Origin of the sequence: Arthrobacter sp. yr096 (assembly GCF_900108925.1) — a bacterium.
In the GTDB taxonomy this organism is placed as follows: domain Bacteria; phylum Actinomycetota; class Actinomycetes; order Actinomycetales; family Micrococcaceae; genus Arthrobacter.
Genome location: NZ_FNYI01000002.1, coordinates 573,466 through 630,788 on the forward strand (window position 1 = coordinate 573,466; position 57,323 = coordinate 630,788).

Below are 57,323 nucleotides of genomic sequence, written 5' to 3' on the forward strand. Positions count from 1 at the left end.
TGCCTGGTCCTTTCCACTGCGCAGTCCGCCGTGGAAAGGAGATTGGACCGCTATGTCGCCCACTAACAGCCCGGAGCCACGTGTCACGTCGGTTCTCAAAGCCAGGAACCTCGCCAAGGCCTTCGGCAACAACAAGGTGCTGCGGGACATCGACATCGATATCCACCGCGGACAGGTAGTTGCTTTGATCGGACCGTCAGGTTCAGGCAAGACCACCGTCCTGCGATCGCTCAACGGCTTGGAAGTTCCCGACGGCGGCACCGTCACCTTTGGGGACAACGGCGGCGATTCGGTCGGCCTCGCCATCGATTTCGGCGCCAAGGTTGGCAAGAAGGACATCGCGGCCCTGCGTGACCGCAGCGCGATGGTTTTCCAGCACTACAACCTCTTCCCGCATATGACCGTTTTGAAGAACATCATCGAGGGTCCGGTCCAGGTCCAGAAACGTCCCAAAGCCGAGGCCGTCGCCGAGGCCGAACGGTTGCTGGAACGCGTTGGCCTGTCCGACAAGCGCGATGCCTACCCGTTCGAGCTCTCAGGTGGCCAGCAGCAGCGCGTGGGAATCGTGCGGGCTCTGGCGCTCAAGCCACAGCTGCTCCTGTTCGACGAGCCCACGTCAGCGTTGGACCCCGAACTGGTGGGCGACGTCCTGGGCGTTATCAAGGAACTCGCCGAAGAGGGCTGGACCATGGTGATCGTGACCCACGAACTCGCCTTCGCCCAGCATGTGGCAGATGAAGTCATCTTCATGGACGGCGGCGTAGTGGTGGAGCGTGGTCCCGCGGCCGAGGTGTTGCGGGCACCCCGGCAGGAACGGACCAAACTTTTCGTAAAACGCCTTCAGCACGACGTCTAACAGCACAGCTCAAGAGGAGTACAGCTACATGGGGGAAGAGACTTTGGACGCACCGGCCGGTCCAGACCGCAAAAGATCCAGGCGCACCATCATCATTGTCTCTGCGGTGGTCATCGCCATCGTGGCCGGAGGAATCGGCACATGGTTTGCCCTGTCCCGCCCTGCCGGGATCCAGCGGGCAGATGTTGTCCGTTTGGACAAGGAACGCGTGATACTGGACAACTCGATGAACCTCTACGATCCCCTGTACAACCAGTTTTCTGCCCGCTACTCAAGCGTGATGTCAGAGGACGCGGAGAAGCAGGAGAAGGACGCGGTCCTCAACCAGGATGGTGACCGCCTGAAACGCGAGTCACGGACAAATCTGGACCGACTGGAGCGGATGGGGTCCTCGCCGGCGATGCAGGAAAAAGAGATCAGCGACGCTTTCAACCGCTTCAAGGAAAATTACGGTGCCGTGATTTCCTATAACGATCAGCTGGTGGTCAACACCGCAAACATCACCCAATCCATTGGCGGTCCCTGTGCGCCGTTGCATTCAACCCTGAACGTAGGAGCTGAATCGTATTCCGAAGACTACGTTAAGGCTGCCGATGCTTGCCTCGCCTCAATTGGCACGGCGAAAGCCACTACAGATGCTGAAACAACCGAGCTGCTGACCTCCGTGGAAGGCATTATTCGCGGGCAGCGGGATAAGCAACAAGAAGTCCTGGACGGCAAAGACGAATTTGAGCGGCTGACCAAACGTACACTCGCAGGTCTGGCAATGTTGGATATCAACCAGGCCTTGTCGGCCGCCGAAGAGAAGTATGAGAGCGCCGCGAAGGACAAGTACAACCAGCTGGTCACCAAGGCGAATGACTCCAACAAAACGTTCGAAAGTGCCCTCAAGAAACGCACGGACCAGTTTGATGCTGCGGCCAAGGGCGGGGAGTAGGCCATGACTTTCGAAACCAACCCGGCGCAACAACCTGAGCCAAGGCACCAACCCGATCCAGCGCAACAGCCTGTTGAAACACAACAGCCCCGTTCCACAAAGCGGTTGGCGTTGATCCTGGTCTCCAGTGCTGTTGTCCTGTTGCTGATCGCCGCAGCCGCTGTGGTGGCTGTGACCCAATCCGCCGCCCAGCAGCGCAAGGAAAGCCTCGAGCTCCTCAAGGGGGACCAGGTCAACGCGCTGGTCGACGCCAGGGGCAAGCTCCAACCTGCTGCCAATGCGTACCTTGCCGCCTACAAGAAGGCACGCAACGCCCCCGCCTCGCAAGAGGAAGCCGAGAAGAACTCCGCAAAGGAGCGGGAAGAGTTCCAGCGAGCGGCAGAGGCGGCCCGTACCGCGCTCAAGAGCGTGCAGCTTGCCCATGATTCGGGCGAGGACGGAATTGGAGTTGCCGCCGGGCAACTCGCAGAGTCGTATCAGGGCTTCATTGACCACATGGAGGGCCTGGTGGACTCCTACCCGGAATTCGAAGGCCTCTTCCGGGAAGATGGCGCAGGCTGCAACGGCTTGTTCGTCGGTTCCAAGGCGGCCAACCTGCGGGAGCGCCAAACGTTGCTGACGCAGGCTGCAAAGCCCTGCCGGGAAGCCGCGGAGCAACTCAAGCAATCCAGGAACATTGCGTATGTGGAATTTGCCCGCACCTTTGATAACCGGGTGGCACAGCTCGAATCAAACGCCGGGATCACGGCAGAATCCGAAGAGAAGTACAACGAGTTCGTCCAGCTCAAGGACCAGTTGGTCCGGAAGACGGATGAAGCAACCGCACGCAACGCCTCTGATGAGGAATTGTTGGCGATTGCCGACGAAGCCAAGGCCCTCAACACCCGCATCAGGAACAACAGGTCAGAGTTTGATTTCGCTGCCAAACGCTACCTGTCTGGCGTGAAGGATATGCCTGTCCTGGTGGAGGAAGTCTTCTCCAAGAAGATCCCCGCGGAAATCAAGGGTTATGACTCGGTGATTCCTCTGCGGGTACAGATACTCAAGGACGCAGTGGACGTCGAATTGGTCGAATAGGCCGCCCCCACTCCCCAAACGCCAACGGCACTGCGCGGTTTCGCGCAGTGCCGTTGGCGTTTGCTCTGGGTTAATATCTCAGCGCGCGAAGCGTAGCGTCACCAACTGGAACGGGCGGAGCGTCAGTTTCGCCACCGGGCCTTCCACAGCCACGCCATTGGCCTCTACGGTTCGTTCCAGCAGGTCCGTGGCCACCACGCCACCAGCCTCGAAATCAACCGTTACAGTGGCCGCTGAGCGCTCTCCCAGGGATTCGTACAACCTGACGATCACGTCGCCCGAACCATCTTCGGCCAGCTTCACAGCTTCCACCACAACGGCGGGGTTGGACACCGAAAGCAACGGAGCCACGGCATGGCCGCCCGTGACGTACCTGGGTTTCAGGTTGGTGCGGTAGCCCTCCTCCACGGCGTCGGCAATTCCGGCGCCCGGCCTGATGGACAGCTCCAGCGTGTGCTCCCCGCGGTCTGCTTCCGGGTCCGGGAACCGGGCCGAACGCAGCAACGAGGTGCGCACCGTCGTCGTGGTTCCGCCGTCGCTGCGAACAGCCCTGGTGACGTCGTGTCCGTAGCTGGACGAGTTGCTGACGGCCACGCCATAACCGGGTTCGGCGACGTGGATCCAGCGATGCGCGCAAATCTCGAACTTGGCCGCCTCCCAGGACGTGTTGGTGTGGGTGGGCCGGAAGACGTGTCCAAACTGCGTCTCAGACGCCGAACGATCCGCCCTCACATCCAGCGGGAAGGCGATCTTCAGCATCTTTTCGCGCTCCTGCCAGTCCACCGTGGTGGAGATGCCCAGCGACTTGGCGCCGGCGTCGAGCGTGATGCGCTGCGTGATGGTCGAGGCGCCTATCTTGCGTTTGACCACCACGACGACGCCCGCCGGGGTTCGCTCAAGATCGACGGCGTCCGCCCGGGTCAACGGAGTGACGTTGCGGCGGTAGAACTCCTCGATGTCCCAGGCATCCCATTCATTGGGGGTGTCCCGGAACAACTCCAGCAAGTTGCCGGCTTCTCCCGGGGCGATGGCGTCGCGGCCACTGGCGTGATCCACCAATGAGGTAAGCAATCCGTCGGTGTCCAGGCCGGCACGGATGATGCCGTTGTCCAGCACCATTCCGGTGCTGGTTTCTTCCACGCGGACAGCTGCATCCGGTCCGCTGGCCTCAGCGGCGCCCAGGGCAGGTACACCGTTGCGCTGGTGCGGAGCTGCGTTCAGCATGAACTGCTTGTCCCCGGCCCCCACCAAGCCTTGGGCCGCGTGGTTGATGATCGCCTCGAGGTCGCGGGCAATGGCCTGGTAGTTCCGCTCGGCGTCCTGGTGTACCCAGGCGATGGAGCTGCCCGGCAGGATGTCGTGGAACTGCTGCAGGAGGACCAGCCGCCAGAGGCGCTTCAGCTCGTCCTGGGGATACGCGTAATCCTTGCCCAGACGGACAGCAGCGGTGGAGCACCACAGCTCTGCTTCCCGCAGAAGGTGTTCACTGCGCCGGTTGCCGCGCTTGGTCTTGGCCTGGCTGGTGTAGGTTCCCCTGTGCATCTCCAGGTACATCTCCCCCACCCAGACCGGGAGGTTGGTGTACTCGGCCTCGGCCTTGGTGAAGAAGTCCTTGGCGGTTCCCATACGGACCTTCGGTGATCCTTCCAGGTCTGCCGTGCGGTGCGCGGCAGCCACCATTTCGCGCGTAGGTCCGCCGCCGCCGTCGCCATATCCGAACGGCACCAGGGACATGGTGCCGCGGCCGTGATCGCGGAAGTTGCGCTCCGCGTGGGCAAGCTCGCGGCCGTGCAGCTCCGAGTTGTAGGTGTCCACGGGCGGGAAGTGCGTAAACAGCCGGGTGCCGTCGATGCCCTCCCAGTTGAAGGTGTGGTGCGGCATCCGGTTGACTTTGTTCCACGAAATCTTCTGTGTCAGGAACCAGCGCGAACCGGCTTCCTTGACGATTTGCGGGATGGCCCCGGAGTAGCCGAAGGAGTCGGGCAGCCAGGCTTCCTGGCACTCGACGTCGAACTCATTCAGGAAGAAGCTCTTGCCTTCCACGAACTGGCGGGCCATGGCTTCACCGCCGGGCATGTTGGTGTCCGATTCCACCCACATGCCGCCCACAGGAACGAACTGACCGGCCTTGACCTTTTCCCTGATCCGGACAAAGAGCTCGGGGAAGAATTCCTTCATCCATGCCAGCTGTTGGGCTGAGGAGCAGGAGAAGACGAAGTCCGGGTCCTCATCCATAAGGGCCACCACGTTGGAGAACGTCCGGGCGCACTTGCGCATCGTTTCCCGGACGGGCCACAGCCACGCGGAATCGATGTGTGCGTGACCGGTGGCCAGGAGTTCGTGGGCGGACGCATACGCGGGACGGCCAAGGACCGTTCTGAGGGCCTCCCGGCCAGCCGCAGCGGTTCCAGCTACGTCGTCCGGGTCCATGATGTCCAGCATCCGTTCCAGCGCGCGCAGGATCTCGTGGCGCCGGGGCAGTTCCGTGGGAAGTTCGTGCATCAGGCCGCTCAGGGTCCAGATGTCCTGATTGAGCTCCCAGACTGTTTCGTTCAGCTCTGCTATGGCAATCCGGCCCAAGCGGTACCGGGGTTCATCGCCGGACGTTGCCTTGTCCCCCAGCGGAGTTGGCGCGAAGGACCAGCCTTGGGCAACATCCGGGTTGGCCGCGGCCTCGACGTAGAAATCTACGGACTGCCCCCCGCCAAGAAGCTTAAGGGGGACGTGATAGTTGCGGGGTGAGATTGCTTTGATGATGCTGCCATCGGCACGCCAGGCCGTTCCCTCGCATTGGAATCCCGGGGCATCGCTGTTGAAACCCAGGTCCACGATGATTTCCACGGCGGTGGAGTCCGCCATGCCCCAGTCCTGCGGCACTTCGCCCTGCAGCCGCAGCCATTTGGTGCTCCAGGCCTTGCCCCACGGCGCGCCGTGCTCTTGCGGGGTGAAGAGCTGGCGCATGGCTTCGGCGGCAGGCACAGGCTCACCGGGAGCGTCCCAGCTGCTGAGCTCCAGGGGTATGGCCCTGCCGTAAATGGCCGGAAGAATACGTTCCCGAACAAATCGATCGAGGCGCTGTTCAGTGATCCGGCGGTCGTCGTGCAATGAGTTCCCCTTAGGAGTCGGCTGGTTGGCATGGCTCAGTATCCAGGCCCCAGCGTTCTGGGTTTAGGACGGCGGTTCTGGGTTCGCCGTGTTTCCAATCGATGGATAAAATCTACGTTGTTCCAGCTCAATAGCCAAGTGATTGACTGCTCTCCCCGGCCGTTTGCGGAGCCAGTCCGGGCTGGTCACCAACAATCCTGTCCCGCCCCGCATACACGTTGAGGCTCTGGCCCCGGCTAAACCCGGCCAGGGTAATACCGGCTTCCTCGGCGAGTTCCACGGCAAGGCTGGACGGCGCGCTGACCGCAGCCAGAACCGGGATTCCAGCCATGGCTGCCTTTTGCACAAGTTCAAAAGATGCCCTGCCTGAAACCTGCAGCACCGTGCCTTTCAACGGCAGCAGGCCGGACCGCAACGCCCAGCCCACCACCTTGTCCACCGCGTTGTGCCTCCCCACGTCTTCGCGCAAACAGAGCAGCTCTGTAGAGCCGTCGTCGTGAATCCGGAAGAGACCGGCAGCATGAACGCCGCCAGTCTTGTCGAACACCGCCTGCGCCTCGCGGAGGCGGTCCGGGAGGGCTGCGAGCGCCCTGACCGGAAGGGTGACGTCGTCCTCCCTGGGGCTGTGCCGGGAGGACTTACGGACGGCCTCAATGGAGTCCGTTCCACAAATTCCGCAGGAACTGGAAGTGTAGACGTTGCGGCCGGTATCCGGCCTTTCCACATCCGGACGCAGTTGCGCATCCACCACGTTGAACGTCTGCACGCCGTCCTGGTCCTCCCCTGAGCAGAAACGCTCGGAGATCAGCTGCGACGGTTCCCAGATGATTCCCTCCGAAACGAGGAATCCCGCAACAAGGTCGAAGTCGTCCCCGGGGGTCCGCATGGTCACGGAGAAGGACAGCTCGCCCAGACGTATCTCCAACGGCTCTTCCACCGCCAGCACGTCCTCCTTGAACCGGACGGGGTGTTCCACGGCTTGGGGCGAGCCGTCCAGGACAAATTTGTGCACCTTGCGGCGCTGCGTCACGCGTCCCATATCAGGATCCGCCTTCCAGGTTGGCATGCTTCTCGAAGCGCACGGTCATGGCCTTGTAGCCGGGAGTATTGGATTCCCTGGCCACCAGTTCGCGGTGCACCAAGGCGTTGGCTTCCGGGAAATAGGCTGCGGCGCACCCCTTTGCCGTGGGGTAGCCAATGAGGCGGAATCTGTTGGCCCGCCGTTCGGTTCCCGCGAACGTGGAGATCACATCTACCAGTTCGCGGTCCTGGAAGCCAAGTTCCTCCAGGTCTCCGGGGTGCACCAGGATGACCCGGCGGCCGTCGGAGACACCGCGGTAGCGATCGTCCAGGCCGTAGAAAGTGGTGTTGTATTGGTCGTGGCTGCGGACCGTTTGCAGGATCAGGTGGCCCTTGGGCGCTTCAAGGTATTCCAGGGGGCGCACAGAGAACCGTCCCTTGCCGATGTCCGTGGCGAAGGTGCGGGTGTCCCGGGGCGGGTTGGGCAGCACGAAACCATTTTTGGTGCGGACTCTGGCGTTGAAATCCTCAAAGCCGGGAATAACGCGGGAAATATGGTCGCGGATCACGTCGTAGTCCTCGGCCATGGCCCGCCAATCCACGCCGTGGTCATCACCCAGGGTGGCTTGCGCCATGCGGGCCACGATCACCGGTTCACTGAGCAAGTGCTCCGAGACCGGTTCCAGCCTTCCTTGCGTCTTGTGGATGACGGACATGGAGTCCTCCACGGACAGGAACTGTTTTCCCTTGGGATGTTTGTCGTCAGTGTCCGTGCGGCCCAGCGTGGGCAGGATCAGCGACGTCTTGCCATGGACAATGTGGGCGCGGTTGGGCTTGGTGGAAATGTGGACGGTCAGCCCCGCCTTCCTGAGGCCCTCTTCCAGCGCTGCTGTGTCAGATCCGGCGGCTGCAAAGTTGCCGCCCATGGACACGAAGACATCCACTTCTCCCTTTTCCAAAGCGTGCTGGGTTTCCACAGAGTCGAAGCCGTGGTCCCGCGGCATCCGGAAGCCAAATTCGTGATCCAACGCGGCGAGGAACGATTCCTTGGGCTTCTCCCAGATACCCATGGTGCGGTCACCCTGCACATTCGAATGGCCACGGACCGGGCAGGCCCCTGCTCCACGTTTGCCGAAGTTGCCTTGGAGCAACAGCAGGTTGATGATTTCCCGCAAGGTATCCACCGAGTGTGGTTGCTGTGTCAGTCCCAGCGCCCAGCAGATGATGGTCGCCTTGGACGCCGCCATCATCCCGGCGGCGTTGGTGATTTCTTCCCGGGTGAGGCCCGTGGCCCGCTCGGTTTGGTCCCAGTCCAGCACCGAACGGGCTTCTTTATACGCTGCAAACCCTTCGGTCTGTTGCTCAATGAAGGAATGGTCGACGACGGTGCCCGGGTTGCGCTTCTCTTCCTCCAGGAGCAGGTGGCCCAGCGCCTGGAACAGCGCGAGGTCGCCGCCCACTTTGATCTGCAGGAATTCATCCGCGATGGTGGTGCCGCCGCCGATCACCCCGTTGAGGGACTGCGGATCCTTGAAGTTCAGCAGGCCTGCCTCTGGAAGTGGGTTGACGGCGATGATTTTGCCGCCGTTGTTCTTGCAGTCACGGAGGGCGGACAGCATGCGTGGGTGATTGGTTCCGGGGTTCTGGCCCACCACCAGGACCAACTGCGCGTGGTGAATGTCCTCCAGGGAGACAGTTCCCTTGCCGATCCCGATGGTGGGGTTGAGTGCACTGCCGGAGGATTCGTGGCACATGTTGGAGCAATCGGGGAGGTTGTTGGTGCCCAGGCTGCGCGCAAACAATTGGTACATGAAGGCGGTCTCGTTGGCCGTCCGCCCGGAAGTGTAGAACACGCACTTGTCAGGCGTGGTGGCGTTGATGTGTTCACCAATCAGGGCGAAAGCCTCAGTCCAGCTGATCGGCGAGTAGTGGGTGTCGCCTGGTTTGATGACCACCGGCTCCGAGATCCTGCCCTGGTTTCCCAGCCAGTACTCCGTTTTGTTGTCAAGGTCAGCCAGTGAGTGCTCCGCCCAAAAAGCGGCCCCCACGGTCCGTGTGGTGCTTTCCTCAGCGATTGCCTTGGCACCGTTCTCGCAGAACTCGGCGGGACTGCGCCTGCCGGTGATGGATTCAGGCCACGCACACCCCGGGCAGTCGAAGCCGTCGTGCTGGTTGACCCGGAGCATGGAACGGACCGTCCGGGCCACGCCTGCCTGGGCATAGCCGCGTTCAAGGGCAACGGTGACGGCTTTAACGCCTGCCGCGGCTCGTTTTGGCGGGTGGACTTGCAGGTCATCTTCGTTGATGTCCTGTTCGGGAGCATGCCTGTTCATGAGTCCATCATTGCACTTTGTCCGCACCGGCCACGGCGGCCTGCCCGGCCCTCAGGCGTCCAGTGCGCTCCAGTCCACCGGGCCTGCCGGGGCCTTCTTCGTTTGCCTTGCCGGCGTCTTTCGAGGCTTATCCTCCGCGGACTTGGGCACCGGCAGCGGCTTGCCCCACGGCAGCGCGAAAGCCGGAACCAGCTCCCCCATCTGGGCTCCGTGGGGCGGCACCACCATGACACCATCCGCATGGGCCAGGCCGCGCATCATTCCAGGGCCTGCATGCTGCGTGGGTGAAGCCAGGCCGTACACCAGCTTGAACGGCATGAGGCGGGTCCGCCCTGGATCGGCATCGATCATTGCGCCGCAGGGAACTTCACGCACGTCCTCCAGGCTTGCGTGGCCCAGGGCAGCAAGCAACGGAGCGCCCACGGTGAACAGTGCCATCATCGCGGCCAACGGATTCCCCGGCAGCCCCAGCACAAACCGGCCATCCGGCAGTTCTGCGAGCACGGCGGGATGCCCCGGACGCATGGCGATGCCGTCAATCAGTAGACGGCCACCCAGCTCTGCCACCGACTTCCGGAAGTGGTCAGTACCTGAGCGACCAGTACCACCGGTAGTAATAACGACGTCGGCCGGCGGCTCCATCTCCACGTTTGGCTCGTCCCCGGTGGGCTCAGTGTCCTGGAGCGCGGTAATCCATTCCCCGTAGCTGTCCCCCACCCGGAGCTGCTCTCCTGCGATTCCTCCCAGGAGTTCCACCACCGCACCCAGTTGCGGTCCGAAGGTATCCCGGACCTGCCCCGGCAGGGGAACGCCCTGGGCCACTACCTCGGCACCCGTCAGCAGGAACCTGACCAATGGCTTGCCCAGAACATCCAGATGATCCAGGCCGGCAAGCGCTGCCAACGCAATGTGCGCCGGGTTCAACACTGTGCCGGCTTTGAGCAGCACCTCCCCTTCAGCGGCCTCTTCGGCAGCCCTGCGGATGTGTTGTCCGTTGCGGGGCTCCCCTGGCTTGGCGGCGCCACCCAGCGCAAGGACCGGCAGGCCGTCGTCGTCCGTAGTGATAGTGCCGCTTTCACTGCGCAGAACGGCCTTGGCTCCGGGAGGTATCAGCCCGCCGGTAACAATGGGACTGGCTTGGTGCGGTGCGAGGCGCTGCCCGGGCTCACTGAGAATCCACGGACCGCTGCCGTTGACGGCCCAGCCGTCCATGGCAGAGGAGGCATAGTGGGGCATGTCCTGCGCCGCCACTGCGTCCGACGCCAAGGTGCGGCCCACCGCTGCGCTGAGCTGCACCGGGCCCGGCGGAATGGGTGTGGCAACCTCAAACGCACGCTCCCGGGCCTCATGCCACGTGTGTGCCGCGTGGTGGCCGCCCTTGCCGGGGGCCTCCGTCATTCGGCGTCAGTCCCATTCTCCGCGTAGTCCTTGGCAACTTTGCGGGCCAGTTCCAAGGCAGCATTCATGGACGCATCATCGCTTGCCTGGCCGATGCCGCGCGCCATGCCGGCGGCATATCCGGCGATGAACGTGGTCAGCGGCGCCGCGGGCCGCACTACCGAATGCGCAGCGACTCCCGCCACGGCCAGGACCTGGTTGACGTCCACGCCAACGCCCTCAAGCTCGAAGGCCTGCAGCAGTGTGCGGCACCATTCCTCGAGTGTCTCTTCCTGGCTCTTCACGTCCGCCTCCAACTCGTAGTCAATGCCCAGGGCCGCAGCGTCTTCCCACGTATCCACATCATCCGTGGAGCCTGCGGGGACAGCTACGTCCAGCACGTTCAGCCTAGCAAGCAGCCGGAACACTGAAGAGTTCGTTAACCCGGAACCTTCTGAAGCTACGGCCACTTCCCGTTCCAGGGCAGCCGTACTGTAGGCCCCCAGGAGCGGCTGCTTGCGCCCATCCACGGAAACCGCCATGGCCCCCTCGCTGCCAGGGTGTACTGCAAGTGCGTCCCTCAGAAGCGCCACTCCCCGGGAGGCATGAGGCATGTCGCAGGCCAGGACCAGCGTCCATGGAGCGCCCGGACCGCCGGCCTTCAGCGCAGCCATTCCCGCCGCAATCGCAGCGGCCGGCCCCGCGAAGGGCGGGTCCTCCCGCGCCTGCAGAACGCCTTGCGGCAACGGCTCGTCCAGTGACCTTGGCCCCACAACGACTACCGCTGAGGCACCCCGGACTGCCTGAAGGGCATGCGAAAGGAGCGTGGCGCCGTCGTACATCAGCGATGGCTTGGGCACGCCACCGAGGCGGGTGGCCCGGCCACCCGCCAGAATGACGGCGTTGAACTCCATCCGCCCAGATTACCCGGGCATCCGGGGCTCAGCAGAAATCGATCAGGCGGCGGATTCCGGCAAAAGGAACGGGTCCCAGTCCGGCGCAGGTTTCTCGAGTTCTTTGATCTGCCACATGGTTCCCTGGGGCACGCCTGGCTTGAAACGGAGTTTCCAACCCATTTCAGCCAACGTATGGTCGCTCTTGGCGTTGTTGCATTTCAAGCACGCCGCAACCAGGTTTTCCCAGGAATCCGCGCCGCCCCTGGATTTGGGGTGGACGTGGTCTATGGTGTGGGCTGTTTTCCCGCAGTAGGCGCAGCGGTGACCGTCGCGGCGAAGCACTCCGCGGCGACTCACGGCTGTAATCCTGTTGTACCTGGGGCGGATGTAGCGGTTAAGGAGGATCACGGATGGTCGTCCGAGAATCTCCTGTGGCCCGACGACAGGCTCGTCGCCTTCGGCCACTACGCTTGCTTTCCCAGTCAGCACAAGGACCAGCGCCCGGCGGAATGTTATTACCGCTAGCGGTTCATATCCAGCATTCAGAACGAGTGTGCGCATGCACGTACCTCTTCACGGCCGCACCCGTCAGGGGCACGAGGGCCGGCTGCCCTCTGCTTGTACGGGCTGTGGATCGACACCATAAGGGTAAGCACTTGTATGCCGTATCAACGAATTTTTCTGTCGTTTCGCTCACAGTGTCGGCAAGTGTTCATGCGTGGTTAAAGCAGAACACCCCGCCGGCATCAGCCTGCGGGGTGTTTCTGAAAGTGTTGAATCAGCCGTTGACTCGAATGAAAACCGGGCCGGAGCCGACGTTTACGCTGAACAGTGCCGTGGTGGATCCGTTCCATCCACCGTGGACTGCCATGCCGTTGCCGACGTAAACAGCGATGTGAGCCTGTCCGGCCAAACCACCATTGGCGTAGTAGGCGAGGTCACCGGGCTGCGCTTCTGCTGCACTGACCGTACGGCCGAGGGAGAGGTAGCCGGCCGGCCAGTCGTGGAAGTTGATGCCGACGGCGGCCAGGGAGTTGGTCACCAGCATGGTGCAGTCCTGGGTTACGCCGAGCTGGGCGTAGGCGGCGGCGGCAATTGCTGCGCCGAGGCCGCTGGAGGCTGCGGGGGCTTTGGCTGCCGGGGCTGCGGTGTTGACGGCAAGAGTCGCGTTGCCGGCGGTCGCCGTGCTCTCCGCTGCCTTAGTGGTTTCAACCTTGGCAGCTGCCTTCTTCACCACGGGAGCCGGGGCTTCCACCGTGGTAACCACGGGGCGCTCGTAAGAAATGGCAACCGTGGAATCCGCGGCGATGGTGGACTGGACTACCGACTGAACGTCCAGCGCTGTGGTGGACGTGGATTCGCGGTCCACGTTGGTGTCCGCAGCGTTGGCGGCTACGGAACCGGTCAGAACCAGGCCCGAAGCTGCGGCAATAACTGCAGCCTGGCGGCCAACGCCACCGGCGTTGTCGCTGACGGCCTTGGCAATGACGGCAAGCGAGCTGGTCTTGGGAGCCTCAGCGCGATGCCGTGCAACCTTGTGTGCACTGGTCATGATTTTCTCTTTTCGTATCCGCGTGCAGTTGGGGTACACGCGGCTGATCGGTGCGCCAGCACTTGGGGGGCATGCTGGCGAACCTCGAACCGGATAGTTTCTAGCGGAGGGTGAAGAAGGAGGACGTGCCCGTGGAGGCCGCCGAGTGCAGGAGCGTGCCCTGGCTGGGGTTCAAAGCGCTGATCATCATGCCGTTGCCGACGTAGATTCCCACGTGGGCTCCGCCGTTCTGCATGACCAGGTCACCGGGGGCAGGCGTGCTGGTGGGCTTCATCGCCGTCCAGGCGTTGACGCGGGGGATGCTGATGCCGGCCTGGGCGTAGACCCACTGCGTGAAGCCGGAGCAATCCCAGCCGTTGGGTGTGGTGCCGCCCCAAACGTACGGGTGGCCGATGCCGGTGTAAGCGATGGCAGCGAGGCCGGAAGCTGCGGCGCTTGCTGCAGAATCCTTGGCTTCGGAGGACTTCGCTGTAACAGCGCCTGCGGTTTCCTGCGTGCCGTTAGCCGTGGACCGCTGGGTGGTCTGCGATGCACGCTGGACAACCTTGGGGGCTTCCTTGGTAGCCACGACGGGGCTCTCAAAGGAAACGGTGGCTGTGGGCTCCGCGGTGACGACGGCGGTGGTGACCATCTGCTGGGTGCTGGAGGCTTCCGACTTGGAGACGTCGGTGTCGGCTGCCTGTGCGGGCAAACCAACGCTGAGGACGAGGCCTGAGGCTGCTGCCAGAACGACGGCCTGACGGCCAACGGTACCGGCGTTTGATGAAACAGCCTTGGACAGAGTGTTCAAGGGGTTCGTACGAACCGATTCAGCGCGGTGGCGCGCAGGGGTAGTGCGTGATGACACGTAGGTAGCCTCTCCCAATGCCTGCGAGGTGAGCTGTCGGATTCGGATGGGAGTCATCCGGCCGCGCTGCTTCAAGGAAGCTTTGCGACTTAACCCCAAGGCCTTCTTTCGAAGACCAGAAGTGGTTCCCCCGCCCCTGCCAGACGATTTATGCGAACGGACCTTGAGCGGTGGCAGAGCTAGGCAATCCACTCAAGTGCACCGGCCCCCTAAAAAGCCGATGCGCTTTGTACGGTACAACAGTTGGACGCGAATGTCACATTCAGGTCACGGGGTGTGTCACGAATGCGAGAGACAACCATCAACTGGCTTAGAGCCAGCCCATGGGATCGACAACTTCGCCGTTGACCTGGACCTCAAAGTGGAGGTGGCAGCCGGTGGAAGCGCCCGTGGTGCCGCTCAGCGCGACGGTATCGCCACGGCTGACAGTCTGGCCCACCTTGACGGTGAAGGACGACAGGTGGTTGTACGTGGTCTCCAGGCCGTTGCCGTGGTCTACCACCACGCGGTTGCCTCCGCCGTACTCGTGCCATCCCGCAAAGGTGACTTTTCCGCTGGCGGCTGCATGGACGGCCGTGCCGCACTGGGCAACGAAGTCCTGGCCACGGTGGAAGTCCCCGGCACCGCCGGTGAGGGGGCTGACGCGGTAGCCAAAGGGTGAAGCCGTGGTCAGCGTGTCAAGGGGGCTGGCCATGGTGCCTGCCGATGATGCCCGCTGAATGCTGCCCGCGGACTGCGCGCTGAGCAGCTGCTTCAGCTTGCCGTCGGGATCTGCGGCAGTAGCCACCGCGGCACGGCTGAAGTCGATTTTGGCCGATGCAGCCGCGGAAACCTCGGGCTGGCTGCCACCGGTGACCGCAAGAGCGGATTCGGTCTGGCCCAGTTCAGAAGTGGCCATAACGGGGCTCGTGGCCGGCAGACCGACAGTCAGGGCGAGCCCGGTGGCGGCAAGCGCAACTCCGGCCTTCTGCCCTACACCACTGGCTGCGGCGAAGTCGGCTACCTGGCGCAACGGGCTCTTACGGCGGCGCACCTGGCGTTCGGTGTCGCGTGGCCGGATCTCCGATACGACGCGGGCTGGCCGCAGCTCAGCAGCGGGGCCGGACGCGCGGCGGCGGCCCCTGACGTTCTGCGATGTCAAACTCTGTTCCTCTCTAAAAAGCCTGCGAAGTTAGCTGTCGGATTCGGGTCAGAGAGTTCAAAGACCCGGTCCGCACGAGGCGCTCACGACACACAGGTATCCCAGGAGGGACTAGCGTAAGTGGGCACTTCTGCTGCGGACTTCACCCCAAGGCTGCTTCTTTAGACAGCCGCTTGTGGTTCCCCCGCCTCTGCCAGTGGTGGATGACACACCTGATCCGCTGGCAGAGCTCGGCTCCGGATCAGGTAACGCTTTGGTATCGGCGCTAGTAGATAACTATAGGGGATTAAAGCCCTTAGTAATAAATTCGTTATCAACAGAAACGCGGATGTACTGAGAGGCCCTTATCATCATTTGCGGAAAACCGCAGGTCACACGCGCGCCAAGGGCGCAAAAGTGAGATATGCCACGACGCGGCAGTAGGGGTAAGCCGGAAACCCGTCAGCCAACAGAGACGAAGACGTGGGCAGCTACCTCGGGAGGCAGCTCCAAAGCACCTTCGATGCCGGGAACCCGCACGGAGATGTACTCCCCCACGCGTTCCAGCGAAACCGAGGCGCCGGGCCGGATTCCGCCTTCATCCAATTGGGTGAGGAGTTCAGGTTCCACCTGGATGGGTTCCGCCAGGCGGGTGACCGCCACGCGGGAATCGGTGGCATAGCCTTCCATGGCCTGCAGCAGGTTGACGTCCAGCCGGGGAAACGGCTGGCTGGCAAGGCCACCGAGGGCTTCCAGTCCCGGGATGGGGTTGCCGTAAGGAGATTCAGTGGGGTGCTCCAGGAGTTCATACAGCCGGCGCTCCACCCGCTCGCTCATCACGTGCTCCCAGCGACACGCTTCATCGTGGACATAGGCCCAGTCCAGTCCGATCACGTCAGCCAGCAGGCGCTCGGCGAGGCGGTGCTTACGCATGACCTCGGTGGCGCGCTTCCGCCCAACCTCAGTCAATTCCAGGTGTCGATCGTTCGAGACGATCACCAGGCCGTCGCGTTCCATGCGTCCGATGGTCTGCGAGACTGTGGGGCCGGAGTGGCGCAGGCGCTCGGCGATGCGGGCCCTGAGTGCCACAATGTTCTCTTCTTCAAGCTCCAAAATGGTCCGAAGATACATCTCAGTGGTATCGATCAGATCCGTCATCCAGCTCAGCTCTCCTCGAACGCAGTTCCTTGCGTAATCTCCACCGTACAGCGTCCTCTGCCGGGGAGGCCGGTGTGCACCGCCGCCCCATGAACGCCAACCCCCAGCCTAGCTTATTTGGAATTACTCTGGATAATTCCGGTCGCATATGGTTCGTATCCTGAGCGGAGACGTTCCACGTAGCGGACTATGAAGGCCGCAGGTTCCTGCGCGCGGGCCGTGTCAGGCAGAATTGGGGTGTCGAAGGGGCAGTTGATGCCCCATGCCACCTCCCATCTCTAGCCGACACCCATTGGAGCGCCACGTGAGCGACAACAGCATCACCATTCCCGCCGATCTCCTGCCCAAGGACGGACGCTTCGGCGCTGGACCGTCCAAGGTTCGCCCGGAACAGATCGAGGCGCTGTCTGCAGCATCGTCCACTATTCTCGGCACTTCCCACCGCCAGGCTCCCGTCAAGAACCTGGTGGGTTCGGTCCGTGAAGGACTCAGCGAGTTCTTCCGTGCTCCCGAAGGCTACGAGGTAGTCCTGGGCGTCGGGGGATCCACCGCTTTCTGGGACGTCGCCGCATTCGGCCTGGTGGAAAAGAAGGCACAGCACCTTTCCTTCGGCGAGTTTGGTTCGAAGTTTGCCGCCGCCACCAACAAGGCACCGTTCCTGGACGCGTCCTCCATCATCAAAGCCGAGCCCGGCACCCGCCCGGTGGCGCAGGCCGAAGCCGGTGTTGACGTTTACGCCTGGCCCCAGAACGAAACGTCAACTGGCGTAGCCGCTCCCGTGAAGCGGGTCCAGGGTGCTGACGAAGGCTCCCTCGTCCTGGTGGACGCCACCTCAGCGGCCGGTGGTCTGGACGTGGACGTTGCGGAGTCGGACGTCTACTACTTCGCTCCGCAGAAGAACTTCGCCTCCGATGGCGGCCTGTGGCTTGGCCTCTTCTCCCCTGCCGCGCTGGAACGCGCTGCACGCGTCAAGGCAAGTGGCCGCTGGATTCCGGACTTCCTGGATCTGCAGACCGCAATCGACAACTCCAAACTGAACCAGACGTACAACACGCCTTCGCTGTCCACGCTGGTAACGCTGGACGCCCAGGTGCAGTGGCTCAACAGCAATGGCGGGCTGGACTTCGCGAGCAAGCGCACGGCAGACTCCGCCAACCGGATCTACTCCTGGGCTGAGGCTTCGGAGTACGCAACGCCGTTCGTTGCCAAGGCCGAGGACCGCTCCAACGTCATTGCCACCATTGACTTTGATGACTCCATTGACGCCGCGGCCATCGCAAAGGTCCTGCGCGCCAACGGTGTGGTGGATACCGAGCCTTACCGCAAGCTTGGCCGTAACCAACTGCGCATCGCAACGTTTGTGGCCATCGAGCCGGACGACGTTTCCGCTCTGCTTGCCAGCATCGACTACGTGGTGGGCGAACTGAAGAAGTAGCGCCGGGCGCGGCTTCCGCGCGTGGTTTGGGTCGGCGTCGTTCGGGTATTTCTCCGAACGGCGCCGACGCCGTTTAAGCTGCGTGGCGGATTACGACGCCGGCCGCCGGACCGATGCAACCGGAGGGCTGCTACTTAGCCCCGGTCTGGTCAGCGTCATCGCTTTCTTCGGCTTCTTCATCATCCTCTGACCCAGCGGGCTCGGTGGCCTCGTCTTCGGCGGCCTGCACGGACTCTTCCGTGACGTCCCCGACCGTCTCCTCCACCAAAGGTGTTTCATCCTCGGGACGGACTCGCTTGGCCCACGGCACCCATTCCGGGGCCAGGATCGATTCTTCGGACGGGAGCAGGCCGAGCTCGCTCACTGTCACGATTTTGGAGCGTGAATTGCGCGTCACCACGGCGTACCACTGCCAGCCGCCGTAGCCGGCAAGCCTGGACTCGAAGAGATGGGTGACCACGCGATCACCCTCCGATTTGGCGCCGAGGTGCGCCCCGACTTCGCCCGGGTTGGCGATGCCTTCAACTGCTTCCCTGGCAACGTCGACGGCGGCCGCGAGGAAGGCGTCCGGCTTACCGGTGCGCCACACGGGCAAGCCGGCGCGCGACTTGGCCGCCACCGGCTTCCGCGCGGGGATTCCCCCGTTTTCAGGAGCCTGGGCAGCGTCAGGGCCGGCCTGCGCGTCCCTTCCGGCCTTTGTGTCCTGTGCGGATTCCGATGTCATGGTCCTAGGCTTCCAGCTCGTCGGCAACCTTGCGCAGCGCCATGCTGATGGCCTTGGCCTTGTTTCCGTCGGGGTACTTGCCGGAGGACAGCGAACCGGAGAGGTTATCCAGTACGGTCACCAGGTCCTGCACCATGGGTGCCAGGTCCTTGGCGTTCATGCGCTTGGCTTTGGCGATGGACGGCGTCTTTTCCAGGACACGCAACCCCAGCGCCTGGGCTCCGCGGCGGCCATCGGCCACGCCGAACTCCACGCGGGTCCCAGCTTTGAGCTCCGTTACTCCTGCGGGCAGGGACGTTTTGGGCAGGAATACTTCCTGGCCGTCCTCAGCCGCGAGGAATCCGAAGCCTTTTTCCTTGTCATACCACTTGACCTTGCCGGTAGGCACGTAATCAACCTTCTTCGTTCTTGCTGTGGGAGACACGTCGGGCCGGTCACCGCATCCGCAGGGTTCTGCGGGATCGAGAGTGACAGCCCGGTCCGTGTTGGTCTGTTCCTTCAAGGTTATCCTGCCGGACCCCCTATTCCCGCTTTGTCGCCACCACGCAGTACCCGAAGCACACCAGCGGCCAGCCGTGCATCCCCTTCGGGTGCTGCTGCTAGCGTTGTGGGCATGACTTCCCCGGGTTACCGCCGCCCCCTCATGATCATTGCCGCCGTCATCGCCGCCGTGTCGTTGGCCGCAGTTGCGGCGGTCATGGTGGTTGCCCTCAGCGGCGGCGCAACGCCGGTCTGGGTTACCTCCACAGCTCTCTACGGCCTGCCCGTCGCCTTCATGCTCGCGGCAATCCTGGTGCTGGACGCCATCCGCCAGCGCCGCCGGCAGTAACCACCCGCCCCACGGACAGGCACGAGCGGCCGCGGGGCGGTAACGTTGGATTGATGTCCCTTATTCGCGCGCTCAGCAAGGAACTGGAAGCGCGCAGCGACAATTCGCTGCGGGCTTTGTTTGCCGCGCGACCGGACCTCATCTCCCCCATGGCACCGGACTTTGCAGCTTTGGCTGCCCGGGCGAGCGCCCGCGTCAGTGTCCAGCGGGCCCTGGAACGCCTGAACAAGCCGGAAATGCAGGTCCTGGAGACACTCCATCTGTGTACCAACGCGGATACCGGCCACAGCATTTCTGCGGCCGGGCTGAAGAAGGTCATTGCAGGATCCACCCTGTCGGCGTTGGACCCGATCCTGGCCAAGCTGCAGGAATTGGCGCTGATACACCGGGCTGATCCACCCGCGGGTTCCCCCGCTACGTCGTCCCGTCAGCGCTTTTACCTTCCAGTGGGCAGCCTCAAGGACGTCATCGGCATCTACCCGGCCGGCCTCGGCAGGAGCTATACGGAACTGGTCAGGCTGCAGCCGGCCTTCGCCCAGCGGGTAGTACAACTGGTGGCTGAACTCCATCAGAGCGGCGCCGGCATCCACCCCGCCAGCACGCCGATGGATGCCGCCTTGGCACTCCAACGCTGGACGTCCACTCCCGAAAACCTGCGCACCATCCTGGCGTCGGCACCGGAACGGACCATTGGACTGCTGGATAAGTTCGGCAGCTGGGCCATGGGCGCAGTACCCCAAGCCCAGCGGCGGGCGTCCGTCACCCACGAGAGCAACGACGTCGGACCCATCGACTGGCTGCTGGCGCGCGGCCTGCTGGTTCCCCTGGACGCCGGCCATGTTGAACTGCCACACAGCGTGGGGCTCGCCCTGCGTGGCGGCGCAATAGTGGATGACTTCACGCTGGCCCCACCCGTTCCTGAGCTCGGACACACGAGTGCCGCCCTGCGCCGCAACGCCGCCATGGGCGCTATTGCCGAGATCCTGCGACTGACCGGTGAACTGCTGTTCGCGGTGCGGGAACAGCCCCTCGCTACGCTCAGGAGCGGCGGCGTAGGCGTGCGCGAGCTGCGGCGCCTGGCCGAATCCATCCGTTTGGGCGCGCATGAGACGGCTGTCCTCCTTGAGCTGTGTGCCATGGCAGGGCTGTTGCGCCTGGACGTCGACAACTCCACCTGGGTGCAGCCGCCGTCTCTTGAATGGCTCACCCTGCCCCGGCAGGAGCAGTGGCTGTGGCTGGTCAATGCGTGGCTGGCCAGCGAGCGCGCGCCGTCTCTGGTGGGCCAGCCGCTGACGGGGCCGGCGTCGTCGGCCGCGCACCAGGGTGCCGCCGGTACCACCATCAACGCGTTGTCCGCCGAGGCGCAGAGGCCCGATGCCCCTGTGGTCCGCCGGAGGGTCCTGGAAATCCTGAACGAGCTGACGGTGGAAGCCGCCGCCCCGGACGGCAAAGCACCGGTCCTGGACGCCCGGGCCGTCCTGCAGCGGGCCGAATGGGCACAGCCGCGGATGTCGCGCCGATTCAGTTCACTGGTCCGCGGCATCCTCGAGGAAGCCACGCTTCTGGGCCTGATGGGCTCCGGTGCCCTGACCCAATTGGGTTCGGCCATTGCCGATGCGCAGCCTGATCAAGCCATCACCATCCTGGGTGAGCATTTGCCCGCCGCTGTGAACCACATCCTGCTGCAGGCCGACCTCACGGCAGTGGCGCCCGGGTACTTGGCGCCGGAACTCAGCGAAACGCTGCTCCTGATGGCCGACGCCGAAGGCCAGGGCCCAGCCTCGATCTACCGGTTCTCAGCCGGCACCATCCGCAGGGCGCTCGACGCCGGACAGGATGCGGAGTCGCTGTTGGCGTTCCTCCGTGAGCATTCCGCTACGGACGTGCCCCAGCCCTTGGCCTACCTCATCCAGGACACCTCGTCCCGGCATGGCCGGCTCCGGATCAGCACGAGTGCCAGCTACATCCAAAGTGATGACGAAACCGCCATCAGCGACCTCTTGAACGAGGCCCGTACGTCGGCTTTGAGCCTGGTGCGCATCGCGCCCACCGTGCTGACCTCTTCGGCCAGCCCCCGCGAAACTGCGCGCGTCCTGCGTGAGCTGGGACTGTCGCCTGCCGTACAGGAGGCCGAGCCCGCCGTCGTGCGTTTCAAGCGGACCACAGCCGCCCCGGGGAGCGCCCGCCCGGTATATACCGCGCCGCGGACGGCTCCGCCGGACGACGACGTCGAGGCACAGCTTTCCGTCCTGCGGCAGCACCGCGGCGTCCCGGCCGAAGCGACGGGCGAAGCGTCAACGCAACTGGGCCTTGAGACGCTGCAAACGGCGATCCGGCTCAAACAGGCCGTCACCATGAATGTGGTGGATAGCCTGGGGAATTCCAATACTGAAACTGTTGTTCCTGTATCCGTGTCCGGTGGACGCGTCAGGGTATTCGATCCCGCCAAGGATACCGAGCGGGTGTTGTCGATTCACAGGATCATCGATGTGGAACCCGCAGGAGAAGTGAGGATTCAACAGTGACCGACGGTCCGCTGATCGTACAAAGTGACAAAACCATCCTGCTGGAAGTCGACCACGAGCTCGCCACAGAAGCACGGCATGCCATCGCTGCGTTCGCGGAACTGGAACGCGCTCCGGAACACATGCACAGCTACCGGCTGACCCCGTTGGGGCTCTGGAATGCCCGGGCCGCAGGGCTGGATGCCGAGCAGGTGCTGGACACCTTGCTGAAGTACTCCCGCTTTCCGGTGCCGCACGCCCTGCTGATCGACATCGAAGAAACAATGTCCCGCTATGGCCGCCTGCGGCTTGAGAAGGATCCCCAGCACGGACTGGTGATGCGGACCGACGATTACCCCGTGCTGGAGGAGGTCATCCGCGCCAAGAAGATCGCCCCGCTGCTGGGGCCCCGGATCGATGGCGAAACCGTGGTGGTCCATTCCTCCCAGCGCGGGCAGCTGAAACAGTTGCTCCTGAAATTGGGGTGGCCGGCCGAAGACTTGGCCGGTTACGTCGACGGGCAGCCGCACCTGATCATGCTGGACGAAAGCGGCTGGCAGTTGCGTCCCTACCAAAAACTGGCCACGGAGAACTTCTGGGCCGGCGGCAGCGGGGTCGTCGTGCTTCCCTGCGGTGCCGGCAAGACGCTGGTGGGTGCGGCAGCCATGGCCACGTCCTCCACCACCACCCTGATCCTGGTCACCAATACCGTCTCTGCGCGGCAGTGGAAGGACGAACTGCTCAAGCGGACATCGTTGACCGAGGACGAGATTGGCGAATACTCCGGAGCCGTCAAGGAAGTCCGTCCCGTCACCATTGCCACCTACCAGGTCCTGACCACCAAGCGGGGTGGGCTCTACCCACACCTGGAACTCGTGGACGGACATGACTGGGGACTCATCATCTACGACGAAGTCCACCTTCTGCCCGCCCCGATCTTCCGGATGACCGCGGACCTGCAGGCCCGGCGTCGGCTCGGCCTTACGGCCACCTTGGTGCGGGAGGACGGCCGGGAAGGCGAAGTGTTCAGCCTGATCGGACCCAAGCGGTACGACGCACCGTGGAAGGACATCGAAGCACAGGGCTACATCGCTCCCGCGGACTGTGTGGAAGTCCGGGTGGACCTCCCCAGGGACGAGCGCGTTGCCTACGCCATTGCAGACGACGCCGACAAGTACCGGCTCTGTGCTACCTCCGAAACGAAAACACATTTGGTGGAGCAGTTGGTGGCCGTCCACAAGGGTGAGCAATTGCTGGTGATTGGCCAGTACATCGACCAGCTCGACGAGATCGCAGAGCGACTGGACGCTCCCCTCATCAAGGGCGAAACCAGCGTCAAGGCACGGCAGAAACTCTTCGATGCCTTCCGCAAGGGCGAGATCCACACTCTGGTGGTGTCCAAGGTGGCCAACTTCTCCATCGACCTCCCCGAAGCCTCTGTGGCCATCCAGGTATCGGGCTCCTTCGGCTCACGCCAGGAAGAGGCCCAACGACTTGGACGGCTCCTGCGCCCTAAGAAGGACGGGCGTGCGGCCAGGTTCTACTCATTGGTTGCCCGCGACACCTTGGACCAGGACTTTGCTGCCAAACGTCAACGCTTCCTGGCCGAACAGGGTTACGCCTACCGGATCATGGATGCCAAGGACGTGGGCAAGGACGTGGAGCAGGAACAATAGGGCCGCGCCGGCAATTTTAAACGTCAGGACCCTTGCAGTTAATGTCCAGCAATTTTACGATTCCTAGTGAAGCTCTCCGCCCTTTGGTTTGCCCCTGGTCCAGGCAATCCGGCGGCCAGCCGTCGGCGGTGGGGGAATCCCGCAGCCAGGGAGCCGGCGGTTTGAAGGCCTAGATACTGTGCATCTTCATCAGAGGATTCCCCATGCGCAAAGTTCTCCTGGTCCTCTCCGCGATCGTCCTGCTGTCAGCACTGGCACAGCTGCTTTTCGCTGGATACTTCCACTTTCAGAACACCATCGAAGCCCAGCGTGAAGCGGGCGTTTTCCACGCAGTCAACGGACAGTATGTACTCCGCTATTCGGCTCTGCTGGCCGCCATCGTCGCCGCGATCGCCCGGGTGGGATCCCGGACAATCTGGCTGGCGGCAGGAATATTCCTGCTGACGTGGGTCCAATTGTTCATTTTCATCATCGGCGGCATGCTGACCGGTTCCTCGCCGGAATTCATCACACCGTCCGGCTCGTGGGTTGTCTCGATCCACCCCATCGTCGGTGTGCTGATGATCTTCATGTCCTACTGGCTGTTCAACCGCGCCCGGGCGGTGGCCCTGAATCCACAACCGCTGCCACCCAAGGCCGCATCCCCGGATGCTTCCGCCTCGCCCAGCACGGCCTGACCAAGGGCAGCTGTGAACACCTCGCAGCTGCTGGCGGTGGATCTGGTGCTGTCCGTCCTCGCGGCCGGCGGCTGGATCACCGCCGTTTGGTTGACCGTTGCGTCAACCGCTGGAATTCCCAGCGGGGATCCGTCCAGCAGCGCGGTGCCCTGGTTCCGTTCCCTTGACCTGGCATTGCTGCTGACAGGCATTGCCGTCGCAGCCACTGCGGCGCGTTACGCCTTGCTTCCTGCTTTGGTGGCGGGCAGTTGGTGGTTTGCCAGCGAACGCACAACCATCAACCTGCCTCTGACCGCCATCCCCGCGGCTTGGGCCGCGATGGCCGGTGTTCCGTTCTTGCTGAGGAGGCGGAACACCGGCTTCAAACCTGACGGGAAGGTCAGGGCCCGCTCCGGACCATCCCGGGAGTGGGCTGTGCTGTCCCTTGTGGCCGCCGCGGCATCATCCCTGGCGTCCCTCGCACTGGCCCTCGTACTTGGACCGTTCCCCGCCCTGTGGGCCCTTACCGTGCTGTTGTTCATGGTGGCCGGGAGCGTGCTGCTCGCAAGGCTGGCACTGTTCGGTCGCGGGCCCGCCGCGCGCGGGGGCGGCACGTCTCGCTTGGGCAGGCGTCCGACGGCGGCTGCCGCCGTCGCCGGGCTCATGGCCTGTACTGTCCTGGGCTCCGGAGTCTTTGCCTGGCTCGGGAGCCGGTCCGCCGACGGCGCGGTGATCAGCGCCGCCGTCGGGCATCACGACAGTACCAACGCCGCCACCACCATGGCGGATACAATCCCGGTGACCAGCCTGCTGGGCACCTCCCCCGCGGACGCCGTGGTCCGGCGGTATGAACTGACCGCCCGGGTAGAGCACGTAACGCTTCCGTCCGGCCAGACGACGGAAGCCTGGACGTTCGGCAGCGTCCCCGGCCCTGCGTTGGAGGCCCATCTGGGCGAAGTCCTGGAGGTGGAGCTCACAAACCGCGATGTCGCCGCCGGAGTCACGCTGCACTGGCATGGATACGACGTCCCCAACGCCATGGACGGCGTGGCAGGAGCAACCCAGGACGCCGTGATGCCGGGACAGTCCATGACCTACCGCTTTACCGCAGCACAGTCCGGCACCTACTGGTACCACACGCACCAGGATTCGGCCGAGGGCGTCCGCAAGGGCCTCTACGGCACATTCGTCGTGCACGACCCCGCACTGCCCCGTGCTGACACGGACATAGTGGTGGCCGGACACGACCTCAGCGGTCTGGGGTTGCTGGGCTCCTCAGACCGCCGCAGTCCACACACAGCCGCACCCGGCTCGAGCGTGCGGATGCGTCTGATAAACACCGATTCCCTGCCGCAGCGTTACGTGGTGGAGGGCACCCCCTTCAAGGTCGTCGCGGTGGACGGAACGGAAGTGAACCAGCCGGGCGACGTTTCGGGCAAACTGGTGCGCCTTGGTGCCGGAGGGCGCGTGGACATCGCTTTCACCATGCCCGGAACGCTGGTGACGCTACGCTCCGATGCCGCGGCCAGCGCCGTCGTCGTGGTGGTCCCATCAGGGCATGACGCCCCGGAAGCTGCGGCTGGTGTGCCGGAGAAAGCGCCCGCCGGTGTGTTCGCCACAACCCCCGTGCTCGACCTGTTGGACTATGGCAAACCCATGGTCGGGACCCGTGCCGGCCAGCCGCTTCCGCAAGCAACGACGATCACGCGCGAGGAGGTGCTGGTGCTGGACCGGCAGTTCCGTTTTGTGGACGGTGTTCCGCGTTATGCCTTCACCGTCAACGGTGCTGCATACCCTCTGGTCCCGTCCATCGACGTGGCTGAAGGCGACACCGTCAAAGTCACGGTAGTGAACCGCACCGCCGAACCTCATCCCATGCATCCCCACGGACACCACGTGCAGGTGCTGAGCAGGAACGGAACGGCTCCCGGAGGATCGCCCTTGGTCCTGGACACTGTGGACGTGTTGCCCGGCGAAGTATGGGAACTGCTGCTTCACGCCGACAATCCCGGTATCTGGATGGATCATTGCCACAACCTGGATCATGCGGCCGAAGGAATGATGATGCTGCTCAAATACCAGGGCGTGTCATCGCCCTTCGTTCACGGCGGCCATGCCCACAACAAGCCGGAGTGACCCGGACAGAACATGGTTGTGGTGCCCCGGTACTGCAGGGTGCTTGGGTTCCTAGGCGACCATTCGACTGGCTGCCGGGATCTTGACGTGGTCCACCACGGCCCAGCCATCCTCGTCGCGGAGTTGGGCACTGGCAAAGCGTTCCGCCGCGGCCAGGTCATGGAAATCCTCGCGTCGGATATGGCCGGTGTCAGTATCCAAGTACGTCACGTGGAACTCGACATCGACGTGGAGGTGCTGGTGAATGCTTGCGGGAGCTGCTGTGTTTGCCATGTTTTAAGTGTGGATCGGGGCACTGACATTATTGGAAGCATCCGCGGGCGTGTTCGTATTTAGGAGCTCGGTACCGGTCTGGTCAGGTACTGCGCTGATACCTCGCGCACCGTGTCGCTCAGCACGTCCAGGACCCGCGACGCCGTCTTCCATCGCTGCCAGTAAAGCGGGACGTCGAAGGGCCGTTCCGGGGCCAGTTCGATCAGCCGGCCGTCCGCGATGTCCGGTCCGCACTGCACCTCCGGAATCAATCCCCAGCCAAGGCCCAAACGGATCGCGTCGCCGAAGTCCTGCGAGGCCGGGACGTAGTGGCGGGGCCCTTTTCGTTCCGGAGCAGCTGCCCGGTCATCACCTGGCCACGACTGCACGAAGGCCCACTGGTACGTGTCCTTGCGGTCGAAGTCAACGGTGGGTGCTGCGTTGAGCGTTGATTTCTCCAGGCCGTCCGGGAACTCCGGAAACCACCGTTCCATGTAGCCGGGTGCTGCCACTGCCCGGTACCGCATGACGCCCAGGCTTTCCACGCGGCAGCCCTGCACGGGCTCGGGCGTCGCGGTGACAGCCGCCATCACCGTCCCGGAGCGCAGCAGCGACGTGGAATGTTGTTCGTCGTCCCGGTGGAGGTCAAAGGTGACATTGAGGTCGCCGGGAACGCGGGCCAGCGCTTGCAGGAACCACACCGCCAACGAATCCGCGTTGACCACGATCGGCACGGCCAGCTGCGCCGCGTCTGCACCCAAACCGAGTTCCCTCCCTGCATCGGCCTCAAGCTGCGCGATTTGTCGGGCCAAACGCAGAACAACTTCACCGGCCGTCGTTGCCCTGGCGGGGTTACTGCGCTGCAGCAGCACCTGGCCTGCCGATTGTTCCAACGCTTTGAGCCTCTGCGACACCGCCGACGGCGTGATGTGCAGCAGCTGTGCCGCTGCATCCAGTGTGCCCTCGGAAAGCACGGTGGCGAACGTCAACAATTGCTCGGAAGGAAACTGAGGCATAAGAACATCTTATGTGGCATCAAAATCTTTAGCTGGTCTAAAGGAATCGCCGACCGTAGTTTCAAAAGGTGACCTACATCGACTTCTTCCATTCCGCAGGCCTCGGCCTGGCCACGGGCCTGGCCCTGATCGTCGCCATCGGGGCCCAAAACGCCTTCGTGCTCCGGCAAGGAATCCGCGGCGAACACATCGTCCCCATAGTGATTGTCTGCGCGTTGTCCGACGCCGTATTGATCGCTGCCGGTGTCCTTGGCACCGGTGCCCTCCTGACGGCGGCGCCCACCGCCGTCGTCGTCCTCCGTTACGTTGGCGCGGCATTCCTGGTGACGTACGGCCTGATGGCCGCCCGCAGGGCCCTTCGGCCGCAAGCGCTGACTACCGCCGAAGGAACACGGAACGACGGCGGCGCCAAGCGCGGCATCGCCGCAGCTGTCACCACCGTCCTCGCCCTCACTTGGCTCAACCCCCACGTCTACCTGGACATTGCCCTTCTTGGCTCAATTGCCAGCGCCCAAGGCACCCAACTCCAGTGGTGGTTCGGCGCAGGGGCCATGCTGGGCAGCATCCTCTGGTTCTGCTCGCTGGGATTCGGCGCCCGTTTCCTCCGCGGCTTCTTTGCGCGGCCCTTGTCGTGGCGATTCCTGGATGGTGGCATCGCAGTGACCATGGTGGCGCTCGGGACGGGGTTGGTGCTGGGCGCTTGAGGCTTCAGGGACTCCGCGCAGGCGCCGTAGTCCGGGCGCGCAGGCGCCGTAGTCCGGCCGCGCAGTCCGCTCACATGCAGCATCCAGACAACTCCCAGTTTCTGGGAGCATCATGGATGTCATGAAAAAGAACGGCCCCGAAGCCAAGCTCCTTGTCGTCGATGACGAACCCAACATCCGCGAGCTGCTCTCCACGTCCCTGCGCTTTGCAGGTTTCGAGGTCGTGGCCGCATCCAATGGTCGCGAAGCCCTCGCGGCAGCGGACCTTCATGCTCCTGACCTCGCAGTCCTGGACGTCATGCTCCCGGATATGGACGGCTTCACGGTGACGCGCCGCCTCCGTGCCGCAGGCAAGCACTTCCCCGTGCTGTTCCTCACCGCGAAGGACGACACCGAGGACAAAGTCACCGGTTTGACCGTCGGCGGGGACGACTACGTCACCAAGCCCTTCAGCCTGGACGAAGTGGTGGCGCGCATCCGCGCCGTTCTCCGCCGCACCCAACCGCTGGAAGATGACGACGCCGTGATCCGCGTCGACGATCTTGAACTCGACGACGACGCCCACGAGGTCCGCCGCGGCGGTACCGTCATTGAGTTGTCCCCCACCGAGTTCAAGCTCTTGCGCTACCTCATGCTGAACCCCAACCGCGTGCTTTCCAAAGCCCAGATCCTGGACCACGTCTGGGAGTACGACTTCAACGGTGATGCCTCGATCGTTGAGTCCTACATTTCCTACCTGCGCCGCAAAGTGGACATCGATCCTGATGCCGCAGCCCTGATTCAGACCAAGCGCGGCGTGGGCTACGTGCTGCGAACGGCAGAGAAGCGCTGACCTTGCTGCAACGCTGGAAATCGGCGTCCCTGAGGTCCCAGCTCGTCGCCATCATCATGGGCCTGCTCCTGCTGGCCCTGGTGGCGACAGGCTCGGGCACCCTGACGCTGGTCAAGAGCTACCTGCAAGGCCAGGTAGATGACAAACTCAAGGCCGCTGTTGCCTTGGCCCAGGACCAGCAGTCCTTCGACAAGCTGTCCCAGCCCAACCCCACTACACCTAATGACTCCGCCGTCCCCACGGACTACTCACTGACCCTGTACGTGCCAGGCCTGGATCCGTATCCCTTTGGGGGCAGCCAGAGTGACCGGCCCGCGATCGCCAACATCAGCTCAGCGGAAGCGAAGCAGCGCGGAAACGCCCCGTTCCAAGTCAAGGGCACAGCAGGCACCAACTGGCGCGTCGTGGCAGTGGGCGTTGTTGCCAACGGGCAAAACGGCGTAGTCATCATCGGACTGCCGCTGACGCCCGTGGACAAAGTCATGGAGCATGCCGTCCTGGTGGTGGTTGGCGTCGGACTCCTCACCATGGTGTTGACGTTTTTTATTGCCACCTGGACCGTGGCCCGCTCCTTCCGACCCTTGGCCAAGGTGGAAAAGACCGCTGCTGCCATCGCCGCCGGCGACCTCTCCCGCCGTGTGGAAATCGACAACCCCCACACCGAAGTGGGCCGGCTGGGTGGCTCCTTGAACGCCATGCTCGCGCACATCGAAGCCTCCTTTGCTGCGCGCGCGGCATCCGAGGGGCGCATGCGCCGCTTTGCTGCCGACGCTTCCCACGAACTGCGGACACCGCTGGTAACCATTCGCGGCTTCTCGGAGCTGTACCGGCACGGCGCCCTCACCTCTGAAGAGGACATTGCAATGGCCATGGGCAGGATCGAAAGCGAGGCCAAACGGATGGGCTCCATGGTGGAGGACCTGCTGATGCTGGCCCGCCTGGATGAGCAGCGCCCGCTGCAACTCAAACCCGTGGACCTCCAGCTCCTCGCCCACGACGCCATGGTGGACACCAAAGCCTCCTCCGGCGACCGCGCCATCACCCTTACTGGGTTGGACGACACGACTCCAACCGCTGCTCCCGTCCAAGGCGATGAAGCCAAGCTGCGGCAGGTCATCGGCAACCTGGTGGGCAATGCGCTGCGGTACACACCGGAAGGAAGTCCCATTGAACTCGCAGTCGGTGTTCGCAACACACCTGCGGGTTCAGTCTCGGTGATCGAGATCCGTGATCACGGTCCCGGCATTCCGGAGGCGGAAACCAACAAGATCTTCGAACGCTTTTATCGGGCGGATACTTCGCGGACCCGCGAAACGGGCGGCAGTGGCCTGGGCTTGGCGATCGTCGCGGCCATTGTGGGCTCCCACGGCGGTACGGTCCGGGTTTCAGAGACCGACGGCGGCGGCGCAACGTTGGTGGTCAGCCTTCCGTTCCACGACGAACCTGCGGAGCTTGTAGCCACATAGCGGCGTTCTCCACATAGGGACGTTCTCCACATAGCAACGTTCTCCACATAGCGGCGAAACTTTGTTTCCCGGTTCAAGGCGGCTGCCTAGGCTCAATGTTGTGGCCCACGCTTCCCGCCGCGAACCGCGGAACATCTTCGTCGAAAGGCATCACCCATGAGCGTCATCTCCGTCGATACCGAGTTGCTTCAACTCAAGTCAGCCAGTGTCAAAGGAACCGTTGATCGCATCAGTTCAGATGTACTGGCCATGACCCGGGGCCTGGAGGAACTTCAGGCAACCTGGCGCGGATCGGCTGCCACCAACTTCCAGGCACTCGTTGTGGAGTGGTCCCTCACGCAGAGCAAGGTTGAGGCCTCGCTCGCCTCCATCACCATGGCCCTGTCCTCGGCCGCCACCAACTATCTGGAGGTGGAACAGGGTAACACCCAGCGCTTCATGTACTAGGCGTCACCTCACCCTGAGCTCACACCATGAACTCCTGCAGGGCCGGCTACCTTCCCCCTGTGCATCCGGTCCTGCAGGTCATGGGCTCATGGGCATTGTTGAACCCGCGTCTGATCCATTGGTGCAGGTTCCCCGCGCCAGCTCAGGGATCTTGCCAGCTCAGGGATCCTGCGCCAGCTCAAGTCTCTTGCACCAGCTCAGGGTTCCTGGGTCAGCTCTGGTTTTCCAGCGTCCCTTGATGAAACCGCAGACGCCATTGGCCCCGGTCCAGCATCCAGACTGAACTGCGGAGAGCTGAGCCGGTGTGCGCCAGGCTGCGGTAGTTCAAGAGGATGGTGTTGTCGCTGAGCCTGTCGGCGCTGAGCAGCTCCAGATCGGTGGGTTCACCAGGGTCTTCCTCAAGGGCCATCATCATGGCGTCCCTGGTCCAGAATCGGCCCGAGCTGCCGATCTCCGCAAAATCGGGGTGAAGCAGTACGCCAATCCTGCCAATGTCCGTCCGCACATCCGGGCGAAGCAGTTCGCGTTCCAGGGCGAGCACCGTGTCCTCGGCGGATAGCTCCTGGGTGGAGGCTTCATCCTCCAGTTCACTGAAAAGATCGGCCTGGCCGAAGATGCCCGACTCTCCAAACAGTGTGGGTTCGAAAGGTGCCCGGGCACTCCAATCGACCTTGGCAGCGCCGGAGCCTGCCTTGCCCGACGATGCAGGGCCTGCACCGGCCCGGGCGGCAAGTGGCTCGGAGTTTCGCGGAAGCGTCTGAGTGACTGCCTGCGACTCGCTATCAGCCCTCGTCTGGCCAGCACCCCGGTCGGAACCGCGGCCCGCGCCTCGGCCCGGCTCCGGGGCTACCCCTCCGGCTCCGGGGAACCCAGGCCCTTCCCGGTGCGCGACGCCCTGCTGGAAAGCTGTCGCGGCTGCCCTGGCACGCTCGTCAGCAGCCTCGTTCAGATCGTGACCGGCGTGGCCCTTGACCCATTCGAAGGTGTACTTGCGGCCAACGATCGCTTGGTCGATGTCCTTGAGGAGATCAACGTTCAGCACTGGCTTGCCGTCGGCTTTCCGCCAGCCCTTCCGTTTCCACCCAGGCATCCATTTGCTGATGCAGTTGATGACGTACTGGCTGTCGCAAAGGATCAGCAGTTCTTCCTGGGGCACATGGGCCGTGGACCGGAACAGGTCCAATACGGCCATCAATTCACCCTGGTTGTTGGTACCGTGCGGCCAACCTCCTGCGCGCCAACAGGAGTCATCAACGTACCAGGCCCAACCGGCCGGTCCAGGATTACCGAGGGCGGAGCCATCGGCGGCAGCAATAATCGTCATACCGTTAATCCTGCCAGACCCCACCGACACTGAATCCGTGGTAGTACCCAACCAGGCGGCAGCATTTGTCCCTGCGAGTGCCCGCAGGAGCATGATCTGTCCCCAAATGGGCGCCGACGCAAACGACGACGGCCCCCACCACAAGGTGAGGACCGCCGTCGTTTGCTCTAAAGCGTGATGCTTGGCGCTGTATCGCTACAGCAGGGAGGCTTAGAAGCCGCCCATGCCGCCCATGTCGTCGCCGCCGGCAGCCGGAGCGTTCTTCTCGGGCTTGTCGGCAACTACAGCCTCGGTGGTCAGGAAGAGACCAGCGATGGAAGCAGCGTTCTGGAGAGCCGAGCGGGTGACCTTTACGGGGTCGTTGACGCCGGCAGCCAGAAGGTCTTCGTAGACGCCCGTGGCAGCGTTCAGGCCGTGGCCCGAAGGCAGGCCGCGAACCTTGTCCACAACAACGCCCGGCTCAAGGCCAGCGTTGAAGGCGATCTGCTTCAGCGGAGCATCGATGGCAACCTTGACGATGTTGGCGCCGGTTGCTTCGTCACCCTGCAGGGTCAGGTTTGCGAATGCCTTGGCACCGGCCTGGATGAGGGCAACGCCACCACCGGCGACGATGCCTTCTTCAACGGCAGCCTTTGCGTTGCGGACAGCGTCCTCAATGCGGTGCTTGCGTTCCTTGAGCTCAACTTCGGTTGCGGCACCGGCCTTGATGACTGCAACGCCGCCGGCCAGCTTGGCCAGGCGCTCCTGCAGCTTCTCGCGGTCGTAGTCGGAATCGGAGTTCTCGATCTCGGCGCGGATCTGGGCCACGCGGCCTGCGATCTGCTCGGCGTCGCCGGCACCTTCAACGATGGTGGTCTCGTCCTTGGTGACAACAACCTTGCGGGCGGTGCCGAGGAGTTCCAGGCCAGCGTTCTCGAGCTTGAGGCCAACTTCTTCGGAGATGACCTGGCCACCGGTGAGGATGGCGATGTCGGCGAGCTGTGCCTTGCGGCGGTCACCGAAGCCCGGAGCCTTGACGGCAACGGACTTGAACGTGCCACGGATCTTGTTGACGATCAGGGTGGCCAGGGCCTCGCCCTCGATGTCTTCGGCGATGATCAGCAGCGGCTTGTTGGACTGCATGACCTTCTCCAGAACCGTGACGAGTTCCTTCACGTTGGAGATCTTGGAGTTCACGATCAGGATGTACGGGTCTTCAAGAACCGTTTCCTGACGCTCTGCATCAGTGACGAAGTAAGCGGAGATGTAGCCCTTGTCGAAGCGCATGCCCTCGGTGAGTTCGAGCTCCAGGCCGAAGGTGTTGGATTCCTCGACCGTGATGACGCCTTCCTTGCCCACCTTGTCCAGGGCTTCGGCGATCAGGCTGCCGATTTCCGGGTCACCGGCGGAGATGGAAGCCGTGGCTGCGATCTCTTCCTTGGTTTCGATTTCCTTGGCGGAGGCCAGCAGTTCGCTGATGACTGCTTCAACAGCCTTCTCGATGCCGCGCTTGAGGGACAGCGGGTCGGCGCCGGCGGCAACGTTGCGGAGGCCTTCCTTCACCAGTGCCTGGGCGAGGACGGTTGCAGTGGTCGTACCGTCGCCAGCGACGTCATCCGTCTTCTTGGCAACTTCCTTGACCAGTTCTGCACCGATCTTCTCGTAAGGATCGTCCAGCTCGATCTCCTTGGCGATGGACACGCCATCGTTGGTGATCGTGGGGGCGCCCCACTTCTTTTCGAGGACGACGTTGCGTCCACGCGGGCCGAGGGTGACCTTGACGGCGTCGGCGAGGATGTTCAGGCCCCGCTCGAGGCCGCGGCGTGCCTCTTCATCAAATGCAATGATCTTGGCCATAACGGCGGTAGTCCTTTCGGGACAGTCGTTAAGAAGGTACCTGTCAGATAGGGTGCCCGCGACGGACGGTTCTTCGCTTGCGGCCTATGTATGCCCCGCGCTCCGAACCTCACCCCACCAAGGTGTTTCTTGATCCTCCAGCGGTTCGGCAGAAGTCCATCACCGGCGTTAACCGGGCTGGACTTAGCAGTCGAACAGCAGGAGTGCTAAATCAATAATTAGCACTCGACCGGGGAGAGTGCAAGCAGGGATGCCACTTTGCTCTATAAACAAAGGGGTTTCAGCCGAGGGCTGACGGGAACAGGGATATGGTGTCGCTTTTCGAGTCAGGCGACGCGGACACCTTCAGCCTGCGGACCCTTCTGGCCCTCCCCCAGTTCGAACTCAACCCGCTGGCCCTCCTCAAGGGCCCGGAATCCGTCCATCTGAATGGCGGACCAGTGTACAAAGACGTCGTCGCCGGATTCATCCACAGTGATGAAGCCGTAGCCTTTTTCGGCGTTGAACCATTTGACGGTTCCCAATGCCATGATGCCCACACTTTCGCAGTAGCCAAGACCGGTTGCCGGGATCTCCGTACCGGAATCAATCCACTGTAACCACTGTCACTATCTCCGCGCTCCCATGGAAGGCGCGGGGGTGACTTTTGTTATTGAGGCTTAACCGAGTTGGAGCATTCCGGGCACGTTCCGGGCCGGGCGGGCTACTGGAAACCAGGTCCTGCCACAACCACCAGGGGCTGCTGAACCTCAGGGGATTCAACGATCGACTGAATACCCAGCAGCGCACCCAAGGCCTCAGCGTTGATCTTCTGTTCCGGGGCGTTGTAGAAGATCACGGAGGTCTGCTGCGGCAGGCCACCCCAGTTGCCCACAGTACTCAGGGTCCAGCCATCCCCTTGGACAAGACCGGCCACCCGGCCAGCCAAGCCAGCCGTCCCTGCGCCGTTGTAGACGGCCACAGGCGTGGTCTTGTCCACCGGAGCCGCGGACGTCGTCGCAGATGGAACGTCCGACGGCGAGGTGCCCGGGCTGGGTTCGCCGGACGGTGCACTGCTGGACTCGCTCGGGGCCGCAGATGGCGAGGCGTCAGTTTGCTGGGGCGCCGGCGTCGAGACGCTTGAGGACGCGTTGGGCGCCACCAGCCCAAGGTTCGGGAGGATCAAGTACGCCGCCAGGCCAAGCACCAAGGCAACGGCACCAACAGTCAGGACCGGCCACAAAGTGGGGCGCGCGGTGTCCTGGGCGTCGCGGTGGACGCCCTGCCGGGAAGTGTTCTGCGGGACCTGGTCGAATTCGTCCCTGGCATATTTGGTCATGGTGAAGCGTTGTCCTTGCTGGTTGCTGCTGACAGATCAGCCTGGCGATTTACGCGTCGGACCCCAAGCGACGTGCCGTCCGCGCACGCTGGCGGGACGTACGTAGTCTACGCAATCTCTTGACGAGCATGGGATCGTGAGCCAACGCGTCCTCGGTGTCGATCAGCGCGTTCAGTATCTGGTAATAGTGTGTGGCGGAGAGATCGAACAGCTCACGGATGGCCTGTTCCTTGGCGCCGGCGTACTTCCACCATTGCCGTTCCAACGCCAGCATTTGCTGGTCCCGTTCGCTGAGCGGCGAGTCGCTGCGCGTCCCGGCCGCAAGGTCTTCGAGCGCAAAACCGGTTGCCTGCGGCGCCATCGGTTCCGGTGCTGGTTCTGCCACGGCACACTCCTTCGACGCTTGGTGGGGGAAAATGTCCTACCCCCATGTTACGGGCGAATAACAACGCTGTCATTCGGCGTGCCGACTCCGTGCGGGAGACAATGACGTGGTGACTGGCGAGGATGCACTTTTTGATCTTGAACCCGCGGATGCCAACCAAGGGGACTTTGCCGCCCTTGTGGAGCGCCCGCTGGACGAACTCATGGCTCCGGACTGGGCAGCTGCCCTGCGCCCCGTGGAGGCCCACCTTCGTGAGGCATTGGCGTTTGTTTCGGCTCAGGCTGGCAGCGGGACCCAGGTGCTTCCGGCCGCCCACAACATGCTGCGCGCCTTCAAACAACCCCTGGCCGACGTCAAAGTACTGATTCTGGGCCAGGACCCGTACCCAACGCCGGGACACGCCGTCGGGCTTTCCTTTGCCGTGTCGCGGCAGACGCGACCCATCCCGCGAAGCCTTGCAAATATTTACCGGGAGCTTCACGACGACCTCGGCTTGCCACCCAGGGTGCACGGCGATCTCAGTGCCTGGACGGATCAAGGGGTGCTGCTGCTCAACCGGGTCCTCAGCGTCTCAGCCGGGAGCGCCGGTTCACATCGGGGCAAAGGCTGGGAGGCGATCACGACGGCGGCCGTCACCGCCGTCGCCCACCGCACCGACGCTGCGGGCCGGCAGAGCCCGTTGGTCGCCATTCTGTGGGGCAAGGATGCCGAAGGCGTACAGCCGCTGTTGGACGGTGCGCCGGCGATCGTGTCGGTCCACCCCAGTCCCTTGTCGGCCTCGCGGGGCTTCTTTGGTTCCAAGCCCTTCAGCCGAACCAACGAGCTGCTGAAGGCGCAAGGCGCAGATCCGATCGATTGGGAACTCCCGGTCCTGTAGCCCTCCCACCACCCCCTCCCACAAACCCCCTCTCACCAAACCACCCCCTCCCACAAACCCCCTCTCACCAAACCACCCCCTCCCACAAACCCCCTCTCACCAAACCACCCCCTCCCACAAACCCTCTCTCACCAAGCGACGAACGATGAGAGAGGATCCGCCCAAACCCGACGAACGATGAGAGAGGATCCGCCCAAACCCGACGAACGGTGAGAGAGCGTTGGTTGTAACGTTCGACTCATACCCAGCAGGCCTTCAGCGAATTAGCTTAGGCTTACCTACATGACTGCCCTCCCCGTCACCTCGTCCGCCACACGCAAAACACGCCCGCAGGTCAATCTGACAGTGCTGCGCAAGGAACGCCTCTCGCCGCATATGGTGCGGATCGTTGCCGGCGGGCCTGGATTCAGCGACTATGCGAACAACGAGTACGTGGACCGCTACGTCAAGATCGTTTTCCCGCAGCCGGGCGTCGATTACCAGCATCCTTTGGACCTGTGGGCCATCCGCGAGACCATGCCGCGCGAGCAGTGGCCCCACACCCGCACTTACACCATCCGCTGGGTGGACCTGGAAGCGCAGGAACTGGCCATCGACTTCGTGGTCCATGGCGATGAAGGCCTCGCGGGCCCTTGGGCGGCAGCAGCCGAACCCGGCGACTCACTGATCTTCACCGGACCCGGCGGCGCCTATAACCCGGCGCCCGACGCCGATTGGTACCTGTTCGCCGGCGACGACGCCGCTATCCCGGCCATTGCGGCCTGCGTGGAAACACTCTCGGCCGATGCCCGCGGTACGGTCTTCCTCGAGGTGGACAGCGAGGCGGACATTCTTCCCATTTCCGCACCGGAAGGCGTTGAACTGCACTGGCTGCTGCGCAGCGGAGTTCCTGCAGGCTCCAGCGACCTCCTGCTTGAAGCCTTGCGCACCACCGAATGGCTGGATGGTCGCGTAGACGTCTTCGCCCACGGCGAGCGTGGCTACATGAAGGGTCTCCGTGAGATCTTCTTCAGGCAGCGTGGCCTGGAGCGTGCACAGGTTTCGTTGTCCGGATACTGGGCCCAGGGCCGCGTGGAGGAAGTCTTCCAGGCCGAGAAGAAGCTGCCCGTAGGACAAATCTAGCTTTCGTTCTTAAAGCCGAACGACGCCGCCCACGTGGCGGCGCCGTTCGGCTTTTGTCGTTAGCGTCTGCGTACTCTCCGGCGTTCGTTGCTGGAGAGACCCTTCGTCAGCGGCCTGGCCAGGTTGTCGCCTAGCACAATTCCCGCGGCCACACCCATGACGATCGCTGCAGCATTGAGCATGCCGCCGGCGCCCACCAGAATGTCTCCCTCTTCGACGGTCAAAACATACATCGAACGGAATATAGTGAGGCCCGGCAGGAGGATCAAGGCTGCCGGAACGGCGACCACCAGCTGCGGGGCACCCAGTTTGAGCGCCACGACGCGGCCCAGCAGACCGATGACCACGGCCGCGACGGCGGGCGACAAACGGTCGCCAAGCCCGGCTGCCCCGGCCCCCCACAAAACGAAGAAGCCCACAATGCCGACCGCCGCCGTCGGAAGTAACAGACGCATTTGCGTTTGTTCGGTGACGCCGATGGCCACCACCGCTATGGCGATGAGGATCGCGCGGCCCCAGAGAGGATACGCGTCCGGGAATGTGTCCGTGACGTCCAGAACTGCGCTGCCCATCAATGTTCCGACGACGACGGCCACACCAATACCAGCCACGATGGCACCGAAGGTGAGCGCGGTGGAAAGGAACCGGCCGGCCGCGGTGACCGGGAAGCCGTTGATCGCATCCTGCACCGAGGACACGAGTCGTCCAGTGGGGAGGAGCAGCAGGATTCCGCCAGCCACCACAATGGACGGAGCGATGTCCACACCCGCCCATCGGAGCATCAAGGCAATAAAGGTGACAAGGAACGCGCACGCCATGGTGTTGAAGAAGTCCGCTGTCCGCCACCTGGCGAGTTGGCGGGAGAGCAGGCTGATCAGGATGTTCGAGCCAAAGGCCACGGCCGACGCGCCAAGCCCACCGCCCAGGACGCCGACGAAGACCGCAGAAAAGATACCGAAGGCGATGGTAACCATCCAGCGCGGGAACGGTTTGGCGCTGCGGATGATTTCATTCAACCGGCGCACGGCCTCGTCCCTGCCCACACCCCCGGCCACAATGTCCGTGACCAGTTGGTGTACCTGGGCAAGACCAGCGTAGTTGTTGGTCCAGGAACGGACTACGCGCAGCAGCGTAATAGGCGTCTGGTCCTTGGGGGCGTAGTTGATGGCCACCGACTGGTTGGTGATGTCCACTTCAACGTTCTTCAGGCCAAGGGCAGCCGTGACGGCGATCATGCTCGTCTCGACCTCCAAGGCGCCTGCCCCATAGCGGAACATAACCTCAGCCAGGTGCAGGGCGAAGTCAATGGTCTTCCGGGCGGAAGCATCCACTCCCACCACCTGGATGGTGGGGTTGGCGTACGGACTCCCGGCGAGCCGATCCACGATGTTCATGGGGGCCGTGGGCGGACTATCGCCTTGAACCAGCCGCATCAGCATGCGTTTGGCGTTGACGTTCTGCCGGACCTGCGACGGACGCAACGGTTGGGTCTTGGGTAAACCGTCAGTGTGGGGCCTGCTGGCGGACCCCTCGGGGCGTTCAGTCACGCGGTGATCCTCCCTTGGCTTGTTTGATTAGCGGTTCCCCCGAAGTTTTCCTACTACAGGCAATTTCTCAAGGGGCAATCGTCCCAGTACTGTCTGGGCGGCCCCTGCGAGCTTCCTGACCACGCGGTAGGCGTTGAAGACGAGCGGGTTTACCGGTGCCACGAAGTCGCCCACCAGTTGGACTACCTCGCCGCCGAAGCCCTTCTTGAACTCGTAGCCGCCGTGGCCGGTCTCGTCCTGGCCTTGGATGCCGAACGTGCCATAGAAGTTGTAGCGGGAGTACCCGTTGTTGAGTGCGTGCAGCATCATGCCCCAGTACAGGGACGTGGCGCCGTTGAAGTAGATATAGTCCTGGACGGTGCCGCCGATGACGCACACCAGTTCCTCACCCGAGCAGGCAAAGTGGATAGCTGCCACGGTTGCTACGCCTACGGAGTCAGGGAAACGCTCAATGTCCTTCAGGCTGCGCTCGTAGCTGTCCACGAGGTCCTGAACCACCTTGACGCGGTTGGCCTTCTTCTTGCTGCCGGTCTCCTCGACCTCGCGCTTCAGATCGGCCAGGGTTTTGGACTCAGCATCAAGGCGCTCCGTGATGGAGGCCCGGTACTCGGGGATGTTGATCTTGGCCATCATGAGCTTGGTGAACTCATCGGAGGTATTGCGGAGCAATTGCTCGTAATACTCGCGTTCGCGGTACGTGAAGCCCTTTTCGTCACCGGCGGTGCTCAGCGCGTTGTAGAACTCATCCAGCGTCTCCAGCGTGGCCTGTTCCAGGTAGACGCCGTTCTTTTCGGCCTTCCGGATGGCTTTGCGGGTGCGGTAGTTCATGCCCATGATGAGCTCTTCGGAATCGGCGATCCCGTCGAGCTGCTTGATGAACATCCAGTTGATGTTGGCGAAGTTCATATCGAAGCCCTGGTGCTTGAAGCCCAGGCCTTCGAACTCCTTCAGCAGCGGACGATTGTCCTCTACCTCGGGATGCTCGGCCCCTTCTTCGTCGCGTGCGATGTAGCGGATGTTGGGCGAAATGCGCAGCTCAGCGGCTTTCTTCGAAGCCGCGTGCTTCTTCAACTGCTCGACGACGAAGCTCACCGCTGAGGGGTCGCTGTAGTCCATCAGTGGTCCCTTGGCGCAGTCGGCGATTTTGTACCCGATGCGGTTGGACGTGTAGACCAGCTTTCCCGCAGCAATAAGGCTGCCGTCTTGCATCACTCCAAAGAGCTCGACCTCCTGCCCCCGTGCACGCTGGAAACGTGTGAGATCGAGGGATTGGATGAAGCTGCCTTGGGGGTGTCCCTTGGCGAATGTCTCGAAATCAGCGTCACTGAGAATCACGAATTCCATGTCGGTTCCAGCCTCAATCGGAGTCAAAGAAAATACCTCACCTAACAGTAGATTTGCACCCGTTGGTGGCCGGGGCGGGCCTGAAGTTGGCTTGCTGGTTGTGGCCGGCCGTCAGTAGAACTGGCCGCCGGTGCGCATGGTTTCGAGTCGACGGAAGATGCGCTCCGCACCTTTGAGCCACAGCTTGTGGCGGACTGGACCCAGCACGAGGTCGTAGCAACCCACAAAATCCGTGACGGTCTTGGTAAAACTCGTCTTGAACGAACCCAGGCCATGGAGCGGGTGGGCCTTGTCCTTGATCCTTGCAGCCGGCGGTGTTCCGCAGAAGTCGTATTCCACGCACCCCAATTCCTGCATACGCTGGATGGCCGCCCATTGGACCAGATGAGAGTCGCCGTACTGCTGACGGTTCTGGGTTGACCCGCCGTCCTTGTACGTGGCTTTGGAGCCGTAGTTGATGACGAAAGCACCAACGCTGGGTGCGCCGTCCTCGTAGACAAAGAAGAAATGGCCCTGCCCGCGGCTGCAGAATTCTTCCCAGAACGTGGAGTAGTACTCGTAGCTCCGCAGCGGCATGGCACCCTTGGCGTTCATGGTGTTCTGCATGAGGGAATAGAGCTTGCGGTAGCTGTCCTCGCCCGGCTCTGCCTGCCTTACCTCGCAGCCTTCACGCTCAGCCCTGCGGACTGCGTTGCGGGCACGGGAAGAAATGCTGCGGAGGACTTCATTGGCCGGCGCCGATATGTCCAGCAGCGCCGTGGAATCGTTGGACTGGATGTTGGGGGCTTTCACCAATCCGGCGGCCGTCAACTGGGACGTTGCCTCGGCAGACTCCACTACATCAGGTTCGATCTTGATGCTGAAGACGTTCATCTTCTTCTCGCGAGCCAGCGCGGCGACTGCTTTGAGGGCAGGCTGAATATCACTGACATCTGCGACGTCCGGCCCCTTGATCAGATACCAGAGCCGACCCAGCACAGGGAACTTCTTCTCCAGGAGCAGGTTGTAGCTGGAGTACTCCTGAGTCTCGACGACGAGCCGCCGGACCAGCCAGCCGTTTCCGTCCTTGACTGCCGCGTAGGCATCCGACTGCAGCATGTTGCCGCCATTCGGATTCGCCGTGACGTGCTTGTCCCAGTTATCGATTTCCTCGGCGGTGGCAAAGCGGGCGGTAAATTCTCGCAAGGTGGCCGTGTCCAATCTCAGGGTTTTGGTGCAGTGTTCAAAAGCGTAGTGCGCATGCGGACATGCAGTTCCAAGTCTATCGGGCCAGGAAAAATCGGCGCGTTGGGGAGCCGCCGGGCACCCTCGTGGACGGTTTACAAACGGATCTGGTCCGTGCTCTCCAGTTGAATCGCTTTGGGCTGCTTGCCGAGTTCGCGCTGGCCGCTGACGAGGCGGTCCGCGTTGGTGAGCCTGCTGAGACTCAATCCCGTGAGGTCGGCGATCTGCCCAATGGGAACCTGGAACGTCCGGAATGGTCCCAGTGGCGGCGGTTCGCCTTCCAAGAGTCGCTCCGTAATGGCCTTCTTGAGGTCAACCTTGCCCAGCAACGGCGATTGGTCCAGGACGAACCCGACGGCGGCAAGCTTGGCATCGTTGGTCCACGCCGCAATCTTCCAGAACTTCCGCGGAATCTGGACGCCACGGTAGGGCTGATCATCATCGAGGAAGACCGGGCCGGTGAAGACACTGAGCTTGGCGTCGTGGGCATCGGCGTGTCCCAGCACGTGGTCCTCCAGCCCCACCCACAGCTCCTTGCCCTGGTTGAAGTCGTCCACTTGCGGCGCAGCATTGGTGAAAGCAAAGGTGTCCTGGTTGGCTTTCTTGGCGGTTGCCGCATCACCCCAGACCGGATCCAGACGCCGTACCAAGTGCCCGCGATCGAAGGCGTTGTTCTTGTAGACGTCCGGGCCCGCCTGCTGTTCTTTGGGGATCCTGTCATCGAAATGCCAGGTTCCCTCACGTGCCAGGGGGTTCAGTTCCGCGCCACTGATGTTGACGCCCACGATCGCCGCGAGCTTCCGGGCAGCCCGGAAACGCACGGAAAAGTGGATGTAGTCCAACAGAATCGTCGTTACCGACGGACTGGGCAGCTCAAGGCGTGCCCGCAAAAAATCCCTGTCGTATCCCCCGCTCATGGATACAGCATGGCACTAGGGACTGACAGTAAAAAGACTCAGCATTCGACGACGTTGACGGCCAGGCCGCCCATCGCGGTTTCCTTGTACTTATGGGACATGTCCTTGCCCGTCTCGCGCATGGTCACGATCACCTCATCGAGGGAGACCCGGTGCGTCCCGTCCCCCCACAACGCCATCTTCGCCGCGTTGATCGCCTTCGCCGCCGCGATCGCGTTCCGCTCAATACACGGAATCTGCACCAACCCGCCAATCGGATCACACGTGAGCCCCAGGTTATGTTCCATCGCGATCTCCGCAGCGTTCTCCACCTGACCCGGCGTACCACCCATCACCTCAGCCAAACCAGCAGCAGCCATCGACGACGCCGAACCCACCTCACCCTGACACCCCACCTCAGCACCCGAAATGGACGCCTGCTCCTTATACAACACCCCCACAGCACCGGCAGCGAGCAGGAACTTCACCACCACATCATCCCGGTCCGCCTGGGTGGCCTTGTCCATCCCCGGCGCATAATTCAACGCGTAATACAACACCGCCGGAATAATCCCCGCAGCACCATTGGTCGGAGCCGTCACCACCCGGCCACCAGTCGCGTTCTCCTCGTTCACCGCCAGAGCGATCAGGTTCACCCACTCCTGCCAGTACTTCGGATCGTTCCGGTCCTTGTCCTCCTTCAGGAGCCGCTCCAACCAGTCAGGAGCACGACGACGGACCTTCAACCCACCCGGCAGCACGCCTTCACGCTTCAACGAGGTCTCAACACAGGCCTCCATCACCGACCAGATATGCAGAAGACCATCACGGATCTCCTCCTCAGACCTGCTGGCACGCTCGTTGATGAACATGATGTCGGAAATCCCCAAACCCTTGGACGCGCACCGGCCCAACAACTCCGCCGCCGTCCTGAACGGCAACGGCAACTCCTTCTTCGACTCCTCAAGCTCCTCCCGGGCCGCGTCCTCCTCGCCCTCCCGGACAATGAACCCGCCACCCACCGAAAAGAACGTCGCCTCCCGCAACACATTCCCCTCCGCGTCAGAGACAGCAAACTTCATCCCGTTCGTATGCCGCGGCAACACCGTCAACGGGTGCAGGATCATATCCTCCACCGCGTAGGGCAGCTCCACACCCTCACCGGACGCACCCGCAAGATTCAGCACACCCGTCTCCGCGATCGCGGCCAACCGCTCCTCCACTTCATCGGGAAGGATCAGCTCGGGGTGATACCCCTCCAAGCCCAGCAAGGTAGCCGTCATGGTCCCATGCCCACGGCCCGTCGCGGCCAACGACCCATACAAATCAACCCGCAACGACGCAACCGAGCCCAGGACACCAGCGTCCTTCAACTCACCAGCAAACACCGCCCCAGCACGCATCGGCCCCACAGTATGCGAACTCGACGGACCAATGCCCACGGAGAAAAGATCGAAAACACCAACAGCCATGGCCGGGATCCCTTAATACAGCTTGAAACGGTCCGGCAGATGGTCCTGCCGGATGGCCTCCACCGCTTGTGGCGGTAGTCGACCGAAGCACGACGCCGGATGGCCCCCAAAGGCGGCAACCCGGCGTCGCAATACTATTCAGTTCTACAAACACGCTACGCCACAGTGTGAGTGCGTGGGTGGCCCGATGGAACGGATGCCATTCCCCGATTCGGGGATTCCCTGCCAAGCATGCCGTGCGCACGGCACATCCAGCAGCGAACCCCCGAAATGGACTCGGGCGCAGGGAGTTAGGAGAGGTCTCCGCCATTCTTGGAGGCGTACTCCTCGGCCGAGAGCAAGGGGCCCTCGGACTCAGCGGCGACCTTGAACAGCCAGCCAGCGCCGTAAGGATCGTTGTTGATCAGGGCGGGGTCGGATACAACGGCGTCGTTGATTTCGGTGACCTCACCAGTAACCGGCGAGTACAGGTCCGAAACGGACTTGGTGGACTCAACTTCGCCGCAGGTCTCGCCTGCTGTGACAGTCGAACCGACCTCGGGAAGGTCAACGTACACGATGTCACCCAGTGCGTCGGTGGCAACTTCGGAGATACCAACGGACACGGAGTTCCCGTCTCCGCGTGAAACCCACTCGTGCTCGTCGGAGTACTGAAGTTCGGGCGCTACTTTGGGCATTCTGATTCCTTTACGTGTAGTGGCTACATCTAATTGTGTCGCGTCTGGGCCGTGAGCGTGGCTGATTCGAGGGCGTGGGGCAGGATCACCGTCGGCAGGTGGTCACTACCCCAGCACCTTAGCCGTTCACGAAGCGCCGAAGGGCAATAGGATTCGAGCCTGGCGACCGGCAGCATGCGTCCAAGGGAGCATCGCGTCCGCTTAGCGGGCGCACATGCGACGGGGGCCACGCCGTCCGGGTTCCCTGGCCGAGCTTGCGAGGCGAGGGGGACGGTGGGGAGCATGCAGAGGTCGCCAGGCTCGAAAACCCAGAACCTACTTTTGGCGCTTGTAGAACGGCAGTGCGACGACTTCGAACGGCTCGCTCTTACCCCGCAGGTCAATGTCCAGCGCAGTCCCCTGCTCGGCAAATTCGACGTCGACATACGCCAACGCTACCGGGTAGCCGAGCGTGGGGCTGGGCTGACCGGACGTGACTTCGCCAACCACTGCGCCGTCCTTGAGGACCGGGTAGTGGCCGCGTCCGGCACGGCGGCCGAGGCCTTTGAGGCCAACGAGCTTGCGCCCGCTGGTGGCACCAGCGCCGTCAGCCTTCAGGGCAGCGAGTGCGTCCTTGCCCACGAAGTCGCCTTCCTTGGACAGCGCCACCACGGGTCCCAGCCCTGCATCGAAGGGGTTGCCTTCGCGGGAGAGTTCGTTGCCGTAGAGGGGCATACCGGCTTCCAGCCGCAGGGAATCGCGCGATGCCAGCCCGGCCGGGATCAGCTCGCCCTCTTCTGCGGCGTCGGCAATGGCCTGCCACAGGGCTGCTGCGGATTCGTTGGCCACGAAGATTTCGAAGCCGTCTTCGCCGGTGTACCCGGTGCGGGCCAGCAGCAGGTCTTGAGTGCCGCCGTCGAACGTGAACGGGACGTCAACCGCCGCGTAGTACTTCAGTTCGGTGACCAGTGCGTGCTGCCCGGCCGGGACAAGGCGAAGGAGGATTGCTTCCGAGAGGGGCCCCTGAACGGCGATCAGCGAGGTCTCCGCGGAAGCGTCTTCCACCACGACGTCGAAACCAGCCGCGCGCTCCAACAGCGCTGCGGCAACAACGGCAGCATTGCCAGCGTTCGGCACCACCAGGAACTTGTCAGTGCCTTCTTCGGTGGAGGGGCGACGGTACGTGATGAGGTCGTCGATGATGCCGCCGTCTTCCTGGCAGATCAGCGAGTACTTGGCTTTACCGATGGCCATGGCGGAGATCTTGCCCACCAGTGCGTAGTCGAGGAATGCGGCAGCCTCGGGACCGCTGACCCAGACTTCGCCCATGTGGGAGAGGTCGAACAGGCCGGCGGTCTTGCGGACGGCGTGGTGCTCAGCCAACTCCGAGGAGTACTTGAGGGGCATCTGCCAGCCACCGAAGTCGGTGAAGGACGCGCCGAGCTTCTTGTGCTCTTCGTAAAGAGCGGTGTGGTTCTCAGTCATGACCAGTCCTTAGTTTTCGAAGTCTTCGATCGGAGGGCAGGAGCAGACCAGATTGCGGTCTCCGGCTGCGCCGTCGATGCGGCCAACGGGCGGGAAGTACTTGTCCTGCTTGAGGTGGTGGACCGGGAAGGCGGCCTGCTCTCGCGGGTACGCGCGGTCCCAATCGGAACTTACGACGGCGGCAGCCGTGTGGGGTGCGCGGCGCAGCGGCGAGTTCTCCACGGCAAAGTCGCCGTTGGCCACCTGGTCGATTTCCTTGCGGATGGTGATCATGGCTTCGATGAAGCGGTCGATCTCCACGAGGTCTTCGGACTCGGTGGGCTCCACCATCAAGGTGCCCGCCACCGGGAAAGCCAGCGTGGGCGCGTGGAAGCCAAAGTCGATGAGGCGCTTGGCAACGTCTTCAGCGGTGACGCCGGTCTTGGCCGTCAGCTCGCGAAGGTCCAGGATGCACTCGTGTGCCACCAGTCCGCCTTCGCCGGTGTAGAGCACCGGGAAGTGATCGTTGAGGCGGGAAGCGATGTAGTTAGCAGCGAGCAACGCAGACTTAGTGGCTTCGGTGAGCCCCTGCCCGCCCATGAGCTTCACGTAGGCCCAAGAGATCGGCAGCACGCCGGCGGAACCGAAACGGGAAGCCGAAATGGGGACGTCGTTGCCTTCGGTCCAGGATGCCGCATCGCCGGGCATGAACGGCGCGAGGTGTGCCTTGGCTGCGACCGGGCCAACGCCCGGACCGCCGCCGCCGTGCGGGATGCAGAAGGTCTTGTGCAGGTTCAGGTGGGACACGTCGCCGCCGAACTTACCCGGCTGTGCCAGCCCGACGAGTGCATTGAGGTTGGCACCGTCGATGTACACCTGGCCGCCGGCCTCGTGGATGGCATCGCAGACTTCGCGGACGTCGGCGTCGTAGACACCGTGCGTGGACGGGTAGGTGATCATGATGGCCGAGAGGGCATCCCGGTGGGCTTCGATCTTGTTCTTGAGGTCAACGTGGTCGATGGTGCCATCGGGTGCGGTGGCCACTACAACAACCTTCATGCCGGCGAGCACTGCTGAGGCCGCGTTGGTGCCGTGGGCTGAAGCAGGGATCAAGCAGACGTTGCGCTGCTCGTCGCCACGGGACAGGTGGTAGCCGCGGATGGCCAGCAGGCCTGCAAGCTCACCCTGGGAACCGGCGTTGGGCTGGATGGAGACTTGGTCGTAGCCGGTGATCTCGGTCAGCTGGGCTTCGAGGTCCTTGATCAGTTCACGCCAGCCTGCGGTCTGCGAATCCGGAGCGAACGGGTGGATGGAGGCGAACTCCGGCCAGGAGATGGCTTCCATTTCGGCCGTGGCGTTGAGCTTCATGGTGCACGAACCCAACGGGATCATGGTGCGGTCCAGCGCGAGGTCACGGTCGGAGAGCTTGCGGATGTAACGCAAGAGCTGGGTCTCGGAGCGGTGCGTGTTGAACACCGGGTGCTGCATGAAGTCACTCGAGCGCTCCACGGAGGACTCCAGCGCAAAGCCTTCAGCGGCTTCGGCCACCGAAGCGCCAAAGACCGCTGCGACGTCGGCGACTACCGCCGTCGTCGTGGTTTCATCAACCGAGATACCCACAGTGTCAGCGTCGATGCCGCGAAGGTTGATGCCCTTTGCTTCGGCAGCGGCGACGATCTCCGCGGCCTTGCCGGGAACGCGGACGGTGATGGTGTCGAAGAAGGAGCCGTGGAGGACCTCGACGCCGGCAGCCTTCAGGGACGCTGCGAGGGTCCGTGCGTGGCTGTGGGCGGTTTCGGCAATTGCTTTCAGGCCTTCGGGGCCGTGGTAGACGGCGTACATGGAAGCGACGATGGCGAGCAGCGCCTGCGCGGTACAGATGTTGGATGTGGCCTTCTCGCGGCGGATGTGCTGCTCGCGGGTCTGCAGCGCCAAGCGGTAGGCGGGGACACCGGCGTCGTCCTTGGAAACGCCCACCAGACGGCCGGGCATGGAACGCTCCAGACCCTTCTGGACCGCCATGTAGGCAGCGTGCGGGCCGCCGAAGAACAGCGGAACGCCCAGGCGCTGCGCGGAACCAACAGCGATATCGGCGCCCTGCTCACCCGGAGGGGTGATAAGCGTCAGGGACAAAAGGTCGGCCGCAACGGTGACCAAGGCGCCGCGTTCCTTCGCCTCAGCGATCACGGCTGAGTGGTCGAATACGCGGCCGGAGACACCCGGCTGCTGCAGGACGACGCCGTTGATGGCACCTTCGGGGAGACCGAGCGACAGGTCGGCGACTTCAACTTCGAAGCCGAGAGCTTCGGCGCGGCCCTTCACGATGGCGATGGTCTGCGGCAGGCAGTCGGCGTCGAGGACGGTCTTGCCGTCCTGGGCGGCCTTGTTCTTGTTGGCGCGGCGCATCATCAGGACGGCCTCGGCCACAGCCGTTGCTTCGTCCAGGAGGGAAGCATTGGCGATCGGAAGCCCGACGAGGTCCTGAACCATGGTCTGGAAATTAAGGAGAGCTTCAAGGCGGCCCTGCGAGATTTCCGGCTGATACGGGGTGTAGGCGGTGTACCAGGCCGGTGACTCGAGGATGTTGCGGCGGATCACCGGAGGCGTGACGGTGTCGTAGTAGCCCTGGCCGATCATCTGGACGGCGGTCTTGTTCTTGGAGGCGAGCTTGCGCAGCTCCGCCAGCACCTCCACTTCGCTCAGCGCGTTTTGCAGCGTAAGGGCGACGTCCTGGCGGATGTCGTTCGGAACGGCGGTGTCGACCAGTGAATCAACGGTGTCGTACCCGACGGACTTGAGCATGGTCTCAATGTCGGCCTGGCGGCGGGCGCCGATATGCCGATCAACGAAGGTGGTGGAGGCAGAACTTACCGTCACGAAGGAACTCCAATACTTGGGCGGCGTTTGGGTACGCCACAGCGGCTCGGGTTCCCCCCCGCTCTGTATTGGACCTGAGAGTTTCCGCGCGTAGTTGGACAACCATCGCTTGCACCGTCGGTGAGCACAACGTCCAAGGACGCCTGCTGCTTTCCAGAGTTGCCTCGCCGCGGCGGTGCGTGGGCCTGAGAGATTCCTGGGGAGGGTTTGCTCCTACGGCGCCTGCATCACATGCCTGCAGGACTCTCCCGCCGCAGATCATAGGCAATGTTCAGTTGTGTATGACCCGGTTCAGGGCAGGCCACAAGGGTTAATTGTCCTACGCGGCGGGCGCCGCCGCAAATGGACGACGAGCTACTTCCGCAGCCGGTCCAGGACTCCCAGCAGAATGTCGACGTCGGCCTCCCGGCTTGCGTTCCCATCCTGCTGGCCGCCCTCAAACATTGCGTTGAAGTACAGGCCGTCGCCCATGTAACTGACGGCCTTCGCCACCTCCGGACCAACGTCTTCGGCCAGCACGTCCAGCCACTGCTGCTGGATGCCGGCGAACCTGCGGCGGGTTTCTTCATGGGCCACTTCGGCCAGGCGGGTGGCGGCCACGAAGGCGCGGTCCATGGGAGTGCCTGCCCAGAGGGAGGAGCGGATGAAGTACGCAGCGGAGCCGTCCGGAGCGGCCTTCATCTGTTCGATGTCCTCCTGGGCCAACTCATCCAGGCGTTCCAGCAGGGCGCTGATCAGCGACTCCTTATTGGGGAAGTGATACAGCAGCCCACCCTTGGAGACCCCGGCGCGCTTGGCTACGGCGTCCAGCGTGGCAGCCCGCTCCCCCACTTCAATCAGGAGGGCTTCATAGGCATCCAGGACAGCGTCCCGGGCAACTGGTTTTCGTGGCATGAGTACATCATTCCCTAAAGGCTTGGGGGGTTCCATTTGAAACTATACCGTCTGGACGGTACAGTTAGTGACATGTTCTCGCCGTCCTCAACCCAAGCACCCCGTTCCGCTCGTCCCGTCGTGGGCCAGGCAGCACCGTGGCTCGACTGGACGGCCCTGGCACTCCTGATGTTCCCGGTGCTGCTGGTTGCCGTCGACAACACCGCGCTCACCTTTGCCCTGCCCGAAATCGCCCGCTCCTTGGATGTGGGCGGCGTGCAACTCCTGTGGATCGTTGACGCGTATCCACTGGTACTGGCAGCGTTGTTGGTGTCCATGGGTAACTTGGGCGACAGAATCGGACGACGGCGGCTGCTGCTGATCGGCAGCACAGGCTTCGCTGCGGTGTCGGCTGCTACAGCGTTTGCACCCACCGCGGAATGGCTGATTGCCGGGCGTGCCGGCCTAGGCGTCTTCGGCGCCATGCTGATGCCGTCAACCCTGTCCCTGATCCGGAACATCTTCACCGACCCCAACCGTCGCCGGCTGGCGATCGCCGTGTGGGCTGCCGGGTTCTCCGGTGGCGCCGCCCTCGGCCCGATCTTTGGCGGCTGGCTGGTTGAACACTTCTGGTGGGGTGCCGTCTTCCTGGTGGCAGCATTCCTGCTCCTGCCACTCCTGGCTTTTGGGCGGGTCCTGATTCCGGAGTCCAAGGACTCCAATCCGGGACGCGTGGACGTGCCCAGCATCGTGCTGTCCGTGGTCACCATGGCGCCGTTCGTTTACGGCATCAAGGAATTCGCAGTGCACGGCTTCGGCGCTTCGGCTGCAGCCTTCATGGGCTTCGGCGTGGTGATGGGCATTCTCTTCGTCCGCCGCCAGCAGCGGATCGAAAGCCCCATGTTGGATGTCGCGTTGTTCAAGAACAAGGTGTTCAGCACGGCCATCATTGCCAACGTGCTGTCCCTCTTCTCCATGACCGGCTTCATCTACTTCTTTGCCCAGCACCTGCAGCTGGTTGAAGGGCAGTCCCCCATGGAGGCAGGTATCGCGATGATTCCTGCTCTCCTGGCCACGGTCATCGCGGGCCTGTTGGTGGTGCCGCTGGTGAAGCGTGTCCGGCCCGGCTTCGTGGTGGCTGCCGGCCTGACCCTGAGTGCCGTGGGGTACTTGGTAGTGGTGGTTGGCGACCACGGCAGCGGCCCCGTGTTCCTGTTGTCAGCACTGACCGTCCTGGCTGTTGGTGTGGGCGCTGCGGAGACCATCTCCAACGACCTCATCCTGGCTTCAGTACCTGCGGACAAGTCCGGAGCGGCCTCGGCTATCTCCGAAACCGGCTACGAGCTCGGATCGCTCCTGGGTACGGCCGTGCTCGGCTCCATCCTCACGGCCTCCTACCAGCACAACCTGATCATTCCGGACGGCATCTCCGAGCAAGCTGCCGGGAACTCCGGCGAAACGCTCGCCGGCGCAGTTGATGCGGCGGCGGCCCTGCCGGCCCCCTTGTCTGAGGCCTTGACCCACGCCGCCCGGACAGCTTTCGAGTCCGGCGTCCACATCACTGCGGCGATTGGGCTGGTACTGATGGCCGGCGCGGCAGTGCTCGCCGCCGTCGTACTCCGGCGTGTGCCCAAGGCGCAGTGAAAAACACAGCGCCGAAGGCGCAGTAAAACACAAAACGGGAAGGCCGGGTCGCTCAGCGGCCCGGCCTTCCTTCTGGCGTGTGCGGTCTAAACCGCGCTGTTGAGTGAGGACCCCAGGCCCAAGCCGCGGGTAATGCCCCCGGTGGTTGCTGTGGCCAGCGCGGAAAGGTAATCATTCCGACGCCGGGCGGTGATACGGGACTCGGGTTCGAACACCTGATCCGGCGTGTCAGCGTAGTGGGCGGCCAATCCGTCGCGCATGAGCCGGATGCCCTCGGCGCGCTGCTGCGATACGGCGGCGTGGGTGGAACCCAGTTCCTCGGCGAGCTCCTTCACGGAACGCCCGGCCAAGTAGATTTCCTGGATCACGAAACGCATCTTTTCCGGCAAGGCTTCGACGGCGGCACGCAGGTACTTGATCCGCTCGTCGGCCAGGACCGAGTGCTCCGGAGACGCCGCGGGCGACGCCACGGTGTCAGCGACCACTTCGTCCAGCGATGAGAGCGTTCGCGCGGCATCCACCAGCGCTGCCTCCACATGGCTGCGTTCCACGCCCAGGGCGGACGCCATCTCGGCAACGCTGGGGCTGCGGCCCAGAACGCCGGTCAAGGTCTCCTGGATGGCCATGGTTTCCTTGATCCGCTTGCGGGCCGAGCGGGTGGCCCAGTCACCAGCCCGCATCTCGTCCGCGAACGCGCCCACGATCCGCCGGCGCGCGAAAGCACCAAAAGGAACGCCCAATTCCGGATCAAAGGAGTCAGCCGATGTAATCAGCGCAACCGAGCCAACAGAAGCAAAATCATCGCGCGACAAGTGCGAGGCGCGCGCGCAAAGGTCAGAGACCAAGTAACCAACGAGCGGAAGGTGCTGCAACACCAGCTCGTTGCGCTGTTCGCGATTCAAAAGTGAGTCCCCCCATGAGACCGGATTATTGAGTTGCAAGAACCTGGAATTACGTGGTTTCAAAACGGCGCCAAGAGACCAATCACAGCGACGATTTGGGACTACGAACAGGTACGTGTTCAGTGAACATACCACCTGAAAACCACTCTGCGTGTACGCTCAACAGAAGTAACCATAAAGCCTGCCAAATCGTGATTTTGGCAGGCCATAAAAATGAAGTGGGGAACCGTGGGGGCGGACGAGCTATCGGCAACGCTGTGGCGCGAGCGGAGGCAACTTGATTTCTTGCTTTTCCTTCTCGAAACGCAGCTCCTGCACCTCCGGGCAGGCAACTGGCACCGGCTGGATTTCACTGCGGCCGAGCTCGAAAAAGTCCTCGAAAACCTCCGGTTTGAATCCCTTGCCCGGGGAGTTGAAACCGCCGGGCTGGCCTCCGAATGGAAGGCGCCGGACCATCTGACGCTTCCCTCCCTCATTTCGATCGCGCCACCGGGAATCTGGCCCGAACTCCTTGAGGACCACCGTCTCGCGATGGCCGCTCTGCTTGCGAAGATTGACGACGCCGTTGCGGCCAATGTCGCGCTGCTGCAGGCAACGCCTTCATTAGGCCGGGCCGCCCGCGAGGTTTCGGAGCTGGACGCTGTTTCGCAGCCGGACGCGGGTTCGCAGCCGGACGCGGGTTCGCAGCCGGACGCGGGTTCGCAGCCGGACGTTGGTTTGCAGCCGGACGCGTGTTCGGATCTGGCTGGATCTGATCTGGCCGGTTTCGACGACCTGGCAGTCCTCGCTCGCGACGCGAATGTTCAACGCGCCGTGGCTGCAACGCAGGGTGCCTCGCTTCCAACGCTGCGGGATTACCTGGGGCTGGGCTAAACACCCAGACCCTCTCTCACCCACCGCACCCATCCGGCCAACCCTCTCTCACCAACCGCACCCATCCGGCCAACCCTCTCTCACCCACCGCACCCATCCGGCCAACCCTCTCTCACCAACCGCACTCATCCGGCGGCGGCACGGAATAAGACGTAAGCGGCGAGTGAGACGACCGCGGCTCCCACAACAAGGGGCGTCCGGTTGCCAGTGCTTCCTTGGCCTTGTTCCTTTTCGGCACGTGCATGATTCCCGCGATGAAGAGGAACACCCCGCCCGCTAAATCCCGCGGGAAGCGCCCAACCAGGCACCAGCGCGAGAAGACCCGCGAGTCCCATGCTGACGTTGGCCATGCCGAGTTCGCGTGTGAGTTGCGTTTCCTGGGCGGTCGGGATGGCCGCACCTACGATCGCTGCGGTGAGCCCCTTGCCGGCCAGTTGGGCTACGCACGCGACCAGTAATCGTGAGCCGACACCCCAAAACACCCACCACTTGCCGAACACCAGCACGGGGTCGCCGCCGATGACGGTCATCTCAAGCACAGCAGCGACGACGGGCAGCGCCACCGTCTGCGCGATGACCACAATGAAGTACCCCCTGGGATCTAGCCCCTTTGAGTTCCGCCCGAAAGCCCCAAAATATCCATGCCGTCAATAACAGGCGACTACCCGAGGTGAGAGAGGATCGGCCAAAAACCGACGAAAGGTGAGAGAGGATCACCCAAAAACCCACCAACGGTGAGAGAGGATCGGCCAAAAACCGACGAACGGTGAGAGAGGATCACCCAAAAACCCACCAACGGTGAGAAAGGATCGGCCAAAAACCCACCAACGGTGAGAGAGGATCACCCAAAAACCGACGAACGGTGAGAGAGGATCACCCAAAAACCCACCAACGGTGAGAGAGGATCGGCCAAAAACCGACGAAAGGTGAGAGAGGGTGCTAGTCGGTGGTGGGGGCAGGGGGGCGGAGGGCTGCCAGGAGGTTCTCGGCGTCGGGACCCGTCTGGGTGGCAGCGAGGTTGGCCGCGGCGATGGCCGCTACTACTTCGCTCCGTTGGATGGACACACCCCGTGGAGCCTCGATTCCGATCCGAACGCCGTCGCCGCGCCCTTCCATGACCGTGATGACGATGTCGTCCCCGATCATGATCTTTTCGCCCGGCTTACGCGTCAGTACCAACATGCTTTCAATGTACCTTTCCTATGGCCGGTGCTGTGGCCGGATTGCCGTCCACCCAACCGACAGGGATGCCCAGCGTGTCCACCGTTTCCGGCGTCGACGTTTCCGAGGCGCCGATCACCGCGAGGGCGTCCACGGCCACGGACTCGCCGGCAAGCAGGTCCTGCAATGCCTGTATCCAGATTTTGCTGTCTTCTGCCTTGCGCCGTGCGTCGGCGACGATCCACAGCTGGTCGGCCGCGAGGCTTGCGATGTGGGCCACGGACGCCGGCACGTCACGGGGGCGGCCGAGTCCGAACGCAACCACCACGGTTTGCCCGGTCAGCACAGCTTGGGCGCGTGCCGCCGTCGCGCTGTGACGGCCTTGCACGTGGAGGTGGCCGAAGGCACTGAGCTGGCCTGCGGTGCGGACGTCGGAGCCGCCTGCCGCGATGGACATTTCCAGGGCCGGTCCCAGGGCGTCGTCGCCCAGGCCGAGGAGGACGACGAGGTTGCCGGCGCCCGTCATGGGGACAGGAATGGGGACAGGAACGGGCTCAGCGTTCGACGTCGGCAACGCCACCCCAGCCGGCATGGTGGGCGCCGGCGATGCTGGTTGGAGTTCCTTGCCCAGTTGTTCCAGCAGGCCTGCGAAGTCCGGGGATGCGGTGGAGACTGGAGCAGGGGCGGGCTTGTGAAGCTCAAGTTCGGCGGCGTCGGCACGCTCCAGGAGGGCCGCAATGGCGGGGCCATGAAGCTCGTGCGCGGGGCCATGAAGCTCGAGCGCGGGGCTGGATGCTGCGGGAGGCGGCGACTCAGTACCCGCCGAGGGAACTTCCGCCACCTCCACCGTTGCCTCGAACCTGGCTGCGGCGAACAACCCTGCAATGCCCGGATTGGTGACCTTCTCCGCAGCAACAATCCTGGCTCCTGGCCCGTACTGCTGAAGTGCTTTGGCCCTGATGGCTTCCAGGGATGCGCCACTAAGCTTGAAGCGCTTCTGCATATCGAACCACCCCCACTGTTTCGATGCGGATGTTTGCTGACGTCACTTCCCGGTACGACAGGACAGGGACTCCGCCTTCGGGAGCAGCAACCAGCCGGTGGATGGCGGGCCGCAAAGCGGGGGCGCACACCAGCACGGCTTCCCTGCCGGCAGCGGCAGCACCCTCCACCGCCGACTTAAGCGACGTGAGGACGGCGTCGAGCTTGGCTTGCCCCATGACGATTTGCGTTCCGCCTTCTGCCGGACGCATGTCCTCCAGCATGGACTGTTCCAGCAGAGGATCGATCATGATCACGTTGAGCACCGCGCCGTCGAGGTACTTGTTGGCCAGCACCGGCCCCAGGGCGTGACGTGCCGACTCGATGAGTGCCTCCGGATCGGTGGACACCTTGGCCCGCAGCGCGAGTGCCTCGTAAATCCGCGGGAGATCGTTGATGGGGACCTGCTCGTCCAGGAGGCCCTGCAGCACGCGCTGGATTTCGGCCAAGGACATCAGGCTTGGCGTCAGTTCCTCCACGGCAGACGGGCTCTGCTTGCGGACGCCTTCCGTGAGCACTCGGACGTCTTCGCGGGTGAGGAGCCGGGCTGCATTGGCCGAGATAATCGAGGACAGGTGTGTGACCAGCACGGATACGCGGTCGATCACGGTGGCCCCGGTCATTTCGGCGCTGTGCCGCATCTCCGTGGGAACCCATTTGCCGGACAGGCCAAACACGGGTTCTATGGTGGCGGTTCCGGGAAGGGCGTCCAGGAATTCGCCCAAGGCGAGCAGCTTGCCCGACGGCGCCACTCCCCTTCCGGCCTCGACGCCGGCGATGCGGATGGCGTAGGTGGACGGCGGCAGGTCCATGGCATCGCGGGTACGTACGGGCGGAACCACGAGCCCGAGTTCCATCGCGATCTTGTGGCGGAGTGACCGGACGCGGGCCAGCAGGTCATCGGAGGCGCCGGACACGATGTCCACCAGGTCCGGAGCCAGCAGGATCTCCACGGGGTGGACGCGCATGTCCTCCATGAGCCGCTCGTTGGGATCTTCCTCCCCCATCACTGAGGCAGCGCTCTCCGCTTCCTGGGCCTCCGCCTGGAGCTTCTGCTGGCTGGCTACCCGGCGCGAGGCGAGAACCAGCAGCGCTCCCACCACCACGAACGGAAGGATGGGCATGCCCGGAATGAGGGCCATGCTTCCGGCGGCCAGCCCGGCGATCAACAGGGCGTTGGGCGACTGCATCAGTTGTGAGGAAGCCGTACGGCCCATGTCCTCTTCGGCATTGGAGCGGGTGACGATCATGCCGGTGGAGACAGCCATGAGCAGGGCCGGAATCTGGGTGACCAGGCCATCACCCATGGTCAGGAGGCCATAGGTGTTCAGGGCATCGCCGGCATCCATGCCGCGCTGCAGCACACCGATGGCGATACCGCCTACGAAGTTGATGATGATAATGATGATGCCCGCGATGGCATCGCCCTTCACGAACTTGGAAGCACCGTCCATTGCGCCGTAGAAGTCGGCTTCCGCAGAGACTTCGGCACGACGTTTACGGGCTTGGGCGTCCGTGATGAGTCCGGCGTT

51 protein-coding genes and 3 riboswitches (2 of these 54 only partly in view) are annotated in these 57,323 nt (G+C 63.2%); of the genes, 18 read left to right on the forward strand and 33 right to left on the reverse strand.

The genetic code is table 11. The annotated features are described in order from the left end of the window. The 4 genes in view from BMY91_RS07370 to BMY91_RS07385 are tightly spaced (at most 28 nt apart) and all read left to right on the forward strand, a layout consistent with a single transcriptional unit that may run on beyond the window. Positions 1-66, forward strand: the end of a protein-coding gene (locus tag BMY91_RS07370) for an amino acid ABC transporter permease (RefSeq protein ID WP_090820407.1). Its footprint begins 594 nt before the window's first position; 66 of the gene's 660 nt are visible here — the last part of the coding sequence; its start codon lies off the left edge, out of view; the stop codon is at positions 64-66. Continuing rightward, a complete protein-coding gene (locus BMY91_RS07375) occupies positions 53-856 on the forward strand; it encodes an amino acid ABC transporter ATP-binding protein (protein WP_090820409.1) in 804 nt (267 codons plus the stop codon). Before BMY91_RS07370 ends, BMY91_RS07375 begins: the two co-directional genes overlap by 14 nt. Positions 857-884: 28 nt before the next feature. Next, positions 885-1,793, forward strand: a complete 909-nt coding sequence (locus BMY91_RS07380; RefSeq protein WP_090820411.1) for a hypothetical protein — start codon at positions 885-887, stop codon at positions 1,791-1,793. A 3-nt stretch (positions 1,794-1,796) separates the two neighbouring features. Further along, entirely contained in the window at positions 1,797-2,870 is a 1,074-nt protein-coding gene (locus BMY91_RS07385; protein ID WP_256212628.1) for a hypothetical protein, read from the forward strand. 78 nt (positions 2,871-2,948) lie between these two features. Here BMY91_RS07385 and BMY91_RS07390 read toward each other — a convergent pair whose 3' ends face one another. The 10 genes from BMY91_RS07390 to BMY91_RS07435 form a co-directional block, all read right to left on the reverse strand. Beyond that, entirely contained in the window at positions 2,949-5,975 is a 3,027-nt protein-coding gene (locus BMY91_RS07390) for an alpha-mannosidase (RefSeq protein WP_090820413.1), read from the reverse strand. A 127-nt stretch (positions 5,976-6,102) separates the two neighbouring features. Continuing rightward, positions 6,103-7,014: a formate dehydrogenase accessory sulfurtransferase FdhD gene (gene fdhD / locus BMY91_RS07395; RefSeq protein WP_090820415.1), complete on the reverse strand. Its 912-nt coding sequence runs from the start codon at positions 7,012-7,014 to the stop codon at positions 6,103-6,105. Between the two features lies 1 nt (position 7,015). Further along, positions 7,016-9,328, reverse strand: a complete 2,313-nt coding sequence (locus BMY91_RS07400) for an FdhF/YdeP family oxidoreductase (RefSeq protein ID WP_090820417.1) — start codon at positions 9,326-9,328, stop codon at positions 7,016-7,018. A gap of 51 nt (positions 9,329-9,379) precedes the next feature. Then, positions 9,380-10,726, reverse strand: a complete 1,347-nt coding sequence (locus tag BMY91_RS07405; protein WP_090820418.1) for a molybdopterin molybdotransferase MoeA — start codon at positions 10,724-10,726, stop codon at positions 9,380-9,382. Further along, positions 10,723-11,619 (reverse strand): NTP transferase domain-containing protein, encoded by an 897-nt coding sequence (locus BMY91_RS07410; RefSeq protein WP_090820420.1) that lies wholly within the window; start codon positions 11,617-11,619, stop codon positions 10,723-10,725. Before BMY91_RS07410 ends, BMY91_RS07405 begins: the two co-directional genes overlap by 4 nt. 42 nt (positions 11,620-11,661) lie before the next feature. Beyond that, positions 11,662-12,162 carry an HNH endonuclease gene (locus BMY91_RS07415; RefSeq protein WP_014920921.1) on the reverse strand — a complete coding sequence of 167 codons (501 nt, stop codon included), beginning with the start codon at positions 12,160-12,162 and terminating at the stop codon, positions 11,662-11,664. Between the two features lie 217 nt (positions 12,163-12,379). Continuing rightward, positions 12,380-13,153: an NlpC/P60 family protein gene (locus BMY91_RS07420; RefSeq protein ID WP_090820422.1), complete on the reverse strand. Its 774-nt coding sequence runs from the start codon at positions 13,151-13,153 to the stop codon at positions 12,380-12,382. Positions 13,154-13,253: 100 nt separating this feature from the next. After that, the gene (locus tag BMY91_RS07425; protein ID WP_371261024.1) at positions 13,254-14,000 is read right to left on the reverse strand and encodes a C40 family peptidase; all 747 of its coding nucleotides are present in this window, start codon (positions 13,998-14,000) and stop codon (positions 13,254-13,256) included. Between the two features lie 4 nt (positions 14,001-14,004). Then, positions 14,005-14,172: riboswitch (cyclic di-AMP (ydaO/yuaA leader) on the reverse strand. 138 nt (positions 14,173-14,310) lie between these two features. Then, entirely contained in the window at positions 14,311-15,141 is an 831-nt protein-coding gene (locus BMY91_RS07430; RefSeq protein ID WP_090820427.1) for a M23 family metallopeptidase, read from the reverse strand. A gap of 4 nt (positions 15,142-15,145) precedes the next feature. Further along, positions 15,146-15,387, reverse strand: a riboswitch (cyclic di-AMP (ydaO/yuaA leader). A gap of 195 nt (positions 15,388-15,582) precedes the next feature. Next, the gene (locus BMY91_RS07435; RefSeq protein ID WP_090820429.1) at positions 15,583-16,278 is read right to left on the reverse strand and encodes an iron-dependent transcriptional repressor DtxR; all 696 of its coding nucleotides are present in this window, start codon (positions 16,276-16,278) and stop codon (positions 15,583-15,585) included. A 304-nt stretch (positions 16,279-16,582) separates the two neighbouring features. Here BMY91_RS07435 and serC point away from each other — a divergent pair, with 304 nt between their 5' ends. Next, positions 16,583-17,713: a phosphoserine transaminase gene (gene serC, locus BMY91_RS07440; protein WP_090820431.1), complete on the forward strand. Its 1,131-nt coding sequence runs from the start codon at positions 16,583-16,585 to the stop codon at positions 17,711-17,713. Positions 17,714-17,843: 130 nt separating this feature from the next. On the opposite strand, the gene BMY91_RS07445 is transcribed toward serC, so the two are convergent. Together BMY91_RS07445 and BMY91_RS07450 are read right to left on the reverse strand one after the other, a co-directional pair. After that, entirely contained in the window at positions 17,844-18,437 is a 594-nt protein-coding gene (locus BMY91_RS07445) for a DUF3027 domain-containing protein (RefSeq protein WP_090820433.1), read from the reverse strand. A 4-nt stretch (positions 18,438-18,441) separates the two neighbouring features. Beyond that, positions 18,442-18,825, reverse strand: a complete 384-nt coding sequence (locus BMY91_RS07450; RefSeq protein ID WP_090820714.1) for a cold-shock protein — start codon at positions 18,823-18,825, stop codon at positions 18,442-18,444. 225 nt (positions 18,826-19,050) lie between these two features. On the opposite strand from BMY91_RS07450, the gene BMY91_RS07455 reads away from it, so the two are divergent. From BMY91_RS07455 to BMY91_RS07475, 5 genes are all read left to right on the forward strand, one after another. After that, positions 19,051-19,266 (forward strand): hypothetical protein, encoded by a 216-nt coding sequence (locus tag BMY91_RS07455; protein ID WP_090820435.1) that lies wholly within the window; start codon positions 19,051-19,053, stop codon positions 19,264-19,266. A gap of 53 nt (positions 19,267-19,319) precedes the next feature. Then, on the forward strand, positions 19,320-21,791 hold the full coding sequence (locus BMY91_RS07460) for a helicase-associated domain-containing protein (protein WP_090820437.1): 2,472 nt from the start codon (positions 19,320-19,322) through the stop codon (positions 21,789-21,791). Continuing rightward, the gene (locus BMY91_RS07465; RefSeq protein WP_090820439.1) at positions 21,788-23,446 is read left to right on the forward strand and encodes a DNA repair helicase XPB; all 1,659 of its coding nucleotides are present in this window, start codon (positions 21,788-21,790) and stop codon (positions 23,444-23,446) included. The genes BMY91_RS07460 and BMY91_RS07465 overlap by 4 nt, the downstream gene beginning before the upstream one ends. 203 nt (positions 23,447-23,649) lie before the next feature. Next, the gene (locus BMY91_RS07470) at positions 23,650-24,123 is read left to right on the forward strand and encodes a hypothetical protein (protein WP_090820440.1); all 474 of its coding nucleotides are present in this window, start codon (positions 23,650-23,652) and stop codon (positions 24,121-24,123) included. A 12-nt stretch (positions 24,124-24,135) separates the two neighbouring features. Then, entirely contained in the window at positions 24,136-26,238 is a 2,103-nt protein-coding gene (locus tag BMY91_RS07475; protein ID WP_090820443.1) for a multicopper oxidase family protein, read from the forward strand. Between the two features lie 51 nt (positions 26,239-26,289). Here BMY91_RS07475 and BMY91_RS07480 read toward each other — a convergent pair whose 3' ends face one another. Both BMY91_RS07480 and BMY91_RS07485 read right to left on the reverse strand, forming a co-directional pair. Next, positions 26,290-26,511: a hypothetical protein gene (locus tag BMY91_RS07480; RefSeq protein ID WP_090820444.1), complete on the reverse strand. Its 222-nt coding sequence runs from the start codon at positions 26,509-26,511 to the stop codon at positions 26,290-26,292. A gap of 59 nt (positions 26,512-26,570) precedes the next feature. After that, on the reverse strand, positions 26,571-27,506 hold the full coding sequence (locus tag BMY91_RS07485; RefSeq protein ID WP_090820446.1) for a LysR family transcriptional regulator ArgP: 936 nt from the start codon (positions 27,504-27,506) through the stop codon (positions 26,571-26,573). 68 nt (positions 27,507-27,574) lie between these two features. Here BMY91_RS07485 and BMY91_RS07490 point away from each other — a divergent pair, with 68 nt between their 5' ends. The 4 genes from BMY91_RS07490 (at position 27,575) to BMY91_RS07505 (ending at position 30,955) form a co-directional block, all read left to right on the forward strand. Beyond that, on the forward strand, positions 27,575-28,210 hold the full coding sequence (locus BMY91_RS07490) for a LysE/ArgO family amino acid transporter (protein ID WP_090820448.1): 636 nt from the start codon (positions 27,575-27,577) through the stop codon (positions 28,208-28,210). Positions 28,211-28,331: 121 nt separating this feature from the next. After that, the gene (locus BMY91_RS07495) at positions 28,332-29,042 is read left to right on the forward strand and encodes a response regulator transcription factor (RefSeq protein ID WP_026543233.1); all 711 of its coding nucleotides are present in this window, start codon (positions 28,332-28,334) and stop codon (positions 29,040-29,042) included. 2 nt (positions 29,043-29,044) lie between these two features. After that, entirely contained in the window at positions 29,045-30,508 is a 1,464-nt protein-coding gene (locus BMY91_RS07500) for a sensor histidine kinase (protein ID WP_090820450.1), read from the forward strand. Between the two features lie 156 nt (positions 30,509-30,664). Beyond that, entirely contained in the window at positions 30,665-30,955 is a 291-nt protein-coding gene (locus tag BMY91_RS07505; protein ID WP_090820452.1) for a WXG100 family type VII secretion target, read from the forward strand. A gap of 211 nt (positions 30,956-31,166) precedes the next feature. Here BMY91_RS07505 and BMY91_RS07510 read toward each other — a convergent pair whose 3' ends face one another. From BMY91_RS07510 to BMY91_RS07530, 5 genes are all read right to left on the reverse strand, one after another. Then, positions 31,167-32,279, reverse strand: a complete 1,113-nt coding sequence (locus tag BMY91_RS07510) for a ribonuclease HI family protein (protein ID WP_090820454.1) — start codon at positions 32,277-32,279, stop codon at positions 31,167-31,169. A 210-nt stretch (positions 32,280-32,489) separates the two neighbouring features. Then, positions 32,490-34,115, reverse strand: coding sequence for a chaperonin GroEL (gene groL / locus BMY91_RS07515; protein ID WP_089593895.1), 1,626 nt, complete (start codon positions 34,113-34,115; stop codon positions 32,490-32,492). A gap of 326 nt (positions 34,116-34,441) precedes the next feature. Further along, the gene (locus BMY91_RS07520) at positions 34,442-34,645 is read right to left on the reverse strand and encodes a cold-shock protein (protein WP_011773737.1); all 204 of its coding nucleotides are present in this window, start codon (positions 34,643-34,645) and stop codon (positions 34,442-34,444) included. 173 nt (positions 34,646-34,818) lie between these two features. Then, complete coding sequence (locus tag BMY91_RS07525) at positions 34,819-35,433, reverse strand: LytR C-terminal domain-containing protein (RefSeq protein ID WP_090820456.1); 615 nt, start codon at positions 35,431-35,433, stop codon at positions 34,819-34,821. Between the two features lie 49 nt (positions 35,434-35,482). Then, entirely contained in the window at positions 35,483-35,818 is a 336-nt protein-coding gene (locus BMY91_RS07530) for a DUF3263 domain-containing protein (protein WP_090820458.1), read from the reverse strand. 106 nt (positions 35,819-35,924) lie between these two features. Here BMY91_RS07530 and BMY91_RS07535 point away from each other — a divergent pair, with 106 nt between their 5' ends. Both BMY91_RS07535 and BMY91_RS07540 read left to right on the forward strand, forming a co-directional pair. Further along, on the forward strand, positions 35,925-36,695 hold the full coding sequence (locus tag BMY91_RS07535; protein WP_090820460.1) for a uracil-DNA glycosylase: 771 nt from the start codon (positions 35,925-35,927) through the stop codon (positions 36,693-36,695). 282 nt (positions 36,696-36,977) lie between these two features. After that, a complete protein-coding gene (locus BMY91_RS07540; protein WP_090820462.1) occupies positions 36,978-37,817 on the forward strand; it encodes a siderophore-interacting protein in 840 nt (279 codons plus the stop codon). 59 nt (positions 37,818-37,876) lie between these two features. On the opposite strand, the gene BMY91_RS07545 is transcribed toward BMY91_RS07540, so the two are convergent. The 9 genes from BMY91_RS07545 to BMY91_RS07585 form a co-directional block, all read right to left on the reverse strand. Further along, the gene (locus BMY91_RS07545) at positions 37,877-39,364 is read right to left on the reverse strand and encodes a threonine/serine exporter family protein (RefSeq protein WP_090820464.1); all 1,488 of its coding nucleotides are present in this window, start codon (positions 39,362-39,364) and stop codon (positions 37,877-37,879) included. A gap of 27 nt (positions 39,365-39,391) precedes the next feature. Continuing rightward, complete coding sequence (locus tag BMY91_RS07550) at positions 39,392-40,708, reverse strand: peptidoglycan bridge formation glycyltransferase FemA/FemB family protein (protein ID WP_090820466.1); 1,317 nt, start codon at positions 40,706-40,708, stop codon at positions 39,392-39,394. Between the two features lie 111 nt (positions 40,709-40,819). Continuing rightward, entirely contained in the window at positions 40,820-41,908 is a 1,089-nt protein-coding gene (locus BMY91_RS07555) for a lipid II:glycine glycyltransferase FemX (RefSeq protein ID WP_090820468.1), read from the reverse strand. 119 nt (positions 41,909-42,027) lie between these two features. Continuing rightward, the gene (locus BMY91_RS07560) at positions 42,028-42,849 is read right to left on the reverse strand and encodes a DNA/RNA non-specific endonuclease (RefSeq protein WP_090820471.1); all 822 of its coding nucleotides are present in this window, start codon (positions 42,847-42,849) and stop codon (positions 42,028-42,030) included. Between the two features lie 38 nt (positions 42,850-42,887). After that, positions 42,888-44,300 carry an L-serine ammonia-lyase gene (locus tag BMY91_RS07565; RefSeq protein WP_090820473.1) on the reverse strand — a complete coding sequence of 471 codons (1,413 nt, stop codon included), beginning with the start codon at positions 44,298-44,300 and terminating at the stop codon, positions 42,888-42,890. A gap of 290 nt (positions 44,301-44,590) precedes the next feature. Further along, positions 44,591-44,977 (reverse strand): glycine cleavage system protein GcvH, encoded by a 387-nt coding sequence (gcvH, locus tag BMY91_RS07570; protein ID WP_090820475.1) that lies wholly within the window; start codon positions 44,975-44,977, stop codon positions 44,591-44,593. 315 nt (positions 44,978-45,292) lie between these two features. Next, positions 45,293-46,441 (reverse strand): glycine cleavage system aminomethyltransferase GcvT, encoded by a 1,149-nt coding sequence (gene gcvT / locus BMY91_RS07575; protein WP_090820477.1) that lies wholly within the window; start codon positions 46,439-46,441, stop codon positions 45,293-45,295. Positions 46,442-46,450: 9 nt separating this feature from the next. Continuing rightward, entirely contained in the window at positions 46,451-49,297 is a 2,847-nt protein-coding gene (gene gcvP / locus BMY91_RS07580; protein ID WP_090820479.1) for an aminomethyl-transferring glycine dehydrogenase, read from the reverse strand. Between the two features lie 163 nt (positions 49,298-49,460). Next, positions 49,461-49,558: riboswitch (glycine riboswitch) on the reverse strand. A gap of 93 nt (positions 49,559-49,651) precedes the next feature. Beyond that, positions 49,652-50,191 (reverse strand): TetR/AcrR family transcriptional regulator, encoded by a 540-nt coding sequence (locus BMY91_RS07585; RefSeq protein WP_090820481.1) that lies wholly within the window; start codon positions 50,189-50,191, stop codon positions 49,652-49,654. A gap of 72 nt (positions 50,192-50,263) precedes the next feature. Between BMY91_RS07585 and BMY91_RS07590 the strand changes: the two genes are divergently transcribed. After that, positions 50,264-51,814, forward strand: a complete 1,551-nt coding sequence (locus BMY91_RS07590; RefSeq protein ID WP_090820483.1) for an MFS transporter — start codon at positions 50,264-50,266, stop codon at positions 51,812-51,814. 86 nt (positions 51,815-51,900) lie between these two features. Here BMY91_RS07590 and BMY91_RS07595 read toward each other — a convergent pair whose 3' ends face one another. Next, positions 51,901-52,716, reverse strand: a complete 816-nt coding sequence (locus tag BMY91_RS07595; RefSeq protein ID WP_090820485.1) for a sigma-70 family RNA polymerase sigma factor — start codon at positions 52,714-52,716, stop codon at positions 51,901-51,903. Positions 52,717-52,929: 213 nt separating this feature from the next. Here BMY91_RS07595 and BMY91_RS07600 point away from each other — a divergent pair, with 213 nt between their 5' ends. Then, entirely contained in the window at positions 52,930-53,589 is a 660-nt protein-coding gene (locus BMY91_RS07600) for a hypothetical protein (RefSeq protein ID WP_143054047.1), read from the forward strand. Between the two features lie 125 nt (positions 53,590-53,714). Here BMY91_RS07600 and BMY91_RS07605 read toward each other — a convergent pair whose 3' ends face one another. The 4 genes from BMY91_RS07605 to BMY91_RS07620 form a co-directional block, all read right to left on the reverse strand. After that, entirely contained in the window at positions 53,715-54,170 is a 456-nt protein-coding gene (locus BMY91_RS07605) for a hypothetical protein (protein ID WP_090820489.1), read from the reverse strand. Positions 54,171-54,528: 358 nt separating this feature from the next. Further along, a complete protein-coding gene (gene csrA, locus BMY91_RS07610; RefSeq protein ID WP_090820491.1) occupies positions 54,529-54,771 on the reverse strand; it encodes a carbon storage regulator CsrA in 243 nt (80 codons plus the stop codon). Positions 54,772-54,775: 4 nt separating this feature from the next. Beyond that, complete coding sequence (locus tag BMY91_RS23100) at positions 54,776-55,753, reverse strand: hypothetical protein (RefSeq protein ID WP_090820493.1); 978 nt, start codon at positions 55,751-55,753, stop codon at positions 54,776-54,778. After that, positions 55,731-57,323: the 3' portion of a flagellar biosynthesis protein FlhA gene (locus BMY91_RS07620; RefSeq protein ID WP_090820495.1), read on the reverse strand. 459 nt of this gene lie beyond the right edge of the window; 1,593 of the gene's 2,052 nt are visible here — the last part of the coding sequence; its start codon lies beyond the right edge, outside the window — the gene reads right to left on this strand; its stop codon occupies positions 55,731-55,733. Before BMY91_RS07620 ends, BMY91_RS23100 begins: the two co-directional genes overlap by 23 nt.

What these genes read in the sequence shown, in the direction of transcription:
- BMY91_RS07550 (WP_090820466.1), bottom strand. Translation starts at nt 40,708, where the DNA reads ATGGAATTCGTGATTCTCAGTGACGCTGATTTCGAGACATTCGCCAAG.
- BMY91_RS07590 (WP_090820483.1), top strand. Translation starts at nt 50,264, where the DNA reads ATGTTCTCGCCGTCCTCAACCCAAGCACCCCGTTCCGCTCGTCCCGTC.
- BMY91_RS07460 (WP_090820437.1), top strand. Translation starts at nt 19,320, where the DNA reads ATGTCCCTTATTCGCGCGCTCAGCAAGGAACTGGAAGCGCGCAGCGAC.
- BMY91_RS07585 (WP_090820481.1), bottom strand. Translation starts at nt 50,191, where the DNA reads ATGCCACGAAAACCAGTTGCCCGGGACGCTGTCCTGGATGCCTATGAA.
- BMY91_RS07540 (WP_090820462.1), top strand. Translation starts at nt 36,978, where the DNA reads ATGACTGCCCTCCCCGTCACCTCGTCCGCCACACGCAAAACACGCCCG.
- BMY91_RS07400 (WP_090820417.1), bottom strand. Translation starts at nt 9,328, where the DNA reads ATGAACAGGCATGCTCCCGAACAGGACATCAACGAAGATGACCTGCAA.
- gcvT (WP_090820477.1), bottom strand. Translation starts at nt 46,441, where the DNA reads ATGACTGAGAACCACACCGCTCTTTACGAAGAGCACAAGAAGCTCGGC.
- BMY91_RS23100 (WP_090820493.1), bottom strand. Translation starts at nt 55,753, where the DNA reads ATGCAGAAGCGCTTCAAGCTTAGTGGCGCATCCCTGGAAGCCATCAGG.
- BMY91_RS07485 (WP_090820446.1), bottom strand. Translation starts at nt 27,506, where the DNA reads ATGCCTCAGTTTCCTTCCGAGCAATTGTTGACGTTCGCCACCGTGCTT.
- BMY91_RS07435 (WP_090820429.1), bottom strand. Translation starts at nt 16,278, where the DNA reads ATGACGGATCTGATCGATACCACTGAGATGTATCTTCGGACCATTTTG.
- BMY91_RS07480 (WP_090820444.1), bottom strand. Translation starts at nt 26,511, where the DNA reads ATGGCAAACACAGCAGCTCCCGCAAGCATTCACCAGCACCTCCACGTC.
- groL (WP_089593895.1), bottom strand. Translation starts at nt 34,115, where the DNA reads ATGGCCAAGATCATTGCATTTGATGAAGAGGCACGCCGCGGCCTCGAG.
- BMY91_RS07560 (WP_090820471.1), bottom strand. Translation starts at nt 42,849, where the DNA reads ATGAGCGGGGGATACGACAGGGATTTTTTGCGGGCACGCCTTGAGCTG.
- BMY91_RS07495 (WP_026543233.1), top strand. Translation starts at nt 28,332, where the DNA reads ATGAAAAAGAACGGCCCCGAAGCCAAGCTCCTTGTCGTCGATGACGAA.
- BMY91_RS07510 (WP_090820454.1), bottom strand. Translation starts at nt 32,279, where the DNA reads ATGACGATTATTGCTGCCGCCGATGGCTCCGCCCTCGGTAATCCTGGA.
- BMY91_RS07600 (WP_143054047.1), top strand. Translation starts at nt 52,930, where the DNA reads ATGAAGTGGGGAACCGTGGGGGCGGACGAGCTATCGGCAACGCTGTGG.
- BMY91_RS07380 (WP_090820411.1), top strand. Translation starts at nt 885, where the DNA reads ATGGGGGAAGAGACTTTGGACGCACCGGCCGGTCCAGACCGCAAAAGA.
- csrA (WP_090820491.1), bottom strand. Translation starts at nt 54,771, where the DNA reads ATGTTGGTACTGACGCGTAAGCCGGGCGAAAAGATCATGATCGGGGAC.
- BMY91_RS07525 (WP_090820456.1), bottom strand. Translation starts at nt 35,433, where the DNA reads ATGACCAAATATGCCAGGGACGAATTCGACCAGGTCCCGCAGAACACT.
- BMY91_RS07420 (WP_090820422.1), bottom strand. Translation starts at nt 13,153, where the DNA reads ATGACCAGTGCACACAAGGTTGCACGGCATCGCGCTGAGGCTCCCAAG.
- BMY91_RS07375 (WP_090820409.1), top strand. Translation starts at nt 53, where the DNA reads ATGTCGCCCACTAACAGCCCGGAGCCACGTGTCACGTCGGTTCTCAAA.
- gcvH (WP_090820475.1), bottom strand. Translation starts at nt 44,977, where the DNA reads ATGCCCAAAGTAGCGCCCGAACTTCAGTACTCCGACGAGCACGAGTGG.
- BMY91_RS07405 (WP_090820418.1), bottom strand. Translation starts at nt 10,726, where the DNA reads ATGACGGAGGCCCCCGGCAAGGGCGGCCACCACGCGGCACACACGTGG.
- BMY91_RS07385 (WP_256212628.1), top strand. Translation starts at nt 1,797, where the DNA reads ATGACTTTCGAAACCAACCCGGCGCAACAACCTGAGCCAAGGCACCAA.
- BMY91_RS07505 (WP_090820452.1), top strand. Translation starts at nt 30,665, where the DNA reads ATGAGCGTCATCTCCGTCGATACCGAGTTGCTTCAACTCAAGTCAGCC.
- BMY91_RS07410 (WP_090820420.1), bottom strand. Translation starts at nt 11,619, where the DNA reads ATGGAGTTCAACGCCGTCATTCTGGCGGGTGGCCGGGCCACCCGCCTC.
- BMY91_RS07455 (WP_090820435.1), top strand. Translation starts at nt 19,051, where the DNA reads ATGACTTCCCCGGGTTACCGCCGCCCCCTCATGATCATTGCCGCCGTC.
- BMY91_RS07415 (WP_014920921.1), bottom strand. Translation starts at nt 12,162, where the DNA reads ATGCGCACACTCGTTCTGAATGCTGGATATGAACCGCTAGCGGTAATA.
- BMY91_RS07520 (WP_011773737.1), bottom strand. Translation starts at nt 34,645, where the DNA reads ATGGCATTGGGAACCGTCAAATGGTTCAACGCCGAAAAAGGCTACGGC.
- fdhD (WP_090820415.1), bottom strand. Translation starts at nt 7,014, where the DNA reads ATGGGACGCGTGACGCAGCGCCGCAAGGTGCACAAATTTGTCCTGGAC.
- BMY91_RS07565 (WP_090820473.1), bottom strand. Translation starts at nt 44,300, where the DNA reads ATGGCTGTTGGTGTTTTCGATCTTTTCTCCGTGGGCATTGGTCCGTCG.
- BMY91_RS07470 (WP_090820440.1), top strand. Translation starts at nt 23,650, where the DNA reads ATGCGCAAAGTTCTCCTGGTCCTCTCCGCGATCGTCCTGCTGTCAGCA.
- BMY91_RS07445 (WP_090820433.1), bottom strand. Translation starts at nt 18,437, where the DNA reads ATGACATCGGAATCCGCACAGGACACAAAGGCCGGAAGGGACGCGCAG.